The organism is Nonomuraea sp. NPDC005650 (assembly GCF_040605375.1).
In the GTDB taxonomy this organism is placed as follows: domain Bacteria; phylum Actinomycetota; class Actinomycetes; order Streptosporangiales; family Streptosporangiaceae; genus Nonomuraea.
In genome coordinates this window covers 1-55,297 of the sequence record NZ_JBEXCR010000020.1, presented here as the reverse complement: position 1 = coordinate 55,297, position 55,297 = coordinate 1, and the positions used below count along the sequence as shown (strand labels likewise).

General features: G+C 69.7%; 56 protein-coding genes, 1 tRNA gene and 1 riboswitch (1 of these 58 cut by a window edge). Of the genes, 29 read left to right on the top strand and 28 right to left on the bottom strand.

The annotated features are described in order from the left end of the window. A protein-coding gene (locus ABZS69_RS32200; protein ID WP_355379088.1) for an ABC transporter permease crosses the window boundary here: on the top strand, window positions 1-592 show its 3' portion. Its footprint begins 158 nt before the window's first position; only the last 592 of its 750 coding nucleotides appear in the window; its start codon lies off the left edge, out of view; it ends in the stop codon at window positions 590-592. Here ABZS69_RS32200 and ABZS69_RS32195 read toward each other — a convergent pair. The 3 genes from ABZS69_RS32195 to ABZS69_RS32185 form a co-directional block, all read right to left on the bottom strand. Next, window positions 572-1,348, bottom strand: coding sequence for a MurR/RpiR family transcriptional regulator (locus tag ABZS69_RS32195; RefSeq protein WP_355379087.1), 777 nt, complete (start codon window positions 1,346-1,348; stop codon window positions 572-574). The genes ABZS69_RS32200 and ABZS69_RS32195 overlap by 21 nt on opposite strands. 278 nt (window positions 1,349-1,626) lie before the next feature. Continuing rightward, window positions 1,627-3,291 carry a urocanate hydratase gene (gene hutU, locus ABZS69_RS32190; RefSeq protein ID WP_355379086.1) on the bottom strand — a complete coding sequence of 555 codons (1,665 nt, stop codon included), beginning with the start codon at window positions 3,289-3,291 and terminating at the stop codon, window positions 1,627-1,629. 78 nt (window positions 3,292-3,369) lie between these two features. Beyond that, entirely contained in the window at window positions 3,370-5,076 is a 1,707-nt protein-coding gene (locus tag ABZS69_RS32185) for an ABC transporter ATP-binding protein (RefSeq protein ID WP_355379085.1), read from the bottom strand. 228 nt (window positions 5,077-5,304) lie between these two features. Here ABZS69_RS32185 and ABZS69_RS32180 point away from each other — a divergent pair, with 228 nt between their 5' ends. The 5 genes from ABZS69_RS32180 to ABZS69_RS32160 all read left to right on the top strand — a co-directional run bounded on the left by ABZS69_RS32180 (window position 5,305) and on the right by ABZS69_RS32160 (window position 11,062). After that, complete coding sequence (locus ABZS69_RS32180) at window positions 5,305-6,681, top strand: DUF4331 domain-containing protein (RefSeq protein ID WP_355379084.1); 1,377 nt, start codon at window positions 5,305-5,307, stop codon at window positions 6,679-6,681. A gap of 151 nt (window positions 6,682-6,832) precedes the next feature. After that, on the top strand, window positions 6,833-8,032 hold the full coding sequence (locus ABZS69_RS32175; protein WP_355379082.1) for a tetratricopeptide repeat protein: 1,200 nt from the start codon (window positions 6,833-6,835) through the stop codon (window positions 8,030-8,032). Further along, window positions 8,029-9,522, top strand: coding sequence for a High-affinity nickel-transporter (locus ABZS69_RS32170; RefSeq protein ID WP_355379081.1), 1,494 nt, complete (start codon window positions 8,029-8,031; stop codon window positions 9,520-9,522). Before ABZS69_RS32175 ends, ABZS69_RS32170 begins: the two co-directional genes overlap by 4 nt. A gap of 60 nt (window positions 9,523-9,582) precedes the next feature. Beyond that, entirely contained in the window at window positions 9,583-10,158 is a 576-nt protein-coding gene (locus tag ABZS69_RS32165; RefSeq protein WP_355379080.1) for a PadR family transcriptional regulator, read from the top strand. 103 nt (window positions 10,159-10,261) lie between these two features. After that, on the top strand, window positions 10,262-11,062 hold the full coding sequence (locus ABZS69_RS32160) for an SGNH/GDSL hydrolase family protein (RefSeq protein ID WP_355379079.1): 801 nt from the start codon (window positions 10,262-10,264) through the stop codon (window positions 11,060-11,062). On the opposite strand, the gene ABZS69_RS32155 is transcribed toward ABZS69_RS32160, so the two are convergent. From ABZS69_RS32155 to ABZS69_RS32140, 4 genes are read right to left on the bottom strand one after another with little or no spacing between them, the layout of a single operon-like run. Further along, complete coding sequence (locus ABZS69_RS32155) at window positions 11,029-11,721, bottom strand: nucleotidyl transferase AbiEii/AbiGii toxin family protein (protein WP_355379078.1); 693 nt, start codon at window positions 11,719-11,721, stop codon at window positions 11,029-11,031. The genes ABZS69_RS32160 and ABZS69_RS32155 overlap by 34 nt on opposite strands. Then, window positions 11,721-12,044, bottom strand: coding sequence for a hypothetical protein (locus ABZS69_RS32150; protein WP_355379077.1), 324 nt, complete (start codon window positions 12,042-12,044; stop codon window positions 11,721-11,723). Before ABZS69_RS32150 ends, ABZS69_RS32155 begins: the two co-directional genes overlap by 1 nt. 3 nt (window positions 12,045-12,047) lie before the next feature. Beyond that, the gene (locus tag ABZS69_RS32145; protein WP_355379075.1) at window positions 12,048-12,803 is read right to left on the bottom strand and encodes a hypothetical protein; all 756 of its coding nucleotides are present in this window, start codon (window positions 12,801-12,803) and stop codon (window positions 12,048-12,050) included. A gap of 46 nt (window positions 12,804-12,849) precedes the next feature. Continuing rightward, window positions 12,850-13,554 (bottom strand): FCD domain-containing protein, encoded by a 705-nt coding sequence (locus ABZS69_RS32140; protein ID WP_355379074.1) that lies wholly within the window; start codon window positions 13,552-13,554, stop codon window positions 12,850-12,852. Window positions 13,555-13,679: 125 nt separating this feature from the next. Between ABZS69_RS32140 and ABZS69_RS32135 the strand changes: the two genes are divergently transcribed. Genes ABZS69_RS32135 through ABZS69_RS32120 form a run of 4 tightly spaced genes read left to right on the top strand, consistent with a single transcriptional unit; the run spans window position 13,680 to window position 17,892 of the window. Continuing rightward, window positions 13,680-15,050 (top strand): glutamine synthetase family protein, encoded by a 1,371-nt coding sequence (locus tag ABZS69_RS32135; RefSeq protein ID WP_355379073.1) that lies wholly within the window; start codon window positions 13,680-13,682, stop codon window positions 15,048-15,050. Window positions 15,051-15,059: 9 nt separating this feature from the next. Continuing rightward, entirely contained in the window at window positions 15,060-16,403 is a 1,344-nt protein-coding gene (locus ABZS69_RS32130) for an aldehyde dehydrogenase family protein (RefSeq protein WP_355379072.1), read from the top strand. A 6-nt stretch (window positions 16,404-16,409) separates the two neighbouring features. Further along, complete coding sequence (locus tag ABZS69_RS32125) at window positions 16,410-17,174, top strand: 3-oxoacyl-ACP reductase (RefSeq protein WP_355379071.1); 765 nt, start codon at window positions 16,410-16,412, stop codon at window positions 17,172-17,174. Window positions 17,175-17,202: 28 nt separating this feature from the next. Then, the gene (locus ABZS69_RS32120; protein WP_355379069.1) at window positions 17,203-17,892 is read left to right on the top strand and encodes a gamma-glutamyl-gamma-aminobutyrate hydrolase family protein; all 690 of its coding nucleotides are present in this window, start codon (window positions 17,203-17,205) and stop codon (window positions 17,890-17,892) included. Window positions 17,893-17,906: 14 nt separating this feature from the next. Here ABZS69_RS32120 and ABZS69_RS32115 read toward each other — a convergent pair whose 3' ends face one another. After that, the gene (locus tag ABZS69_RS32115; protein WP_355379068.1) at window positions 17,907-18,722 is read right to left on the bottom strand and encodes a hypothetical protein; all 816 of its coding nucleotides are present in this window, start codon (window positions 18,720-18,722) and stop codon (window positions 17,907-17,909) included. Window positions 18,723-18,828: 106 nt separating this feature from the next. Continuing rightward, window positions 18,829-18,926, top strand: a riboswitch (glycine riboswitch). Between the two features lie 132 nt (window positions 18,927-19,058). Between ABZS69_RS32115 and gcvT the strand changes: the two genes are divergently transcribed. From gcvT to ABZS69_RS32100, 3 genes are read left to right on the top strand one after another with little or no spacing between them, the layout of a single operon-like run. Beyond that, complete coding sequence (gene gcvT / locus ABZS69_RS32110) at window positions 19,059-20,144, top strand: glycine cleavage system aminomethyltransferase GcvT (protein WP_355379067.1); 1,086 nt, start codon at window positions 19,059-19,061, stop codon at window positions 20,142-20,144. Continuing rightward, window positions 20,141-20,530 carry a glycine cleavage system protein GcvH gene (gene gcvH / locus ABZS69_RS32105; protein ID WP_355379066.1) on the top strand — a complete coding sequence of 130 codons (390 nt, stop codon included), beginning with the start codon at window positions 20,141-20,143 and terminating at the stop codon, window positions 20,528-20,530. Before gcvT ends, gcvH begins: the two co-directional genes overlap by 4 nt. 55 nt (window positions 20,531-20,585) lie before the next feature. Continuing rightward, window positions 20,586-21,962 carry an L-serine ammonia-lyase gene (locus ABZS69_RS32100; protein WP_355379065.1) on the top strand — a complete coding sequence of 459 codons (1,377 nt, stop codon included), beginning with the start codon at window positions 20,586-20,588 and terminating at the stop codon, window positions 21,960-21,962. 12 nt (window positions 21,963-21,974) lie between these two features. Here the strand turns inward: ABZS69_RS32100 and ABZS69_RS32095 are convergent, their stop codons facing one another. Beyond that, the gene (locus tag ABZS69_RS32095; protein WP_355379064.1) at window positions 21,975-22,523 is read right to left on the bottom strand and encodes a hypothetical protein; all 549 of its coding nucleotides are present in this window, start codon (window positions 22,521-22,523) and stop codon (window positions 21,975-21,977) included. Next, window positions 22,523-23,122: a DUF6286 domain-containing protein gene (locus ABZS69_RS32090; RefSeq protein WP_355379063.1), complete on the bottom strand. Its 600-nt coding sequence runs from the start codon at window positions 23,120-23,122 to the stop codon at window positions 22,523-22,525. Before ABZS69_RS32090 ends, ABZS69_RS32095 begins: the two co-directional genes overlap by 1 nt. Window positions 23,123-23,258: 136 nt before the next feature. Here ABZS69_RS32090 and ABZS69_RS32085 point away from each other — a divergent pair, with 136 nt between their 5' ends. Further along, entirely contained in the window at window positions 23,259-24,452 is a 1,194-nt protein-coding gene (locus ABZS69_RS32085; RefSeq protein ID WP_355379062.1) for an amino acid deaminase/aldolase, read from the top strand. Window positions 24,453-24,529: 77 nt separating this feature from the next. On the opposite strand, the gene ABZS69_RS32080 is transcribed toward ABZS69_RS32085, so the two are convergent. Beyond that, on the bottom strand, window positions 24,530-24,859 hold the full coding sequence (locus ABZS69_RS32080; RefSeq protein WP_355379061.1) for a DUF3618 domain-containing protein: 330 nt from the start codon (window positions 24,857-24,859) through the stop codon (window positions 24,530-24,532). 152 nt (window positions 24,860-25,011) lie between these two features. On the opposite strand from ABZS69_RS32080, the gene bcp reads away from it, so the two are divergent. Together bcp and ABZS69_RS32070 are read left to right on the top strand one after the other, a co-directional pair. Further along, window positions 25,012-25,485 (top strand): thioredoxin-dependent thiol peroxidase, encoded by a 474-nt coding sequence (gene bcp / locus ABZS69_RS32075; RefSeq protein WP_355379060.1) that lies wholly within the window; start codon window positions 25,012-25,014, stop codon window positions 25,483-25,485. A 104-nt stretch (window positions 25,486-25,589) separates the two neighbouring features. Beyond that, a tRNA-Leu gene (locus tag ABZS69_RS32070) sits at window positions 25,590-25,672 on the top strand. Between the two features lie 92 nt (window positions 25,673-25,764). Here the strand turns inward: ABZS69_RS32070 and ABZS69_RS32065 are convergent. Then, complete coding sequence (locus ABZS69_RS32065; protein WP_355379059.1) at window positions 25,765-26,256, bottom strand: hypothetical protein; 492 nt, start codon at window positions 26,254-26,256, stop codon at window positions 25,765-25,767. 176 nt (window positions 26,257-26,432) lie between these two features. Between ABZS69_RS32065 and ABZS69_RS32060 the strand changes: the two genes are divergently transcribed. From ABZS69_RS32060 to ABZS69_RS32045, 4 genes are all read left to right on the top strand, one after another. Next, window positions 26,433-27,605, top strand: a complete 1,173-nt coding sequence (locus tag ABZS69_RS32060) for a histidine kinase (RefSeq protein WP_355379058.1) — start codon at window positions 26,433-26,435, stop codon at window positions 27,603-27,605. A 13-nt stretch (window positions 27,606-27,618) separates the two neighbouring features. Next, the gene (locus tag ABZS69_RS32055) at window positions 27,619-28,299 is read left to right on the top strand and encodes a response regulator transcription factor (RefSeq protein WP_355379057.1); all 681 of its coding nucleotides are present in this window, start codon (window positions 27,619-27,621) and stop codon (window positions 28,297-28,299) included. 91 nt (window positions 28,300-28,390) lie between these two features. Next, on the top strand, window positions 28,391-29,146 hold the full coding sequence (locus ABZS69_RS32050; RefSeq protein WP_355379056.1) for an ABC transporter ATP-binding protein: 756 nt from the start codon (window positions 28,391-28,393) through the stop codon (window positions 29,144-29,146). Window positions 29,147-29,150: 4 nt separating this feature from the next. Continuing rightward, window positions 29,151-31,640, top strand: a complete 2,490-nt coding sequence (locus ABZS69_RS32045) for an FtsX-like permease family protein (protein ID WP_355379055.1) — start codon at window positions 29,151-29,153, stop codon at window positions 31,638-31,640. A 131-nt stretch (window positions 31,641-31,771) separates the two neighbouring features. Here ABZS69_RS32045 and ABZS69_RS32040 read toward each other — a convergent pair whose 3' ends face one another. The 5 genes from ABZS69_RS32040 to rph form a co-directional block, all read right to left on the bottom strand. After that, window positions 31,772-32,041, bottom strand: coding sequence for a hypothetical protein (locus ABZS69_RS32040; protein WP_355379054.1), 270 nt, complete (start codon window positions 32,039-32,041; stop codon window positions 31,772-31,774). Further along, window positions 32,038-32,697 (bottom strand): toxin glutamine deamidase domain-containing protein, encoded by a 660-nt coding sequence (locus tag ABZS69_RS32035; protein ID WP_355379053.1) that lies wholly within the window; start codon window positions 32,695-32,697, stop codon window positions 32,038-32,040. Before ABZS69_RS32035 ends, ABZS69_RS32040 begins: the two co-directional genes overlap by 4 nt. Window positions 32,698-33,312: 615 nt before the next feature. Beyond that, window positions 33,313-34,992, bottom strand: a complete 1,680-nt coding sequence (locus ABZS69_RS32030) for a molybdopterin-dependent oxidoreductase (RefSeq protein WP_355379052.1) — start codon at window positions 34,990-34,992, stop codon at window positions 33,313-33,315. A 46-nt stretch (window positions 34,993-35,038) separates the two neighbouring features. Then, a complete protein-coding gene (rdgB, locus tag ABZS69_RS32025) occupies window positions 35,039-35,629 on the bottom strand; it encodes an RdgB/HAM1 family non-canonical purine NTP pyrophosphatase (RefSeq protein WP_355379051.1) in 591 nt (196 codons plus the stop codon). Beyond that, entirely contained in the window at window positions 35,626-36,345 is a 720-nt protein-coding gene (gene rph, locus ABZS69_RS32020; protein WP_355379050.1) for a ribonuclease PH, read from the bottom strand. Before rph ends, rdgB begins: the two co-directional genes overlap by 4 nt. Before the next feature lie 53 nt (window positions 36,346-36,398). Here rph and ABZS69_RS32015 point away from each other — a divergent pair, with 53 nt between their 5' ends. Beyond that, window positions 36,399-37,652 carry an MFS transporter gene (locus tag ABZS69_RS32015; protein WP_355379049.1) on the top strand — a complete coding sequence of 418 codons (1,254 nt, stop codon included), beginning with the start codon at window positions 36,399-36,401 and terminating at the stop codon, window positions 37,650-37,652. Here ABZS69_RS32015 and ABZS69_RS32010 read toward each other — a convergent pair. From ABZS69_RS32010 to ABZS69_RS32000, 3 genes are all read right to left on the bottom strand, one after another. Further along, window positions 37,637-38,389 (bottom strand): MBL fold metallo-hydrolase, encoded by a 753-nt coding sequence (locus ABZS69_RS32010; protein WP_355379048.1) that lies wholly within the window; start codon window positions 38,387-38,389, stop codon window positions 37,637-37,639. The genes ABZS69_RS32015 and ABZS69_RS32010 overlap by 16 nt on opposite strands. Continuing rightward, window positions 38,386-39,321, bottom strand: coding sequence for a glutamate racemase (gene murI / locus ABZS69_RS32005; RefSeq protein WP_355379047.1), 936 nt, complete (start codon window positions 39,319-39,321; stop codon window positions 38,386-38,388). Before murI ends, ABZS69_RS32010 begins: the two co-directional genes overlap by 4 nt. Before the next feature lie 104 nt (window positions 39,322-39,425). Then, window positions 39,426-40,217 carry a thioesterase family protein gene (locus ABZS69_RS32000; RefSeq protein ID WP_355379046.1) on the bottom strand — a complete coding sequence of 264 codons (792 nt, stop codon included), beginning with the start codon at window positions 40,215-40,217 and terminating at the stop codon, window positions 39,426-39,428. 110 nt (window positions 40,218-40,327) lie between these two features. On the opposite strand from ABZS69_RS32000, the gene ABZS69_RS31995 reads away from it, so the two are divergent. After that, window positions 40,328-40,654, top strand: a complete 327-nt coding sequence (locus tag ABZS69_RS31995) for a hypothetical protein (RefSeq protein WP_355379045.1) — start codon at window positions 40,328-40,330, stop codon at window positions 40,652-40,654. 85 nt (window positions 40,655-40,739) lie between these two features. Continuing rightward, a complete protein-coding gene (locus ABZS69_RS31990) occupies window positions 40,740-42,677 on the top strand; it encodes a DUF3352 domain-containing protein (protein ID WP_355379266.1) in 1,938 nt (645 codons plus the stop codon). A 57-nt stretch (window positions 42,678-42,734) separates the two neighbouring features. Here ABZS69_RS31990 and ABZS69_RS31985 read toward each other — a convergent pair whose 3' ends face one another. From ABZS69_RS31985 to clpS, 5 genes are all read right to left on the bottom strand, one after another. Further along, entirely contained in the window at window positions 42,735-43,682 is a 948-nt protein-coding gene (locus ABZS69_RS31985) for a cysteine synthase (protein WP_355379044.1), read from the bottom strand. Window position 43,683: 1 nt separating this feature from the next. Next, entirely contained in the window at window positions 43,684-43,956 is a 273-nt protein-coding gene (locus ABZS69_RS31980; RefSeq protein WP_185071430.1) for a MoaD/ThiS family protein, read from the bottom strand. A gap of 140 nt (window positions 43,957-44,096) precedes the next feature. Then, window positions 44,097-44,498, bottom strand: coding sequence for a M67 family metallopeptidase (locus tag ABZS69_RS31975; protein ID WP_355379042.1), 402 nt, complete (start codon window positions 44,496-44,498; stop codon window positions 44,097-44,099). 9 nt (window positions 44,499-44,507) lie between these two features. Further along, complete coding sequence (locus ABZS69_RS31970) at window positions 44,508-45,032, bottom strand: DUF2017 domain-containing protein (RefSeq protein ID WP_355379041.1); 525 nt, start codon at window positions 45,030-45,032, stop codon at window positions 44,508-44,510. 28 nt (window positions 45,033-45,060) lie between these two features. Next, on the bottom strand, window positions 45,061-45,354 hold the full coding sequence (gene clpS, locus ABZS69_RS31965; protein WP_355379040.1) for an ATP-dependent Clp protease adapter ClpS: 294 nt from the start codon (window positions 45,352-45,354) through the stop codon (window positions 45,061-45,063). A 40-nt stretch (window positions 45,355-45,394) separates the two neighbouring features. Here clpS and ABZS69_RS31960 point away from each other — a divergent pair, with 40 nt between their 5' ends. The 3 genes from ABZS69_RS31960 to ABZS69_RS31950 all read left to right on the top strand — a co-directional run bounded on the left by ABZS69_RS31960 (window position 45,395) and on the right by ABZS69_RS31950 (window position 47,949). Continuing rightward, window positions 45,395-46,684, top strand: coding sequence for a nicotinate phosphoribosyltransferase (locus tag ABZS69_RS31960; protein WP_355379039.1), 1,290 nt, complete (start codon window positions 45,395-45,397; stop codon window positions 46,682-46,684). Between the two features lie 61 nt (window positions 46,685-46,745). After that, window positions 46,746-47,315, top strand: a complete 570-nt coding sequence (locus tag ABZS69_RS31955) for a nicotinamidase (protein ID WP_355379038.1) — start codon at window positions 46,746-46,748, stop codon at window positions 47,313-47,315. 121 nt (window positions 47,316-47,436) lie between these two features. Beyond that, window positions 47,437-47,949, top strand: a complete 513-nt coding sequence (locus ABZS69_RS31950) for a hypothetical protein (RefSeq protein ID WP_355379037.1) — start codon at window positions 47,437-47,439, stop codon at window positions 47,947-47,949. A gap of 45 nt (window positions 47,950-47,994) precedes the next feature. Here ABZS69_RS31950 and ABZS69_RS31945 read toward each other — a convergent pair whose 3' ends face one another. Both ABZS69_RS31945 and ABZS69_RS31940 read right to left on the bottom strand, forming a co-directional pair. After that, window positions 47,995-48,372, bottom strand: a complete 378-nt coding sequence (locus ABZS69_RS31945) for an STAS domain-containing protein (RefSeq protein WP_355379036.1) — start codon at window positions 48,370-48,372, stop codon at window positions 47,995-47,997. Window positions 48,373-48,543: 171 nt separating this feature from the next. Further along, window positions 48,544-48,795 carry a hypothetical protein gene (locus tag ABZS69_RS31940; RefSeq protein ID WP_355379035.1) on the bottom strand — a complete coding sequence of 84 codons (252 nt, stop codon included), beginning with the start codon at window positions 48,793-48,795 and terminating at the stop codon, window positions 48,544-48,546. A 463-nt stretch (window positions 48,796-49,258) separates the two neighbouring features. Between ABZS69_RS31940 and ABZS69_RS31935 the strand changes: the two genes are divergently transcribed. After that, a complete protein-coding gene (locus ABZS69_RS31935; RefSeq protein WP_355379034.1) occupies window positions 49,259-52,795 on the top strand; it encodes a WD40 repeat domain-containing protein in 3,537 nt (1,178 codons plus the stop codon). A 110-nt stretch (window positions 52,796-52,905) separates the two neighbouring features. Here ABZS69_RS31935 and tnpA read toward each other — a convergent pair whose 3' ends face one another. Next, entirely contained in the window at window positions 52,906-53,334 is a 429-nt protein-coding gene (gene tnpA, locus ABZS69_RS31930; RefSeq protein ID WP_355379033.1) for an IS200/IS605 family transposase, read from the bottom strand. Between the two features lie 23 nt (window positions 53,335-53,357). Here tnpA and ABZS69_RS31925 point away from each other — a divergent pair, with 23 nt between their 5' ends. Both ABZS69_RS31925 and ABZS69_RS31920 read left to right on the top strand, forming a co-directional pair. After that, window positions 53,358-54,620: a transposase gene (locus ABZS69_RS31925; RefSeq protein ID WP_355379032.1), complete on the top strand. Its 1,263-nt coding sequence runs from the start codon at window positions 53,358-53,360 to the stop codon at window positions 54,618-54,620. 10 nt (window positions 54,621-54,630) lie between these two features. Beyond that, on the top strand, window positions 54,631-55,011 hold the full coding sequence (locus ABZS69_RS31920; RefSeq protein WP_355379265.1) for a GNAT family N-acetyltransferase: 381 nt from the start codon (window positions 54,631-54,633) through the stop codon (window positions 55,009-55,011). The last annotated feature ends 286 nt before the right edge of the window (window positions 55,012-55,297 follow it).

The window sequence follows — 55,297 nt, the reverse complement described above, 5'->3', positions numbered from 1 at the left end:
GCTGCGGATGTTCACGCCGGCGTCGATGATGATGATCGCGGTCTTCGGGTCGCTGTTCTCGGGGTTCGGGATGATCGCCGACCTGCGTAACGGCTCGCTCGAACGGTACGCCGTCAGCCCCGCCTGGCGGCCCGCCATCGTGCTCGGGCGGGTGGCCAAGGACATGGTCGTCCTGGTGTGCCAGGCGATCCTCGTGCTGGTCGTGGCCATCGCGATGGGTGTGCGCATCGGGGCCGTCGAGCTGCTGCTGGTGCTGCTGCTCATGGCCGCCACCGGGCTGTTCGCCTCGGGGCTGTCTCAAGGGCTGGCGCTGACCGTACGCGACGAGAACGGCATGTCGCAGACGCTCAACCTCTTCCTGCTGCCGGTCATGCTGCTGGCCGGGCTGTTCATCCCGATCTCGTTCGCGCCCGGCTGGATGCAGACGCTCGCCCCGATCAACCCGCTCTACCACGCGGTCGAGGCGGGGCGGGCGCTGTTCGCCGGCCGGTTGTCGGACTCGTCGATCCCGATCGCGTTCGCGGTGTTCATCGTGCTGGCGGTGCTCACCACGATCTGGTCGATGCGCTCGCTACGCAGGATCGCCGGGTAGGAACGTACCGGTCTCGTCGGTCATCCGCTCGTACTCCTCCAGCCGGGCCTGGGTGCGCAGCGGCGCCGCGTCGGCCATGGCCTCGACCAGGGCCATGGCCAGGGCCAGCGGCGCCGCGTGCGAGTCGAACACGAGCCGGTCGCCGACGGGGGCGTCCAGCACGACCTCCGCCGGGAAATCCGACTTATCCGTTATCGCCGCCACCCGCAGCCCCAGCTTCTCCGCGTACTCCAGCGCCTGCACGGCCTCCGCCGGATACCTCGGCAGGACCACGGCCACCACCCACTCCGCACCCGCCCGGCGCGCCGCGTGCAGCCCGTCGACCAGCTCCGAGCCGCCGTGCGTGAGCAACCGCACGTCGGGGTGAATGCGGCGGGCGTAGTAGGCGAACGTGGTGGCCAGCCCGCACGAGACCCGCAGCCCCACCACGGGCAGCGGCTCGGTGGCGGCCAGCTGCTCGCCGAGCTCCTTGAGCGGGAAGGCCGGCAGCCGCTCCCTGACGATCGCGAGGTTGCGGATCTCGCACTCGATGGCCCCGCGCAACAGGCTCTCCTGCGGCTGCTCGACCACCGCGCCACCCAGCACGAGCGGACGCAGCGCCTGCCGCAGCTCGGGGTACCCGGCGAACCCCAGCACCATGGCGAACCGGGTCACGGACGGCTGACTCACCCCGGCTCGCTCGGCCAGCTCCACGCTGGACAGGAAGATCGCCTCATCGAGGTGCTCGGTGAGATAGTGCGCGATCCTCCGCTGCACGGGCGACAGCCTCCGGCCATCCAGCAGCACACTCAGCCCACCGTGATATCCGTCCGCCACTCCACCTCCAACGCTTCCCGCCCCGCATTCTCATCCCACCACCACCCGCCGCATCGGCGAGCCGCTCCGGCCCCCACCTTCACGTGCACTTCCCGCCCCAGCAAAATACGGCCCTCCACGCACCGCATGGGCCCAGCGCCCAACGCTCGCCCTCCAAGCGCCGGGTCGGCGAGACGACGTACGGCGCAGTCCGGCGCAACGCGCACGGCGGTGCAGGGTCAGGATTCGCGCATCGGAATGCGGACCCCGCGGGCGGCGGCCACGTCGGCGGCCTCCTCGTAGCCGGCGTCCACGTGCCGCATCACCCCGGTCCCCGGGTCGTTGGTCAGCACGCGGTTCAGCTTCTCCCCCGCCAGCGCCGTCCCGTCGGCCACCGTCACCTGCCCCGAGTGGATGGACCGCCCGATCCCGACCCCTCCCCCGTGGTGGATGGACACCCAGGCGGCCCCCGAGGCCGTGTTGAGCATGGCGTTCAGCAGCGGCCAGTCCGCGATCGCGTCCGACCCGTCCGCCATGGCCTCCGTCTCGCGATAGGGCGAGGCCACGGAGCCGCTGTCGAGGTGGTCGCGCCCGATGACGATGGGCGCCCGCAGCTCGCCCGACGCCACCATGTCGTTGAACCGCTCCCCCGCGACGTTGCGCTCGCCGTACCCGAGCCAGCAGATCCGCGCGGGCAGCCCCTGGAAGTGGACCTTCTCCCCGGCCTTCCTGATCCAGCGGGCGAGCTGCTCGTTCTCGGGAAAGAGCTCCAGGATGGCCCGGTCGGTCGCGGCGATGTCGGCGGGGTCCCCGCTCAGCGCCGCCCACCGGAACGGGCCCTTGCCCTCGCAGAACAGCGGCCTGATGTACGCGGGCACGAACCCCGGGAAGTCGAAGGCCCGCCCGTAGCCGGCCAGCTGCGCCTCGCCCCGGATGGAGTTGCCGTAGTCGAACACCTCCGCCCCGGCGTCCTTGAACCCGACCATGGCCTCCACGTGCCGCGCCATCGAGGTCCGGGCCCGCTCGGTGAAGCCGGCCGGGTCCTTGTCCCGCTCCGAGGCCATGTCCTCGAACGCGACCCCCAGCGGCAGGTACATCAGCGGATCGTGCGCCGAGGTCTGGTCGGTGACGATGTCGATCTCGGCCCCGCGGGCGAGCAGCGCGGGCACGGCCTCCGCCGCGTTCGCGACGACCCCGATGGACAGGGGACGGCGCTCGTCGCGGGCCGCGTACGCCAGCCGCAGCGCCTCGTCCAGCGACGACGCCTCCACGTCGAGGTAGCGGTGCTCGATCCGCCGGGTGACCGAGCGCGGGTCGCAGTCGATGCAGATGGCCACCCCGCCGTTCATGGTGACGGCCAGGGGCTGGGCGCCGCCCATCCCGCCGAGCCCGGCCGTCAGCGTGATCGTCCCGGCCAGCGACCCGCCACTGTGCTTATTAAAACCACGCTTGGCGGCCACGGCCGCGAACGTCTCGTACGTCCCCTGCAGGATGCCCTGCGTGCCGATGTAGATCCACGACCCGGCGGTCATCTGCCCGTACATGGTGAGCCCGGCCGCCTCCAGCCGCCGGAACTCCTCCCAGTTGGCCCAGTCGGGCACGAGGTTGGAGTTGGCGATGAGCACCCGGGGCGCCCACTCGTGGGTGCGGAACACACCCACCGGGCGCCCCGACTGGACCAGGAGGGTCTCGTCGCCTTCGAGCGTCGTCAGCGTCCTGACCAGCGCGTCGAACGACGGCCAGTCACGCGCGGCCTTGCCCGATCCGCCGTAGACGACCAACTGCTCTGGGTGCTCGGCGACCTCCGGGTCCAGGTTGTTCTGGAGCATGCGGAGCGCCGCCTCCTGCGGCCACCCCTTGGCGGTGATCGTCGTGCCTCTCGGCGCGCGCACGCTGCGGCTCATCGTGACCCTCCTGAATGAAAACATTCACTTTTGTCACCCGCAGAGTACATCGGACTGCAGAGTCTGCACCTACGACGGTCAGCTGACGAGGAACTGGGTGGCTGCCAGTTCCCGGTAGAGCTCGTCCTCCCCGACCAGCGAGTCGTGCGTCCCGACCGCCCGTACGCCGCCTCCTTCCATGACCACGATCCGGTCCGCGTTCGTGACGGTGGACAGCCGGTGGGCGATCACCAGCACGGTCGTCTCCGCGGCCACCTCGGCGATGACCTCGCGCAGCCGCAGCTCGTTGACCGCGTCGAGCTGGGAGGTGGCCTCGTCGAGCAGCAGCAGCCGGGGCTTGCGCAGCAGCGCCCTGGCGATGGCGACGCGCTGGCGCTCGCCGCCCGACAGCAGCACGCCGCGGTGTCCGACCGGCGTCTCCAGCCCTTCGGGCAGCCGTTCCACCAGGTCGTCGAGGCGGGTGCGGGCGACGGCCCGGCGCAGTTCGTCCTCGGTGGCGTCCTGGGCGGCGAAGAGCAGGTTCTCCCTGAGGGTGCCGGCCAGCACGGGCGCGTCCTGCTCGACGTACCCGAGGGCGGCCCGCAGCTCGCCCAGCGGCCAGTCGCGGATGTCGCGCCCGCCGATGGTGATCAGCCCCCTCTGGTGGTCGTAGAAGCGTTCGATCAGCGCGAACACCGTCGACTTGCCCGCGCCCGACGGCCCCACCAACGCGGTCAGCCCGCCGGGCGGCACCTCGAAGCTGACCCCGTCGTGCACGATCGGCCGGTCGTCGCCGTACTGGAAGACCACGTCCTGGAACGTCACCCCGACCGGCTCGGCGGCCCCCGGGACGGCGGGGCTGACCGGCTCGGCGGGCAGGTTCTCGATCTCCTTGATCCGCTTCATCGCGGCGAGCCCCTGCTGGAGTTGGACGCCGCCCTGGACGAGCTGCCCGATCGGCGGCACCAGGTAGAACAGGTACAGCAGGAACGCGATCAGCGACGACACCTCGAGCGTGCCCGACGCGACCCTGGACCCGCCGACGGCCAGCACGGCGAGGAACGCGATCTGCACCGCCATCCACGTCGCCACTCCCGCGAGCGACGTCCACCCGGCGACCTGCAGCCCCCGGTCGCGGGCGCGCACCGCCGCGTCGCCCACCACCGCGATCTCCCGCTCCTCCGCGCCGCTGGCCTTGACGGTCCGGTACGCCTGCAGCGCCCGGTCCAGCACGGCCCCCATCTCGCCCACGGCCTCCTGGGCGTGGGTCTGCGCGCGCTGGATCTTCGGCATGATCAGCGCGACGAGCCCGCCGATCACCACCACCACGAGCAGCGTGACCAGCAGCAGCACGCCGTCCATGGTCGCCATCATGACGATGGCCCCGACCAGCATGAACGCGGCGCTGACGGACTCGACGATCCCGTTGGTCAGCACCGCGCGCAGCAGCGTCGTGTCACCGGTCACCCGCGAAAGCAGGTCGCCGGGCTTGAGCCGGTCCACGTCGGCGACCTTGAGCCGCAGCATTCGGTCGACGAGCTTGCGCCGGGCGCTGAGCACGATGCCCTCGCCCGTACGCTCCATCAGATAGCTTCCGGCGGCCGACACGACCGCGCCGACCAGCACCGCCACGGTGAGTCCTAACAAGGGCCCGGTCATCGAGCCTGCCTTGCCGAACGCATCGACGACGTACTTGGCCAGCAACGGCATCGCGAGGCCCGCCACCGAGCCGATCAAGCCCAGCAGCCCACCCAGAAGCAGGACCTTCCGGTGCGGGCGGACGTAGGCGAGCAACTCCTTGACCACCACATCTCCTTCCACGACATGTCTCGACTTGCTTCAACGAACGGGACCGCGCGATCCGCACCACTTCGACATGGTCAACCTAAATTGACGACCTAAGTATGTCAACTTTCGTTGACCCTCATTCTTGAGGAGGAGACGACATCCGGAGCCGCCCCGCGGACGAATAGGGCGTCGAGGAACCCGGCCGGAACCTCGAAGTAAACGATCAGCCCTTCGAAAGGACCGAAAATGGAGCTCCGGATCAACCGGCGCGCTCTTGTCGGACTTGGCCTCGCCGCAGCAGTCGCCGCGTCGTCGTTGGCCGTGCTCCGCACCGACTCCGGCATCGCTTCCTCGCACCGCGAGGCTCCCATGATCGCGGGCGACCCCCAGCACGACAACACGGACGTGTACGCGTTCGTGAGCCCTGACAAGGCCGACACGGTGACCTTGCTGGCCAACTGGATCCCGTTCGAGGAGCCCCACGGCGGCCCGAACTTCTACCCGTTCGCCACGAAGTCCCGCTACAACATAAAGATCGACAACAACGGCGACGCCCGGCCCGACATCACGTACGAGTGGACGTTCCGCAACGAGGACAAGCGCGGCAACACCACGTTCCTGTACAACAACGGCCCCGTCACCTCGCTCGACGACCCCAACCTGCTCTTCCGCCAGCGCTACACGCTCAGGAAGATCACCCACAGCGGCACCCGGACGCTGGTCAGCGACGGCATCGTCGCGCCGAGCAACGTCGGCCCGGCCTCGATGCCCGACTACGGCACGCTGCGCACCCAGTCCATCAAGAGCCTGCCGGGCGGCGGCAAGACGTTCGCCGGCCAGGCGGACGAGGCGTTCTTCCTGGACCTGCGCGTGTTCGACCTGCTCTACGGCGGCAACCTGTCCGAGGTCGGCCAGGACACCACCAGGGGCTACAACGTGAACAGCGTGGCCATCCAGGTGCCCTCCTCCGAGCTGGCGCTCAAGGGCGACGTCAAGCGCAACCCCGTGATCGGCATCTGCTCGACCACCGACAAGTTCAACGGCAGCAGGTACGTGCAGGTCTCGCGCCTGTGCAACCCGCTGGTCAACGAGGTCGTCTCGCCCGCCGGGCTCAAGGACGCCTTCAACGCCCTGCCCCCGGAGCAGGACGCGGACGTGGCCCCGCTGGTCAAGCGGGTCACCGACCCCGAGGTGGCCAGGCTGCTGGAGGCCATCTACGGCATCAAGGCCCCCGCGACCCCGCGCGGCGACCTGGTCGAGATCTTCCTGACCGGCATCGCCAAGCAGAACGGCCCGATCAAGGCCGACCTGAACTCGCAGGTGCTCAACAAGGACGCGGGCAAGCTGCGCCCCGCCGAGATGCTGCGGCTGAACATGTCGATCCCGCCCGCGAAGGACCCGAACCGCCTCGGCGTGCTGGCCGGCGACCTGCAGGGCTTCCCGAACGGCCGCCGCCTGATCGACGACGTCGTGGACATCGAGCTGCAGGCCGTGGCCGGCGCCGCGGTGACCGGCAAGCTCGTGCCCGGACTGACGGACAAGGTGGACAAGAACGACAAGCCGATGCTCCAGTCGTTCCCGTACATCCCGCTGCCCAGCAACGTCGCGGTGAACCAGCGATAACTCCCTGACCGGCCCGCTCCCTCTCCAAGCGGGCCGGTCCGCCCCCGGCGGCAGACCACCCGTCTCCCACCGTCTGCCGCCGATATGAGGCCGGCCGGCCGTGTCCCCGTCACGGCCGGCCGGCCAACTCCCAGCACCTGGAGCTTTGGAAATGCGTGCCTTCGCGATCTTCGCCGGGCTTGCCCTCCTGGGGGCCCTGTCCTTCACGATCTTCTCGTTCTCGGCGGCGCCCGCGCCGCGGACGGTGGCGGACAAACCGCTCACCGAGACGCTGCAGGAGCGGCTCAAGCGCCTGCCGGGCGACTACCGCGGCTGGGCCCAGCTCGCCTCCCAGTACGTCGACCAGGCCAGGGTCACCGGCGACCCGTCGTACTACACGAAGGCGGAGGGCGCGATCGCCACGGCCGCCAAGCTGAAGTCCGAGGACGACACGGTGCTCACCGGTCAGGCGGCGCTGGCCGCCGGCCGCCACGAGTTCGCCGACGCGGTGCGCCTGGCCGAACGCGCCATCGACGCCAACCCGTACGGCGCCCCGGCCTACGGCGTGCTGGCCGACGCGAAGACGCAGCTCGGCGACCTGCGCGGAGCGCGGCGGGCGGTGGACGAGATGCTGGACCTGCGCCCGGGGGTGGCGGCCTTCGCCCGCGCCTCGTACGCGGCCGAGCTGCGCGGCGACAGGGCCGGAGCCCGCAAGTACCTCGAAATGGCGCAGAACGACGCGTGGCAGCCGGCCGACCTCGCCTACGCCCGCTACTACCTGGGCGAGCTGGCCCTCCACTCCGGCGACCTGGCCACGGCGGCCGACTGGTACGCCAGTGCCCTGCGGGCCTACCCCGGCTACACCCCGGCGCTCGCGGGCCAGGCCAGGACCGCCGCGCTGAGCGGCCGGCTGACCGAGGCCCTCGACCTCTACCGGACCGTCGTCGAACGCCTCCCTCTCCCCCAATACCTGATCGAGCAGGGCGAGACGCAGCTCAAGGCGGGCGGGCCCGCCGACTGGACCCTGCTGAAGGCGCAGCGCAAGCTGTTCCAGGCCGCGGGCGTGCGCGACGACCTGACCTGGGCCGAGTTCGAGGCCGACCACGGGGACCCGGCGCTGGCGGTCGAGCACGCCAGGGCCGAATACGCCCGCAACCCGAACCTCGTCGCCGCCGACGCCCTCGCCTGGGCCCTGTTCAAGGCAGGCAAACCCGCCGAGGCGCTGCCGTACGCGAAGAAGGCCACGGCGACCGGCTGGCAGAACCCGCTCCTGAAGTATCACCGCGCCAAGATCGAGCAGGCGCTGGGCCGGTCCGTCAAGGTGGACGCCGGCTTCGACCCGACACTGTCCGCATTGGCGAGGTTCTCATGAAAGTCGTCCGGCTCGGCCTGCTGTCCGTCGCGATGGGCCTCGTGCTGTCGCTGTGCCTGAGCGTCGTCCTGGTCGCCGCGGCCTACGCGGCGCCCGTGGTGATGCACCCGCTGGGCAACTTCACCGTCAACCACTACAACGGGCTGCGGATCTCGCCCTCCGACGTGCGCAACCTCGCCGTCGTGGACGCGGCCGAACTGCCCACGCTGCAGGCCAAGCCGCAGGTGAACGCCTCGTACGCGGGCCGCCGCTGCGGCGAACTGGCCGCCGCCCAGCGGCTCGGGGTGGCGGGCAGGACGGTGCCGTGGCGGGTGGAGTCCTCCGCCTTCGCCTACGCGCCCGGCCAAGGGGGCCTCCAGACCAGCCGCCTGACCTGCCGGCTCGTCGCCGAAGTCCGCACCTCGGGGGCCGTGGAGTTCACCGACGGGTTCGAGCAGGACAGGATCGGCTGGCGGGAGATCACCGCGGTGGGCGACGGGGTGCGCCTGGTCCGCTCGTCGGTGCCGTCGGTGAGTGTCAGCAAGGAGCTGCACGTGTACCCCGCGGACCTGCTGGCCGATCCGCTCGACCAGCGCACGGCGACGATGACCGTCGCGCCCGGCGCGGGCCTGCCCGGTCAGGGCGGCTCCGGCGCTCCCGGCGGCACCCTGTCCGGCGGGATCGGCGTCGGCGGGCCGATCGGGGACGCGCTGGCCGCCCTCGACCGGACGTTCACCGGGCTGATCGGCTCGGACTCGCTGACGCTCCCGCTCGGGCTGCTGGCGGTCGGGCTGGCCGTGGTGCTGGGCGCCGGGCACGCGCTGATCCCCGGGCACGGCAAGACCATCATGGCCGCGTACCTGGCCGGGCGGCGCGGCCGCCCGCGCGACGCGCTCGTGGTGGGCGCGACCGTGACGGCCACGCACACGGTCGGGGTGCTGGTGGTGGGGCTGCTGCTGAGCGCGTTCACGGCGCTGGCGGGCGAGTCCGTGCTGGCGTGGCTGGGGGTGGCCAGCGGCGCGCTGATCGCCGTCATCGGCCTCCGCCTCCTCCTGAACGCCCGCCGCGGCACCTCCCTGCACAGCCACGGACACGGGCATGGACATGGACATGGACATGGGCACGGCCACGGCGACAGCCATGACGACGACCACGAGCACAGGGAGGGGCAAGGCGGCGAGCGGGTGGCGAAACGGACGGGGCTGGTGGGTCTCGGCATCGCGGGCGGGCTCGTGCCCAGCCCCTCGGCCCTCGTCGTCCTCCTCGGCGCCATCGCGCTCGGCCGCACCTGGTTCGGCGTGGCGCTGGTGACCGCGTACGGCATCGGCATGGCCGCCACCCTCACCGTCACCGGCCTCCTGCTGGTCAAGTTGGTGGACCGGCTGGAACAGCGCGCCTCGGCGGGCCGCCGCCTGGCCGCCAGGCTCTCGGGCCTGGCTCCGGTCGGCACGGCCGCGATGGTGGTGCTGCTCGGCGCGGGCCTGGCCCTCCGATCGGTGGCCACCCTCTAGCACCGGTACGCCCCATCCGCTTATAGTCATGTCCATGACTACTCATGGACATGACTATTCATGGCCCTGAAGCACGCCGTGCTGGCGGCGCTGCTCGGCGGCGAGTACAGCGGCTACCAGCTCACCAAGATCTTCGACGTCGGCGTCTCCAACTTCTGGTACGCCTCCCCCCAGCAGCTCTACGCCGAGCTGACCAGACTGGAGGCCGACGGGCTGATCGCGGGCCGGGAGGTCGTCCAGCGGGGCCGCCCCAACAAGCGGGTGTTCACGGTCACCGGGTCAGGCGCCGCCGAGCTGGCGTCCTTCGCGGCGGCCCCGTCCAAGCCCCTGCTCATCCGCGACGACCTGGCCGTCAAGGTGCACGCCGTGGACCGGGTCGACCCGGCGCCGGTGATCGAGCAGCTCCTCGAACGCGCCGAGGAGGCCGCGGTCAAGCTCGCCTTCTTCGAGCAGGCCCTCGTGCGCATGCGTGGCGACCTGGACGAGGAGACGTTCCTGCGCCGGGGCGAGCACGTCGGCCCCTACCTCTCCGGCCTGGCCGGCTGCCGCCTGGAACGCGAGATGCGCGACTGGTGCCGGAAGACCGCCCGCACGCTGACCGCACGCGCCGCCCACGCGAAACGGACGGAACCATGACCTGCCGTCCACCCGGAGACGGCGAAGCCACCCCCCGCACGCGCCACCCACGCGGAGACGACGAAGCCCGCACGCGCCGCCTCCCGGCCGGAAGGACCGCCTCATGACCTACGCGCGTTATGTCGCGATCGGCGACAGCCAGACCGAGGGGCTCGGGGACGGCGACGACGTCACCGGCCACCGCGGCTGGGCCGACCGCCTCGCCGAGCACCTGGCCGCCGCCAACCCGGACCTGCTCTACGCCAACCTCGCCGTCCGCGGCCGGCAGGCGGCCCAGATCCAGGCCGAGCAGTTACCCGCCGCCCTGGCGCTGCGCCCCGACCTGGTCACGGTCATGGCGGGCATGAACGACATCATCCGCCCCGGCTTCGACGCGGCCACAGTGGCGGGCATCGTGGAGGACATGATCGTCCGGCTGACCGCCGCGGGGGTGCACGTGATCACCATGACCTTCCCCGACATGGCCAGGATCGCGCCGATGGCCCGCCCGCTGCGGCCCAGACTGATCGACTTCAACGCCCGCGTCCGTGCCGCCGCCGCCCGCCCGGGAGTCACGCTGCTGGACACGTTCGCGCTCGACTTCACGGACGCCCGGATGTGGAGCACCGACCGGCTGCACGCGAGCCCGACCGGGCACGCCCGCTTCGCCGCCGCCGTCGCCCACGCCCTGGAGCTGCCGGGCAGCGACGACACGTGGATGGTGCCCCTGCCGCCGCTGCCCACTCCGGGCGCCTGGCGCGCGGCTTCGGCGGAGATGCGCTGGCTGGCCACCTTCGCCGGCCCGTGGATCGGCCGCCGCCTGCGCGGCCGCTCCTCCGGCGACGGCCGCACCGCCAAGCGCCCGCTGCTCACGCCGGTGATCGACGGCGATCAGTCGAGGTCGGGGAGATCCGGGTCGTCGTAGTCGGCGTCGCCGTCATCGACCCGCCGCAGCTTGATGTCCTCCAGCCAGGCCAGGGCGAAGCATCGGATCTCCTTGATCCGCGTCTCGCCGACGCCGTAGCGCTCGAACTCCTCGTCGTCCATGAAGTCGACGACCTCCAGCCGCGAGGCCAGCTCATAGAGCGAGAACTCGTCGTGGTGCACCTTCGCGAGGCTTTCGAGCGCGCGAAAGGCGTAGAGGTGGCTCACGGAGGCGATGTCGATGACGTCGCGCGCGTAGCTGCGCTCATGCAGCGCCCGCATCTTGAGCCCGATCGCGTCTTCCAGGGCCAGCACCTTCAGCAGGCCGAAGGTGACCGGCCGCTCCTGAAGCGCCTCGCGTAAAAGGTCGAATTCGCAGGTCTCACCGGTGACGCCGTCCTCGATCATCAGGCGGCCCATCCGAGGGGTGACTTCGATGATCCGCGCGCTGAGCCCCGCGCTCCGGAACGCTCCAGACACACCTTCGGCCACTTCGGCCAGCGGCGTCTCCTGCGCCGTGGCGAAGTCGAGATCCTTGCTGGGCCGGTCGGTGAAGCCGTGTGCCTTGATCGCATATCCGCCCGCGAGCACCAGACCGTAGCGGTCGCAGACAGGCATGACCGCATGGAGCAGCCGCTCCTGGAAAGGCGGAAAACGCATCAGGCCAGAGTCTCCCGCGGCAACGCGAGCTTCTGCTCCCAGGCCTGCCGGTAGCCGCGCCCCAGCCCCTTCCGCAGCAACGGCCAGTCGGTGACGAGGTGATCGGCGTTGAGGTATGCCTCGTAGTCGGCCCGCTGACCGGCGGTGATCACGATCTTGTACATCGACAGGCGCAGCTTGAAATTGGACAGGTCGAACTCCGTCAGCCCCGACCACGCCAGATGCGGCGGCAGGGCGACCACGCCGTCGACCGGCCCGCGAAGGTCGTCCAGGGAGTCTGGGACCTTCTCTTCGAGCCCCTCATAGATCGAAGGAAGCGCCATGGCTCAAGTATGCCGACGGCCGCGCCGCGTGGAAGGGAGATCGTGACGCCCTGAGAGGAACTCCTGGAAGGCGATCTTGGCCCTGATCGCCGGCCGCCGCCACCGTTCCTCCCGGTGGATGGCTCTGGCCATCTTGCGCGGCGACCGCTTGGCGAAGAACCAGCGGGCCCACGGGGAGCCGGGGCGGGCCAGCCGTACCGCGCCCACCACCAGCATCGGCGGCACGAACAGCCCCGCCATCCCCGTCCAGATCTTGCCCTTGAGCAGGGTGACGACGGCGAGTGCCAGGTTGGCCACGATGAGTGCGGCGGGGTTGACCGGGGTGCCGTAGTCCCAGGTCAGGGGGCGTAGGCCGATGAGGAGCAGGCCGGTGACGGCGATCGCGATGAAGACCGCGTCCACCGAGGTGCGCCCCTCCTCCTCCCAGTACACGTCGTGCAGGTGCAGGATCAGCGCGAACTCGTCCAGCACGAGCGCCGACCCGATGCCGAAGACGCAGGCCGCAGCGGCGTAGCCGACCTGCGAGGCGGAGGAGAGGATGAGCCCGCTGACCCCGCCGACCAGCATCAGCACCACGCCGAACACGACGTGGTGGATGTGCATCTCGCCCATGTTCAGATTGCGGAACCAGCCGACCTTCGCCCTGATCAGGCGGACGTTGATGCGCGTGGCGATGAAGGCCACGATGAGCGCGACAAAGTAGCAGAACAGCGGCAGCCGTCCTGTGGCGACGATGTTGTGCTCGAACCAGTTCCCCATGACTCTAGAAAGAGATGGTACGAGGGCTCATGCCCCTTCTACGCCCTCAGGCGAGGAAGGCCCGCAAAAGGGCGGCTGTGCCCTCCAGATGCTCGGCGACCGCCCGGCGGGCCCCGTCGGGGTCGCCGGACAGGATGGCGTCCACGATGGCCCGGTGCTGGACGGCGGCGTGGTCCAGGTTGACCTGGAGCATGGGGATCGCGTTCAGCAGGTCGCTCACCCGCGAGCGGGCGTCCGCGCACGCCGTGGCGAGCAGGGGAGAGCCGGTCAGCTCGGCGATGGACAGGTGGAAGGCCGTGTCGAGGCGGCGGTAGTCCTCCAGCGGGGCCTCGTTCAGCTCCGACAGCCGCCGCAGGAGCACCTCCCGCCTCTCCTCCGCGAGATCCGACACGGCCAGCACCTGGGCCGCCCCGCACTCCACCGCCAGGCGGAACGTGAGCGCGTCCGACAGGTCGTCGCTGCCCATCTCCGCGACGACCTGCCGCAGGTCGCCAGCGCCCGGTTTGGGAGGGACGTACGTGACGAAAGCCCCCCCGTAGCGGCCTCTCCGCACGTCGAGGTAGCCCGCGTCCGAGAGCGCGCGGATCGCCTCGCGCAGGGTGACCCGGCTGATGCCGAGCCGCACGGCCAGCTCCCGCTCCGGCGGAAGCTTGTCGCCGGGCGGGACCACCCCGAGCTTGATCGCCTGGAGCAGCCGTTCCACGGTCTCCTCGAAAGCGTTGCCGGCCCGCACCGGGCGCAACACCGTCATTAAACGCGCCGACTCGTCCAACGTGTCCTCAGGTCTTGACAACCGATCCCGCCATACACATCAATGGTCTAAGACTAGCCCAATCAACGGGAAAGCGCCTCTGACCAGATCGGAGCGGGGATAGCGTGAGCGAGCGATCGAGCACCGGGTTCCTTTCCGTCAGCGAGCTACGCGACGAGGTGGCGTTCGGGCGCATCGACACCGTGCTCCTCGCGATCGCCGACATGCAGGGCAGATTGCAGGGCAAGAGGCTGTCCGCCCGCTATTTCCTCGAAGAGGTGCTGCACCACGGCTCCGAGGGGTGCAACTACCTGCTCGCCGTCGACGTGGACATGAACACCGTCGGCGGCTACGCCATGTCGTCCTGGGAGCGGGGCTACGGCGACTTCGTGATGAAGCCGGACCTCGCGACGTTGCGCAGGGTGCCGTGGCACGAGGGGACCGTGATGCTGATGGCGGACCTCGCCTGGGAGGGCGGCGGCGACGTGACCGCCTCTCCCCGGCAGATCCTGCGCAGGCAGCTCGCCCGCCTCGCCGAGCGCGGGCTGGCCGCGTACGTGGGCACCGAGCTGGAGTTCATCGTCTACGAGGACGGCTACGAGGACGCCTGGAAGCGCGCCTACCGGGACATGACGCCCGCCAACCTCTACAACGTGGACTATTCGCTGCTCGGCACCGCCCGCATCGAGCCGCTGCTGAGGCAGATCAGGCGGAGCATGGAAGGCGCCGGCCTGTACGTCGAGTCCGCCAAGGGCGAATGCAACCTGGGCCAGCACGAGATCGCCTTCCGCTACGACGAGGCGCTCAGGACCTGCGACCACCACGTCATCTACAAGAACGGCGCCAAGGAGATCGCCGCCCAGGAGGGCAAGTCGATCACCTTCATGGCCAAGCCCAACCAGCGCGAGGGCAACTCCTGCCACATCCACATCTCGCTGCGCGGCGTCGACGGTGATCCGGTGATGGCGGGCGAGGGGCCGTACGGGCTCTCCCCGCTCGGCGCCCACTTCATCGCCGGGCAGCTCGCCTGCCTGCGCGAGCTCACCCTCCTGTACGCGCCCAACATCAACTCCTACAAGCGCTACGTCCCCGGCAGCTTCGCGCCCACGGCCGTCAAGTGGGGCGTGGACAACCGCACCTGCTCGCTGCGGCTGGTCGGCCACGGCCTGTCGCTGCGCGTGGAGAACCGGGTGCCGGGCGGCGACGTCAACCCGTACCTCGCGGTGTCCGCGCTGATCGCGGCCGGGCTGCACGGCATCGACCAGGAGCTGCCGCTGGAGGGCGCCTTCGAGGGCAACGCCTACGACTCCGGCGCCGAGACCGTGCCCCACACGCTGCGGGACGCGCTGGCGCTGTTCGAGGGGTCGAAGCTGGCCCGCGAGACGTTCGGCGAGGACGTGGTCGAGCACTACGCGAACAACGCGCGGGTGGAGCTGGCCGCGTTCGACGCGGCGGTGACGGATTGGGAGCTGTTCCGTGGTTTCGAGCGGATGTGAAAGAAGCGCATGAAGATCGTTAATCCGGCGACGGAGGACGTCCTCGCCGACGTCGAGCTGGCCGACGCCGCCGAGGTGGACCGGGCCGTGGAGCGTGCCAGGGCCGCGTACGAGACCTGGCGCCAGGTCTCGCCAGGGGATCGGGCGCGGCTGCTGCGCAGGTTCGCCGACCTGGTGGACGAGCACGGCGACGAGCTGGCGCGGCTGGAGCTGGCCAACGCCGGGCACCCGATCGGGAACGCCCGGTGGGAGGCCGGGAACGTACGCGACGTGCTGCACTTCTACGCCGGCGCCCCCGAGCGCGACCACGGCAGGCAGATCCCGGTGGCGGGCGGCGTGGACATCACGTTCCAGGAGCCGCTGGGCGTCGTCGGCGTCATCGTGCCGTGGAACTTCCCGATGGTGATCATGACCTGGGGCGTCGCCCCGGCGCTCGCGGCCGGCAACACGGTGATCGTCAAGCCGGCCGAATGGACCCCGCTGACCGCGCTGAGGCTGGCTGAGCTGGCCCTCGCCGCGGGCCTCCCCGAGGGGGTGCTCCAGGTGCTGCCTGGGGCAGGGGAGGTCGCGGGGGCCCGGCTCGTCGAGCATCCCGGTGTGGCGAAGATCGTGTTCACCGGCTCGACCGAGGTGGGCAAGGAGATCGCCGCCAAGGCGGCGCGGCAGGTCAAGCGGGTCACGCTGGAGCTGGGCGGCAAGTCCGCGAACATCGTCTTCGCCGACGCGGACCTCGACAAGGCCGCGAGGACGGCGCCGTACGCGGTCTTCGACAACTCGGGACAAGACTGCTGCGCCCGCTCCCGCCTCCTCGTCCAGGCCGAGGTGTACGACGAGTTCATGGAGCGCCTGGCGGCGGCCGTACGGGGCGTCAAGGTCGGCGACCCGCTCGACGAGGGCACCGAGATGGGCCCGCTGATCAGCGCCGAGCACCTCGACCGGGTGCGCGGCTTCGTCCAGGGCACCCCCTACCTGCAGGGGTCCTGCCCCGAGGGCAGGGGCTACTGGTTCCCGCCGACCGTGCTGACTCCTGAGCTCACCGACCCCGCCTTCACCGAGGAGATCTTCGGGCCGGTCGTGTCCGTGGTGCGCTTCGAGGACGAGGCGGAGGCCGTCCGCATCGCGAACGACACCCCGTACGGCCTGAGCGGCTCCATCTGGACCCGCGACGTCGGGCGGGCGCTCCGCGTGGCCAGGGCCGTCGAGTCGGGCGCCCTCTCGGTGAACTCGCACTCGTCGGTCCGCTACTGGACCCCCTTCGGCGGCTTCAAGCAGTCCGGTCTCGGCAGGGAGCTCGGCCCTGACGCCCTGGCGGCGTTCACCGAGACCAAGAACGTCTTCATCTCCTGGGAGTGACACAAAGTGCAGCGTTTGCAGGATCGGGTGGCCGTCATCACCGGCGCGGGCAGCGGCATCGGGCTGGCCACGGCCCGCAGGTTCGCCGAGGAGGGCGCGAAGGTCGTCTGCGTGGACGTCGACGAGGAGGCGGGCGTCAAGGCCGCGAACGAGGTCGGCGGCCTCTTCGTCAAGGCCGACGTCACCGACGAGGACGACGTCGCCAGGATGTTCCAGACCGCCTTCGACACCTACGGCAGCGTCGACATCGCGTTCAACAACGCCGGCATCTCGCCGCCCGAGGACGACTCGATCCTGGAGACCGGCATCGACGCCTGGCGCCGGGTCCAGGAGGTGAACCTGACCAGCGTCTACCTCTGCTGCAAGCACGCCATCCCGTACATGCGGCGCCAGGGCAAGGGCTCGATCATCAACACCGCGTCGTTCGTGGCCGTCATGGGGTCGGCGACCTCGCAGATCTCCTACACGGCGTCCAAGGGCGGCGTGCTGGCGATGTCGCGCGAGCTGGGCGTGCAGTTCGCCCGGGAGGGCATCAGGGTGAACGCGCTGTGCCCGGGGCCGGTGAACACGCCGCTGCTGCAGGAGCTGTTCGCCAAGGACCCCGAGCGGGCGCAGCGGCGGCTGGTGCACATCCCCGTGGGGCGCTTCGCCGAGGCCTCGGAGATCGCGGCGGCGGTGGCGTTCCTGGCCAGCGACGACGCGTCGTTCATCACGGGTAGCGAGTTCCTGGTGGACGGGGGCATCTCCGGCGCCTACGTCACGCCGCTGTAGCTCTGTTCTGGTTCTCGGGGGTCATATCGTGCAGCGTCCCGTCATCGGCATCACGTCGTACGTGGAGCCGGCGAAGTTCACGGTCTGGGACATGACCGTGGCGCTCCTGCCGTACATGTACGTGGAGCAGGTCGTCCGTGCCGGCGGGCAGCCGGTCGTGCTGCCGCCGGCCGGCGAGCCCGCGCAGGTCGTGGGCCGGCTGGACGGCCTGATCCTGGCCGGTGGCGGGGACGTCGACCCGGCCAGGTACGGGCAGGAGCCGGGGGACCAAACCGGCTATATCCGCAAATTTCGCGATGAGGCCGAGTTCGGGGTGATCGCGGCGGTCCTCGACGCCGGCCTGCCGTACCTCGGCATCTGCCGCGGCCTCCAGGTGCTCAACGTCGCCCTCGGAGGCAGCCTCCACCAGCACCTCCCCGACGTCGTGGGGCACACCGGCCACTCCCCCGCGCCCGGCCGGTTCGGCCCCATGCCCGTCACGCCGGTCCCCGGCAGCCGCCTGGCCAAGGCGCTGGGCACGGAGCCCGTGACCGTCCCCCACTACCACCACCAGGCCATCGACCGGCTCGCGCCCGGCCTCACGGTCACCGCCACCGCCGGCGACGGCACGATCGAGGCGGTCGAGCTCGACTCGGCCCCGTTCGCGGTGGCCGTGCAGTGGCACCCCGAGGCGGCCGAGGACGGCGCCCTCTTCGAGGCACTCGTCGCGGCCTGCTGATCAGCCGGAGCGCCTCACGCCACCGGTTGGAGCACGCTGTCCAGCGCCACGGCCCCGGCGCCGTGCCTGGCCTCGATGCCGCGGCGCTGCTCGTCGGTGGCCGCCCAGACCAGCACGTCCACCTGGTTGCGCAGCACGTTGGACGACGCCGAGACGAGACCGCCGCCCAGCTCGGCCTCGACCTCCCGCTGGATCTCCCGCAACTCGGTCTCGCTGCGCTCCGCGCCGCTGACGCACAGCGCGCCGCCCCACACCTCGCGGATCCAGGCCTCGCGGCCGGACAGGTCGCCGGTGAACTTCAGGTTGAGCACCAGCCGCAGCGGGTCGTTGGCCTCGGGCGACTCCGCGGGCTTGCCCTCCATGTAGCTCTGGTCGACCCAGGCGCCCGCGAACTCCTCGGCCGCGCCGGCCCGCGACATCGCCAGTTCCATCGCCTGCTGCGTGGCCTTGGCGGGATCGACGGGCCGCCAGCCGCCCTGCGGCGCCGGGCACGGGCTGGCGAAGTCCACCTGACGAGCGGGGGCCGCCGCGGACGCGCCGGGCGGCTCGGTGAGCGTCAGCCGGGCTCCGTCCCAGGTGCCCACGACGCGGTACTCGCCCCACTTCACGCCGCCATGCGACTCGTGATCCACCTTGTTCCAGTCCCAGCCGACGACGTCCGGACCGCCGCACTGCGGTGGCAGCGACTCCATGACCATCATGCACAGCTGCGGCCCGTGACCGCCGCCTTCGAGCACCGTCAGGCTGGCCTCGTACCGGGGTGGGGCCGCCGCCTCCGACGCGCCGCAGCCCGCCAGGGCCAGGGTGGTCAGCAGGCCGAGAGCCGCCATTCGCCGATTCATACCTCTTCGACGTCGGCGACCCCCGGAGTGGTTCATGAGTCCTCAGAACGCGACAACAACCCCATCGCGGCACTAGGCTGACGGACATCACCGGCGAAACCGTGCGGGAGAGCGCCCTGACAGCCGGTCAGGGTCCCTGAAGGAGCAAGCCCTCCCCGCAAACCTCTCAAGGCAAAGGACCGCACGGCCTTTGGTGACCTCTGGAAAGCAGGCCCACGAGGCCTCGCCGAAGGTGAAAGTCCGGCAAAACTCGGGCGAAGCTCTCAGGCATCGATGACAGAGGGGGAGGATGCTGGCATCCAATCCTGTCCAGAGGTGCGACAAATGTCCCGACCTACACCGCTACGAGACGTTCACGAGAGCCTCGGCGCCACGCTCACCGACTTCGCCGGGTGGCTCATGCCCCTCCGGTACGGGAGCGAGTCCGCGGAGCACAACGCCGTCCGCCGGGCGGCCGGGCTGTTCGACCTCTCCCACATGGGCGAAATCTTCCTGACCGGGCCACAGGCCGGGCAGGCGCTCGACTACGCGCTGGTCGGCCACCTGTCGGCGCTGGCGACCGGGCGGGCCAGATACACCATGATCGTCAACCAGCAGGGTGGCGTGCTCGACGACCTCATCGTCTACCGGCTGGACGACGACGAGTTCATGGTCGTGGCAAACGCGTCAAACTACGAAAAAGTCGCAAAAGAGCTGACAGAGCGGTCGAGGGCGTACGACGTGCTGGTCGAGGACCGGTCGGACCAGTACGCGCTGATCGCCGTACAGGGGCCCCGGGCCCAGGAGATCCTCACCACGCTCACCGACGCCGACCTCGACGGGCTCAAGTACTACGCGGGCCTGCCCGAGCTGGTCGACGGGCGGCAGGCGCTGATCGCCCGCACCGGCTACACCGGCGAGGACGGGTTCGAGCTGTTCGTCGCCAACCAGGACGCCGTCCCGCTCTGGCACGCGCTCATGGCGGCGGGCGAGCCGCACGGCCTCAAGCCAGCCGGCCTGTCCAGCCGCGACACCCTCAGGCTCGAGGCCGGCATGCCGCTCTACGGCAACGAACTGAGCGCCGAACTGACCCCGTTCGACGCGGGGCTGGGCAGAGTGGTGAAATTCGACAAGCCCGGCGACTTCGTCGGCAGGTCGGCGCTGGAGGCGGTCAAGGACGACGCGCCGCGGCGCCGGCTCGTCGGCCTGGTCACGCAGGGACGCCGGGTGCCGCGTCACGGCTACCCGGTCACCAAAGACGGCGCCGTCGTCGGCGAGGTCACCAGCGGTGCGCCCTCCCAGACCCTGGGCAAGCCCATCGCGATGGCCTACGTGGACACCGGCGTCGAGTCAGGCCTGGCCGTGGACATCCGGGGCAGCCATGAACCTATGGACTTGGTAGAGCTGCCCTTCTACAGGAGGAACAAGTGAGCAACATCCCTGACGACCTGAGCTACACCAAGGAGCACGAGTGGGTGGCCGGCCTCGACGACGGCCTCACCGTGACCATCGGCGTCACGGCCTTCGCCGCCGAGTCCCTTGGTGACGTCGTCTTCGTGCAGCTCCCCGACGTCGGGGCGAACGTCGAGCCGGGCGAATCCGTCGGCGAGGTGGAGTCGACCAAGTCGGTGAACGAGATCTACACCCCCGTCGGCGGCGAGATCGTCGAGGTGAACCAGGCCGTGGTCGACGACCCGAGCCTGGTCAACAGTGACCCGTATGGAGAGGGCTGGATGTTCCGGGTGCGCGTCGAGGGCGACGCCCGGGACGTGCTCTCCGCCGAGGAGTACACAGCGTTCACCTCAGGCGATTCCTGACCTGTTCGCCGGGGCCCTGCGTGGGGCCCCGGCCCCAGCCTGAAAGGCGCCATCAATGGCGATCAGCGTCTTCGACCTCTTCAAAATCGGCATCGGCCCGTCGAGCTCCCACACGGGAGGCCCGATGGCGGCCGCGCACAAGTTCGCCCGCGGGCTGCACGACGACGGCCTGCTCTCCCAGGTCGCGCGGGTCGAGGCCATCCTGTACGGCTCGCTCGGCCTGACCGGCAAGGGCCACGGCAGCGACAAAGCGGTCCTGCTCGGCCTGTCCGGCGAGAAGCCCGAGCTGGTCGACGTCGACTCCATCGACGGCCGCCTGGCCGAGATGCGCGAGTCGGGCACGGTCAAGCTGTACGGGACGCACGAGATCCCGTTCGTCGTGGGCGAGCACCTCGTCTTCGAGCGCAAGATCTCGCTGCCCGAGCACCCGAACGGCATGCGCTTCACCGCGTACGACGCCGGCGGCGAGAAGTTGCGGGAGAAGGTCTACTTCTCGGTCGGCGGCGGCTTCGTCGTGGACGAGAACGCCACCGGCGCCGATCGCATCAAGCCGGACGACACGATCCTGCCCTTCCCCTTCACCACGGGCGAGGAGTTGCTCAAGCACTGCTCGAACACGGGTCTGTCGATCTCCGCGCTGATGCTGGAGAACGAGAAGGCGTTCGGCCGCACCGAGGAGGAGATCCGCTCAGGCCTGCTGCGGCTGTGGACGGTCATGTCGGAGTGCGTGCGCCGGGGCATCGCCAAGGAGGGCGTCCTGCCCGGCGGCCTCAAGGTCAAGCGCCGCGCCAACCAGCTCCACCGCCGCCTGCAGTCGGAGTCGCCCGAGAAGGACCCGTTGCAGGCCATGGACTGGGTGGCGCTGTTCGCGCTGGCGGTCAACGAGGAGAACGCCGCCGGGGGCCGCATCGTCACCGCCCCCACCAACGGCGCCGCGGGCATCATCCCGGCCGTCCTGACCTACTACACCCGCTTCGTCCCGCACGCGGACGAGGAGGGCGTGGTCCGCTTCCTGTTGACGGCGGGCGCGATCGGCGTGCTGTTCAAGGAGAACGCCTCGATCTCGGGCGCCGAGGTGGGCTGCCAGGGCGAGGTCGGCTCCGCCTGCTCGATGGCCTCGGCCGGGCTCACGGAGGCCCTCGGGGGCACCCCCGAGCAGGTCGAGAACGCGGCCGAGATCGGCATCGAGCACAACCTGGGGCTGACCTGCGACCCGATCGGCGGCCTGGTCCAGATCCCGTGCATCGAGCGGAACGCGGTCGCCTCCAACAAGGCCATCACGGCCGCCCGGATCGCCCTGCGCGGCGACGGCCGCCACTTCGTGCCGCTGGATCGTGCCATCAAGACGATGCGGGACACCGGGCGGGACATGCTCGACAAGTACAAGGAGACCTCACGCGGCGGCCTGGCCGTCAACGTGATCGAGTGCTGACCTGGGGCCGGGTCAGCGGCGGACGTGCAGGCGGACGACGGTGCTCGCGTCGTCGTCGCTGATCTCGCGCCGGATCCTGCCGACGATGTCGTGGTCCAGTTTGCTCACCACCGCGCCCACGTCCGCGGTGGACGGGCACGTCAGGGTGACGTGCAGGCCGTTCTCGGCGACCCGCACCGCCGAGCGGCCCAGCCCTTCCACACCCTTCAGCCCGACGAAGAGCATCGCGGTGCCCGTGCCGTTGTGGGCGCCGCGGCGGCCCCAGCCGAGGCTGAGCAGGAGCCAGCGCAGCGAGACCAGCGTCAGGAGCAGGAAGCTCAGCGCCAGCACCCACAGGGGCCAGGGCTCGTCGGCGAGCACCCGGCGGGTCGGGGCCGGGAGGATCCTGGTGGCGGCGGGCAGGTCGAAGAAGCGGCCGTGACCGCGGAGCCAGGCGTACGCGCCCAGGCCCAGCAGCGTGCCGCCCACGATGGCCAGCCCGACACGGTTGCCCGCGTACTGCCGTATCGAGGCCCCCTTGGCCCGGGAGGGCGCCCGCTGCGCCTCGGTGCGTTCGGGCATCAGGCTCCCTTTCTGCGCAGCCGGACCACGACCTCGCCCGTGCCCAGCGTGCCCACGCCGGCCAGGCGGTCCCCCACCGCCACGCCGACCTGCCTGAGCATCGTGCCGGAGCTCTCCGTCCCCGTCCTGACCGTGACCTCGATGGTCCTCCTGCGCAGCCGTACCCGGGCCCGGTCCACCCCCGACACCTTCTGGGCGGCCGCGCGGAGCGTGCGGCGCAGGCCCGAGCGGGTGATGCCGATGACGATCCGCGGGTCGGACGTCTCCACCGGCACCAGCCTCGACTGGCCGGGCACGATCGCCAGCAGCAGCATCGCCGTGCCCGCGCCGACCGCGGCCACGGCGGCGGTGGACGTCTCGGGCCAGGTGGTCTTGCCCGCGAGCTCGACCAGATCGTTGACCGGGACCCAGCCGAGCGGGTGGCCGAGCAGCCCCGACACGATCTCGGCCGCCGTCGCCCCCAGCCCGGTGGCCAGCGTGAGCGCGACGAGGGCTCCAGGGAGGGTACGCGCCGGCCTGAGCGCCCTGCTCGCCCGGCGCAGCCCGGTGTGCCGCGCGGGGACGGCGGCACCGGGGACTATCTGCTGAAGCGTGGTCATCACAACGACACACGTACACGGATCCCGCATGGCCGGAACCGCGCCCCCGCCGCCGTTTGCCCGAACATTACGGGGGCGGGCAACAAGGTGAACAACACTCATATTCATTTGCCGGATATGCCGTTACGCTGCACATATGGACGACCGCCAGCGCTACGACCGCGCCACAGCGGTCCTGGAGCCGCCGTTCGCCATCCTGGACCTGGCGGCCATGCGGGCCAACGCGGCAGACCTCGTACGGCGGGCGGCGGGCAAGCCGATCCGGGTGGCCAGCAAGTCGGTCCGCTGCCGTTCCGTGCTCGAACGCATCCTGGCCATGGACGGCTTCCAGGGCATCATGGCCTTCACGCTCCCCGAGGCGCTGTGGCTGGCCTCCCACGGGTTCACCGACATCCTGGTGGCGTACCCGACGGCCGACCGGCACGCGCTGGCCGAGCTGGCCGGGGACGAGAACGCGGCCGGCCACATCACCGTGATGATCGACTCGACCGCCCACCTGGACTTCGCCGAGGCGGCCGTGGCCGAGGTCAGCCCCCGGGCCGAGATCCGGACATGTATTGACATCGACGCCGGATATATCGCCTTTGGCGGGAAATTTCGGGCGGGGGTGCTCCGCTCGCCGATCCGCGAGCCTGAAGAGGCCGCCGAGCTGGCCGCCGCCATCGCCAAGCGCCCCGGGTTCCGGGTGGCCGGGCTGATGGCGTACGAGGCTCAGATCGCCGGGGTCGGCGACGCCCCGCCCGCGAACGCCGCCTACACCCGCGCCGTCCGCATCATGCAGGCCCGCTCCGCCAGGGACCTCATCGTCAGGCGCGGCCGCATCGTGAACGCCGTCCGCCAGGTCACCGACCTGGAGTTCGTCAACGGCGGCGGCACCGGGTCCGTCGAGCGCACCGTACGCGAGAAGGCCGTCACCGAGGTGGCGGCCGGATCCGGCTTCTTCCACCCGAGGCTGTTCGACTTCTACCGCCGCTTCACCGGGCACCCGGCCGCGCTCTTCGCCCTGCCGGTGGTGCGCCGCCCGAGCGTGGAGACCGTGACCGTGCTCGGCGGCGGCTATCTGGCCTCGGGCACGCCGGGCCCGAGCCGCCTGCCCCAGCCGTACCTGCCGGCCGGGCTGCACTACGCCCGGGACGAAGGCGCGGGCGAGGTGCAGACCCCGCTGCTCGGCCAGGCGGCCCAGGACCTGCGGATCGGGGACCGGGTGTGGTTCAGGCACGCCAAGGCGGGCGAGATGTGCGAGCGCTTCGACGCGCTCCACCTCATCGACGGCGACACGCTCGTGGAGTCGGTGCCCACGTACCGGGGCGAGGGCCGGACCTTCCTCTGAGCGCCCGGCCCGGCCGGGCGTCCCAGCCGACCGAGTGCCCGACCGGCCCGCCGCGGGTCAGCCGCGCTTGCGGCAGGTCAGCGGCGCTTGCGGCGGCGCCAGAGCACGATGGCCGCGCCCACGACCAGCACCGCGCCGATCCCGATGAGGACCGGCGCCAGGTCGGGCCGCTCCTCCTCCCACAGCTGGTCGGGATGCTCGCCGGCTTCGACCGGCCGCGGCGCCACCCCCAGCGCGTCGCCCACGGACGACACGAAGTGCGTGGCCCTGCTCTTGACGTCGGCCACCGTGCGCTCGGCGACCCGCTTGGGGCTCACCCGGTCGGCAATGGCGTCGACCGTCTGCGCCAACTCCGCGCGCGTCTGCGCGATCCGCCGCTCCAACTCGTCCGGATCGGTGTCAGCCATGGCTCTCCTCTCGGCCTCACGCGTGGCCGCGCCCGCTCCGCGTGCCGTGCGAGCTCCATCGTTCTTGGTGGTGATCAGTCTGTCAGGTCGGCACGCCGTACGGCACGGCGGCCAGGCCGGTAGGTTGGCGGGAAGGAACTCAGGAGGGCCCATTGACCGAAACCAAGCTCGCGCCCGGCGACGCCGCGCCCGAGTTCACGCTACCCGCCGCCGACGGTGAGACCGTCTCCCTTGACGCCTACCGCGGCAAGCGGGTGATCCTCTATTTCTACCCTGCCGCGATGACACCCGGCTGCACCAAGCAGGCCTGCGACTTCCGCGACAACCTCGGCCAGTTGACGGCCGAGGGTTTCGTCGTACTTGGCGTGTCTAAGGACAAACCGGAAAAACTCGTCAAATTCGCCGAACGCGACGCCCTGAACTTCCCCTTGCTGTCCGACCCCGACCTGACCGTGCATCAGGCCTACGGCGCGTACGGCACGAAGAAGCTGTACGGCAAGGAGGTCGTGGGGGTCATCCGCTCGACGTTCGTCATCGACGCCGACGGAAAGGTGGAGCAGGCGCTCTACAACGTGAAGGCCACGGGCCACGTGGCCGGGCTCAAGAAGAAGCTGGGCCTGAGCTGACCACCCGGCGGGCCCTCCCGGAGGGCCCGCGCCCGTCGTCACATACGCTCCTCTTCCTCAATGAGAGCGCTAAACTGTGTCAGGCCCGCATTCGCGGGGGCTGCGCGGGCGTGGCGAAATGGCATACGCGGCAGGTTTAGGTCCTGTTGGTGGAGACACCGTGGGGGTTCGAGTCCCCCCGCCCGCACACCTGTGCCATTTCCCCCGGCGAAACAAGCGAATTGTGCACGGGTCATTTTCCGGGCTCGGCGAAAAGGGCCCACCGCGCTTTCGGAAAAGCTAGCCGCTGCTGGTGGGAAGCGGGACCGGCGCAGACGGCGCCGGGGCCACGTCGCCCGATCGGGGCTCCGGCAGCACATAACCGCACTGGACGCCGTCAGGCCCTTGCTCACAGGCGGGGCCGAGGCGCTCGGGCAACTGGAAGCGTTTGGGCGCCCAGCCCGGCTCCTCCCAGTACACCCCGCGGTGCATCTCGTCCCGATGCGAGAAATCGCCGACCACCGCCACGGCGGTGCCACCCAGCACGGCGCCGAGCACGAGGCCGATGAGACCGGCGCCGAGGACCTGGGCCTGCTTCTGCCGGAAGAACTCCCGGTAGGAGCCAGGACGAGGAGGCGGCGCCAGGGGCACGGTAAATCCGGGGCCCGGAGGGGCCTCGCCGTACTTCAGCCGGCTCCGCGCCCCGGACTCGTGAAGATCGTCATCAGGGGTCGGGTCGCGCGGTGCTTCCTCTTCACCGCGCGACCCGGCGTCGCGATCATGATCCGCCATCACGATCTCCCTTTACTCGCCCACTAGAGGGGCGCTCCCAACAACAAGAGTGCCCAAGTCACCGTAAGACCGGCGTAAGACCCAGGTCTGCCCCCTTCCACGTAAGACCTGGGTCGTAGGCACACTTCCACCTCCAGGCGGAACTATGGTCAGACGGAGGTACATATCGTGAGGGTGTGTTCGGCAAGGTACGGGCGTGGTCGAGACGCCACGAGAAGCCGGCGAGCCTCCTCCGGGTCGCGCCGCTGGCCACGCTGTGCGTGATCCTGGCGTTCCCGTACGCGGCCATGCCCTCGACCGTGGACGCCGGCCCCCACCTCGGCGTGGCCGGATACCTGGCGCTGTCGGCGGTGCTGCTGCTGCCGCTGCTCTGGCGCGACCGCCCGGTCGCCGCGTTCGCCACGATCGCGCTGATCAGCTTCGGGCAGTGGCTGGCCGGCGTCAGCCCGCTGGCCGCCAACCTCGCCGTGCTGATCGCGCTCTGGGCGGTGGCGTACGGTTGCACGTTCCGCTGGGCGCTGGCCGCGGGCCTGGTGGCGGAGCTGGGCGTGTTCATGGCGCTGGCCAGATGGAACACGCCCACGTTGGGGGTGTTCTTCAGCGGCTCGATCTTCGTGGTGACGATCTGGCTGGCCGGTCTGTACGCCAACACGCGCAGGCGCTACCTGGAAGGGCTGGAGGAGCGCGCGGAACGGGCCGAACGCGAGCGCGACCAGCAGGCCAGGATGGCCGCCGCGGCCGAGCGCGCCAGGATCGCCAGGGAGCTGCACGACGTCGTGGCGCACAACGTCAGCGTGATGGTGGTCCAGGCCGACGGCGCGGGCTACGCCCTCGACACCGACCCCGAGCAGGCCCGCGAGGCCGTCAGGGCCATCTCCAAGACCGGGCGCGCCGCGCTGGCCGAGATGCGCAGGCTGGTCGGCGTCCTGCGCGAGGACGAGCGGGCGAGCACCGACTACACCCCGCAGCCTGGGCTCGGCCAGCTGGAGGACCTGGTGCGCGGCTCGGCCGTGCCCACGCGGCTCCAGGTCGGCGGCGCGCCCGTCGAGCTGCCCGAGGGCCAGCAGCTCGCCGTCTACCGCATCATCCAGGAGGCTCTCACGAACGCGCTCAAGCACGGCGGACCGGGCGTCCAGGCGCTCGTGGAGATCGACTACAACGGCCCCGAGCTCGTCGTACGCGTGACCGACGACGGCAGGGGCGCGGCGGCGCCCAGGAGCACCGACGGCCACGGCCTGATCGGCATGCGCGAGCGGGTCGGCATGTACGGCGGCGCGGTGTCGGCGGAGCCCAGGCAGGGCGGCGGGTTCGAAGTGCTGGCGAGATTGCCCATGGTCAAGGCGGCGTAGCGGAGGTGGCCGGATGATTCGCGTGATGCTGGTCGACGATCAGGAGTTGCTGCGCGCCGGGTTCAGGATGGTGCTCGCGGCCCAGCCGGACATCGAGGTGGTGGCCGAGGCCGGCGACGGGGCCGCGGCGCTGGAGCTGCTCGAGACCACCGAGGTCGACGTCGTGCTCATGGACGTGCGCATGCCGGTCATGGACGGCGTCGAGGCCACCGGCCGCATCCAGGGCCCGAAGGTGCTGATCCTGACCACGTTCGACCTCGACGAGTACGCGTTCGCCGCGGTCAAGGCGGGCGCCGCCGGGTTCCTGCTGAAGGACGTGCCGCCGGACGACCTGGTCGAGGCGATCAAGATCGTGCACGCGGGCGACTCGGTGGTGTCGCCGAGCACCTTGCGGCGGATGCTGGACCGGTTCGCCGCGCAGCTCCCGACGGACGAGCCGGTGGCGACGGCCGAGCTGACGCCGCGCGAACGCGAGGTGCTGCTCATGGTGGCCCGCGGCCTGTCCAACATGGAGATCGCCGGCCGCCTGCAGGTGGCGGAGGCGACGGTGAAGACGCACCTGGGGCGGGTGCTGGCCAAGCTGGGGCTGCGGGACCGGGCCCAGGTCGTCGTGTACGCGTACGAGGCCGGGCTGATCGTGCCGTCGCATCGACCGGAAGCCATCGGCCGAAAGTCTGACCGGAGTCATCTGTAGTCCTACACGAAGTCCATCCACAGGTCCCATAGATCCTGAACTTTCCGCTCCTAGCGTGGTTCGCGTTGAAAAACCGCGACAAGGAGTGAACGTGACGCTCACCGATACCCGGCGCCAGGCCCCGCCCGCGGTGGTGGCCAGAGATCTGACCAAGGTGTACGGCGAGGGCGACGCCCGGGTGCACGCCCTCCACGCGGTGAACGTGTCCTTCGCCACCGGGGCCTTCACCGCCATCATGGGCCCGTCGGGCTCCGGCAAGTCCACGCTGATGCACTGCCTGGCCGGGCTCGACGCCGCCACCTCGGGCACCGTGCACATCGGCGACGTGGAGCTGACCGGGCTGGACGACCGGCAGCTCACGCTGCTGCGCCGCGACCGGATCGGGTTCGTCTTCCAGGCCTTCAACCTGCTGCCCACGCTCACCGCCGAGCAGAACATCCGCCTGCCGCTGGACATCGCCGCCCGCCAGGCGGACCAGGCGCTGTTCGACCGGGTGATCGCGACCGTCGGGCTGAAGGACCGGCTCTCCCACCGGCCGAACCAGCTCTCCGGCGGCCAGCAGCAGCGCGTCGCCGTGGCCAGGGCACTGATCAGCAAGCCCCAGGTGATCTTCGCCGACGAGCCCACGGGGAACCTGGACTCCCGCAGCGGCGCCGAGGTCCTGTCCTTCCTGCGCACCTCCGTACGCGAACTGGGCCAGACCATCGTCATGGTCACGCACGACCCGGTGGCCGCCTCGTACGCCGACCGCGTGGTGTTCCTGCGCGACGGCGAGCTGGTCAGCGAGCTCGCCGCGCCCACGCCGCAGTCCGTGCTGGACACGCTCGTGCAGTTGGAAAGGGCGTGACGACGTGCTGAAGACGGCACTGGCCGGGCTGCGCGCGCACAAGCTCAGGCTGCTGCTCACCTCGCTGGCGATCACGCTGGGGGTGGGGTTCATCGCGGGCACGTTCGTGCTGAACGACACCGTGCAGGCCGGGTTCGCGCAGCGCGTCACGGCCGACGCGGGCAAGGTGGACGTGGCCGTGCTGCCCAAGGGCCCCGATGCGGTGCTGCCGGAGCGGGTCCTGGAGCAGGTGCGCGCCCTGGACGGCGTAACCGAGGCCCAGGGCCTGATCCGCGCCGCCGCCCCCGTGCTCGGCAAGGACGGCAAGGCCGTCGGGAACGCCCCCACCACGGCCCTGTCCGTCGTCCGGGGACCGCTCGACCGCACCGACATCGTCTCGGGCACCGGCCCTGGCACCGACGACCAGGCCGCCGTGCTGGACAAGAACACCGCCAAGGCCCAGGGCTTCACGCTCGGCGACACGATCACCGTGCTCGACGGCAAGGGGCGCAAGCACCAGTTCAAGCTCGTCGGACTGCTCGACCCCGGCGTGGACCAGGAGCTCTCCTACACCGGCGCGGTCGGCTTCACCGCCGCCACCGCGCAGCGGATGACCGGCGCGAAGGGCTACCGCGAGATCGACGTCGCGGGCACGGCTCCCGGGCTGGAACAGGCCGTCGCGGCGGCCGTCGGCGGCGCGTACGTGGTCAAGACCGGCGGCGAGCTGGCCGACGACCTGGCCAGGGCGGCCGGCGTGGAGACCCGCATGTTCACCCTGGGCCTGCTGATGTTCGGCATCGTGGCGATGATGGTGGCCGCGCTGGTCATCTACAACACCTTCAACATCCTCGTCGCGCAGCGCACCAGGGAGATGGCGCTGCTGCGGTGCATCGGGGCCACACGCGGGCAGGTGTTCGGCTCGATCGTGCTGGAGTCCGCGGTGGTGGGGCTGATCGCCTCCGCGCTCGGCCTGGTCATCGGATACGGCCTGGCCTCGCTCACGCTGACGGTCCTGGCCTCGTTCGACGCCCCGCTGCCCACGGACGCGGCCGTCGCCCTCAGCCCCGCCACGATCGGGATCGGCCTGGCCGTCGGCCTGGCGGTCACGCTGGGCGCGGCGCTGCTGCCCGCCAGGTCGGCCACCCGGGTCGCGCCGATCGCGGCGCTGCGCAGCCAGGTCGAGGAGCAGACGTTCCACGCGGGCCGCGTACGCGGCATCTTCGCCGCGCTCTTCCTGGTGGCGGGCCTCGGCACGACGGCCGTCGGCGTCTTCGCGCTCACGCCCGGCCAGGAGGTCTCGCTCTTCGCCGTCATGGCCGGGGGCGCGCTGACGTTCCTGGCCATGCTGATCCTGGGCCCGGTGCTGATCAAGCCGCTGAGCACCCTGGTCGGCTGGCTCCCCGGCCGGCTGTTCGGGGTGCCGGGGCGGCTCGCGGTGGACAACTCGGGACGCAACCCCAAGCGGGCCGCGACCACCACGATCGCGCTGACCATCGGCGTGACGCTCATGACGCTGATCTCGGTGCTCACCGCGTCCACCAGGCTGACGCTGACGGCCAAGCTGGACGACCAGTTCCCCGTCGACTACATGCTGGCCGGCCAGCAGCGCGACCCGGTCATCCCCCGGTCCGTGGCCACGGAGCTGCGCGGCGCGCCGGAGCTGGCCTCCGTGGCGCAGGTACGCACCACCAGGGCCGAGGTCTCGGGCCGGCGGCTCGACGTCGGCACGTTCAGCGGCGCGATCGACCCGTCTGTGACCGCCGGCTCTCTGAAGGGCTTCGGCCCCGGGCAGGCGGCGGTGGCGGCCAACGTAGCCACGGACCGGGGCGTGCGGCTCGGCGACTCGGTCTCGCTGCAGACCGAGGAGGCCGGGGTCGTCTCGCTGAAGGTGGTGGCGCTGCTCGACGGGGCCCAGTCGACGCTGCCGTCGGTCCTCGTCGCGGAGGCGGCGTTCGACACGTACTTCGGCGCCCTGCCCGATTCCCGCGTCCTGATCAACATCAAGGACGGCGTGCCGCCCGAGCGGGCCCGCAAGGTGGTGGACGCCGCCGTCGCGGCCTACCCGACCGTGCAGGTGTCGAGCTCGACGGAGGTACGCGGCCAGTTCGACGAGACGCTGGACATGCTGCTCGTGATCATCACCGGGCTGCTGGGGCTGGCGATCCTGATCTCGCTCCTGGGCATCGCCAACACGCTCTCCCTGTCGGTCCACGAGCGCACCAGGGAGTCGGCGCTGCTGCGCGCCCTGGGCCTGACCCGGCCGCAGCTGCGCCGGATGTTGTCCGTCGAGGCGCTGGTGCTGGGGCTGATCGGGGCGCTGGTGGGGGTGGTGCTCGGCGGCGTCTTCGGCTGGGCCGCGATCATGGCGATGCTGGACGGGGCCGTCTTCGCGGTGCCCACCGGGCAGATCGCGCTGTTCGTACTGCTGTCCGGGGTGGCCGGCGTGCTGGCGGCCGTGCTTCCGGCGCGGCGCGCGGCCCGGGCCTCGATCGTCGGCTCACTGGCCGCCGGCTGACCCTGACAAAAGCGGCCGGGCGTCCCACGGGACGCCCGGCCTGTCTCGACGCGGCGCGCGGCCTCGCGTCCCGCCTGTCTCAATGTGGCGGGCGGCCGGGCTGTCTTAACGTGGCGGGCGGCCGGGCTGCCTCAGCGGGGCGTGCGGCCGGGCCAGAGGTCGGCGACGGCCTCGGGGTCGAGGAGCGGCCGGGCCACCACCTCGCCCGTGGCGCGGTCGATCACGATGCACCCGCCCCCGATCGTCTCCGGCAGCGTGGCCGGGTCGTCGGGTTCGAGGTCGCGCACCCACGCCACATACCCGTCACGGAACCCGTGCACCCCCACCGGCAGCGTCTCGTCGGGCGCCAGCACGCCGTTGAAGTACTCCTCGGCCAGCGCCCGAGCCTGGTCCAGGTTCACCTTGGCCTGCCCTGCCGGTCGAGTATCACGCAGAACACCCCGGTCACCGTCGTGTACGCCGGTTCGACGGACATGTGCCCCCTCTGAGCGTCGATCCAGATCACCTCACCGTCGGAGTTGACCACGTTCCAGGCGTGGGAGCCGCCTCCGGGCCAGCGCACCACGAGAACGGCTCCGGCCCCGTGCCCGGCGTCCCGCAGCCGCCGCGCGATCATCGGATAGGCGTGCCGGCCCTGCCCCGCGTACTGGAAGCGCTGTCCGATCCACCGTTCGATCCTGGACATGCTCCCCTGCTCGCCGGTCAGCAGGGGCCGGCCGATCCGGTCGTACTCCGGGAATCTGGGCGCGGCCGTGGCGGGCTCGCCGTGCCAGGTCGACAGCACGGCCAGCGCGCAGTCGGCGGCGTTGGAGGCCCGGAACGGGTCGTCGGCGGGCCCGCCGCCGTTGATCAGCCGCACCCAGGTGCCACGCGGGTCGGGGAAGCGGTCTCCGGGCCGCAGCGCCTCGGCGAGGTCCCGCTCCACCTGCGGGTCCGGCTGGGCGAGCCCACCCGGCATCCCGTACGGCCTGGAGTCGACGAGCCTGGGCGGCCGCCGCGTCCGCTCGAACCAGTCACCCTCCTCGACATCGAGAAGGTCACCCTGCATATCCGACATGTCGGGCATGCGAGAACCCTCGGACCGGGAATCACGGTTGAGCCTGGAATCCCGGCCGGACCGAGGATCATGCCCAGACCGTGAGTCAGGCTCAGATCGGGGATCGTAGCCAGACCGAGGGTCACGCTCGGATCGAGGATCGTGATCGGACCGAGGGTCACGCTCGGGCCGGGGATCGTGATCGGACCGAGGATCGCGGTCAGATCGGGGATCACGGTCGGACCGAGGATCATGGCCGGACCGAGAGTCACGCTCGGACCAGGGATTGTGATCGGGCCGAGGATCGCGGTCCGGCCGTGGGTCACGGTCGGGCCGCGTGCCGCCGGGCGCGTCGGGCTCTAAGGTGGCCGGGCCGCCCGGGGTGCGCGTGGGGGCGGTGCCGGTCTCGGCGGCGCGCTCGTAGTCGAGCCACCGCATCCCCTCGGCCACCACGGGGTTGTACTGTCCGTCTGGAAGGACCCACCGGACGGCCGGCTTGCGCTCGCGGAACACGTCCTGCCTCCTGTCATGCTCGACGACCGATCGTAGAGGGGTCGCCGTGGCAGGGAGGGGAAGTCGGCAAGATTCTCCGCCAGAACCACCGGCCGTACCTGCGGAAACAGGGACAAGCAGGGCTCAGGACACGCTCACCGTGATGGTGTGCCAGCCGGTCGCGCCGTCGGGCGCGGGCGGGGCCTCCTGCTCGGTCTGGGTACGCCCGGCGGCGTCGGTCGCCCGCACCTGGATCGTGTGCTCCCCCGCCGTGGCATCCCAGTCGATCGACCACTGACGCCAGGTGTCGGGCCCCGGCACCTCGGCCAGCCGCGCCTGCCGCCACGGCCCGCGATCGACCCTGACCTCCACGGCGTCCACCCCGGTGTGCTGCGCCCACGCCACCCCGGCGATCGTGGCACGCCCGGCCTTCAGCGAATCGCCCGACTTGGGCACGTCGATGCGCGACTGCGTCTTGATGGGGCCCTTGGCCGACCAGCCGCGCGGCGTCCAGTACGCCTCGTCCCGGTCGAACCTGGTCACCTTGATGTCCACGACCCACTTGGTGGCCGAGACGTACCCGTACAGACCGGGCACCACCTGGCGCACGGGGAAGCCGTGGGCCAGGGGCAGGGCCTCGCCGTTCATCGCGATCGCGAACAGCGCGTCGCGGCCGTCCATGACCACGTCGACCGGGGTGCCGCAGGTGAAACCGTCGGCCGAGGTCGACAGGAGCATGTCGGCGCCGGACTGGAGCCCGGCCCGGCGCAGCACCTCGGGCATGCGGACGCCGAGCCAGCGGGCGTTGCCGACGTACTCGCCGCCGACCTCGTTGGAGACGCAGGTGAGCGTGACGTCCGCCTCGGTGAGCGGCATGCCGAGCAGCTCCTGGTACGTGAGCTCGACCGGCCGGTCGACCATGCCGTGGATGCGTAGCTTCCAGCTTCTGGGATCCACCTGGGGGACGACCAGCGCCGTGTCGACCCTATAGAAGTCACGATTTCTCGTAATAAATGGAGACAAGCCCCTGATGTGGAGGTCTGCGGCTGCCGGGATGGGTTTGGCGGGCGTCGCGGGCTTGGGCAGCGCGACCCTCACGCGTTCGGCGTCCACGGCGCGCTGCCCGCCGAGCGCCTGCCCGAGCACGGCGCTCCCGATCGCGACCACCGCCCCGCCGGTGGCGCCGGTCAGCAGCCGCCGCCGATCGAACGTCCACAGGTCCGCTCCGGCCAGCATCACCGCAGGCCGCTCCGCACCGTCGTGCCCCGCGCCACCGCCCTCCCCGGAAACACCGGCGGACTCGGTGGCACCGGCGGACTCGGCTGGCTTGATCGCATCGGTGGCGGCGGCGGGCGGGAGTGGTGGAGGGGCGACGGGTTCGCCCGCTGCCCGCCGTACCAGCCAGCTCAGCGTCCAGGCGCCGGCCGCCGCCCCCACCAGGGTCGGCAGCACGTCCAGGGCCCCGGCGTCCGGCCGGGTCAGCACCGCCGCCAGGCCGATCGCCCCGAAGACGGCCAGCCCCGCGAAGCCGTAGCCGAGCCGGCGCACGGCCAGCGTCCCGATGAGGGGCGCGACCCCGCCGAGGACCACGATCAGCACGCCCGCGATGAGGACTGTCTTGTCGTTCTCGCCGAACGTCCTGATCGCGAATTCCTTGACCGGCGCGGGCGTGAGATCGATCGCCGCGTCGCCCACCGCCACCACGGGCGATGACTTGGCCCCGGCGAACGCGGCCGCGAGCTGCGCGACCCCGAGGGCCACGCCCCCGGCCACCAGCCCCATCAGGGCCCTCGCCCACGCGGGCACCATCGGATTACTCTGCACAGTCCGACGTTACGCCGCCCGGCCCCGGGCGGTTCTTACACGGTGGTTACGAGCTGAGGAGCCCCCGCACGAGGGGCGCCAGCGCGCGGAAGGCCCGCCCCCGGTGGCTGATCGCGTCCTTCTCCTCCGGCGACATCTCGGCCGTCGTGAGCTCCTCGCCGTCGGGCACGAAGATCGGGTCGTACCCGAACCCGTTGGACCCCCGGCGGGCGGAGATCAGGTGCCCCTGGAGCGCGCCCTCCACCACCCGGAACTCCCCCGAGGGCAGCGCCAGCGCGGCGGCGCAGGCGAAGTGCGCGGTCAGCTTGTCGGCGGGCACGTCGGAGACCTGCGCCAGCAGCAGGTCGAGGTTGGCCTGGTCGTCGCCGTGCCGCCCCGACCAGCGGGCGGAGAAGACGCCCGGCATGCCGCCCAGCACGTCGACGCAGAGCCCCGAGTCGTCGGCAACCGCGGGCAGCCCCGACTGCTGTGCCACGGCGTGCGCCTTGAGCAGCGCGTTTTCCTCGAACGTGACCCCGGTCTCGGCGACCTCGCCGATCGCGGGGAACTCCTCGAGCCCGACGATGTCGAACCCGGACAGGATCCGGCGCAGCTCCGCGATCTTGCCCGTGTTGCGGGTGGCCAGCAGGATCCTCATGAGCCCAGCGCCTCCTGCTGGATCAGCTTGAGCTCCTCGCAGCCGCCCACGGCCAGGTCGAGGAGCTGGTCGAGCGCCGCGCGGTCGAAGGGGGCGCCCTCGGCGGTGCCCTGCACCTCTACGAAGCTGCCCTCGCCGGTCATCACGACGTTCATGTCGGTCTCGGCGGCCACGTCTTCGGTGTAGCAGAGGTCGAGCATCGGCACCGAGCCGATGACCCCGACGGAGACGGCCGCGACCGAGCCGATCAACGGGTCGCCCGGGCACATCCGGCGCTCGCGCATCCAGGCGATCGCGTCGGCGAGCGCGACGTACGCGCCGGTGATCGCGGCGGTCCTGGTGCCGCCGTCGGCGTCCAGCACATCGCAGTCGAGCAGGATGGAGTTTTCCCCCAACGCCTTGTAATCGACGCAGGCGCGCAGAGAACGGCCGATCAGCCGGGAAATCTCGTGGGTCCGGCCGCCGATTTTGCCGCGGACCGATTCGCGATCGTTGCGGGTATTGGTCGCCCGGGGCAACATGGCGTATTCGGCCGTAACCCACCCCTGGCCGCTGCCCCTGCGCCACCGGGGCACGCTGTCCTGGACCGACGCCGCGCACAGCACCCGCGTGTTGCCGAATTCGACCAGCACCGATCCTTCGGCGTGGGCGAGCCAGCGCCTGGTGATGGTTATGGGACGGAGCTGGTCAGGGTTGCGGCCATCCTGTCGGGACATGCAGATCACCCTATCTCCGCGCCACGACACTCTTGACCAAATGTGTCTGACACATGGATCCTTACGCAATGACAACGGGGGTGTTGCGAAACCCTGACTTCCTCCGGTTCCTCGGTTCGCATGTGGCCAGTGAACTCGGGGCGAATATCTCCCGTGTTGCGCTTCCGCTGGTGGCCGTGCTCACACTGCACGCGGGTCCGGTCGAGGTCGGGGTTCTGTCGGCACTGCAGACGACGGCGTTCCTGCTGATCGGCCTGCCCGCGGGGGTGTGGGTCGACCGGATGCGCAGGCGGCGCGTGATGCAGTTATCCGACCTGGCCAGGTTCCTGCTGCTCGCCAGCATCCCGCTGGCGGCGGAGCTGGGAGTGCTGTCGATCGGCATGATGTTCGCCGTCGCGCTGCTGGCCGGGGTGGCCCAGGTCTTCAACGACGTGGCGGACCAGACGTACCTGCCGGAGCTGGTCGGCACCGCACAGCTCAGCGACGGCAACTCCAAGCTGGAGGTCGTGCGGTCGGGCGCGTTCCTGGCCGGGCCGGGCGTGGGGGGCGCGCTGGTGCAGTTACTGGGGGCGCCGCGCACGTTGTTCGCCACCGCGCTCGGCGCGCTCGCCTCGGTGCTGTTCCTGAGCACGGTCAAGGCCCCCGACAAGCTGCCCGCCCTCACCGAGCGCGCCCCGCTGCTGCGCGGCATCGGCGAGGGCCTCGCGTACGTGTGGCGCGACCGGCTGCTGCGCATGTTCGTGTCCGCGACGGCGGTCACCAACCTGTGCACCAGCGCCGTGCTCGGCCTGTCGGTGCTGTTCCTGTCCAAGGTGGTCGAGCTGCCCCCCAGCGCCGTCGGCCTGCTGCTCATGTCGGGCGGCATCGGCGGCCTGATCGGCGGCCTGACCGGCTCCTGGCTGTCCAGGCGGTTCGGCACCGCCAGGATGACCTGGCTGGCCGTCACCGTGGGCGCACCCTTCGGCCTGCTGCTGCCGATGACGCAGGCCGACTGGCGGGTGGTGTGCTTCGCGATCACTTCGATCGGGCTCACTTGGAGCGCGACATTGATGAACGTGGGCCAGATCACCTACCGGCAGACGGTGACCCCCGAGCACCTGCTCGGCCGGGTCAACGCGTCGGCGAGGTTCGTCACCTGGGGGATCATGCCGCTGGGCGCGCTGCTCGGCGGGCTCTTAGCCCAGCAGATCGGCGTGCGGGAAGCCCTGTGGGTGATCATGACGGCCCGGCTCCTGGCCTTCCTGCCGCTGCTGTTCTCCCCGCTGCCCCGCATGCGCGACTTCACCAAGGTTCAGGCCAGGTCGTAGACCGCCCCGCTGCGGGCCAGCTCGATCGGTCCGTCGAAACCGCCTCCCATCGCCTCCTCCAGCACCGTGCCCTGGTCGTTCCACGGGACGAGGTGGGTGAGCACGAGCCGGCCGACGCCGGCCTCGGCCGCGTGCCGGGCGGCCTGGCGGCCGGTCAGGTGCAGGTCGGGCGGCAGATCGGGGCCCTCCACGAACGACGCCTCACACAAAAGCAGATCGGCGCCCGTGGCCAGCTTCACCAGCTCGCTCGACTCCCCGGTGTCGCCGGAGTAGGCCACGCACCGGCCGCCGCCGGTCACGCGGAAGCCGTACGCCTCGACCGGGTGGTTGACCAGCCCGGCGGTCAGCGTGAACGGCCCGATCTCGAACGAGTCCGGTGCCAGCGGCACGAAGTCGAACGCGGTCTCCAGACCCGGTTCGTCCGGCATCCCGTACGCGGCCGACAGCCGGACCGGCGCGTCGGCGGGCGCGTAGACGGGCAGGGTGGGGTGCGGCGCGCCGGGCCCGTATGTGCGGACCACGTGGTAGGAGCAGAGGTCGAGACAGTGGTCGGCGTGCAGGTGCGACAGGCAGATCGCGTCCACGTCGTACAGGCTGATGTGGCGTTGGAGCGCGCCGAGCGACCCGTTGCCGAGGTCGAGCAGCATCTTGAACCCGTCCGCCTCCAGGAGGTAGCAGGACGCGGGGCTGTCGGGCCCGGGGAAGCTGCCCGAGCACCCGACGATGGTCACCTTCATGTGGGCTCCTTCCCGATGCGACGCTCCGCGTCGCGACTCGGCCGCTCCGGCCCGGTGTCTTCCCTCGTCGCTCTGGGCGCCAGGCTCCCGTCGCTCCTCGGTCCGGACGCGGCCGAGTGGCCGTTAGAGGTAGTACCCCCCACTGGTGCGACTTCGACCACGTCGATCTCCGGGCCCAGGAAACGCCGCCCGAGCCGGGCGAAGAGCAGGGAGTCGCCGGTGGCGCGGAAGCGGTGCCGGGGGGTGGCCTCGCCTCCCGCCGCCAGATCGCGGTCGTGCAGGATCCGGTAGACGTCCTTGGCCGTCTCCTCGGCGCTGGAGACGAGCGTGACACCGTCGCCGACGACATAGGAGATGGCGCCGGTGAGCAGCGGGTAGTGGGTGCAGCCGAGGATGAGGGTGTCGCACCCGGCGGCCCTGATGGGCTCCAGATACTCGCCCAGGACCTCGATGAGCTCGTCGCTCATCGTCTCCCCGCGCTCGACGTACTCCACCAGGCGTGGGGCGGCCACGCCGGTGAGCTGGACGTCGGGCGCCGCGGTGAAGGCGTCGTGATAGGCCATGGACTCGATGGTGGCCTTCGTGGCGATCACGCCGACCCTGCCCGTACGGGTGGCCCGCACCGCGCGCCGGGTGGCGGGCTGGATCACCTCGACGACCGGCACGTCGTAGCGCTCGCGGGCGTCGCGCAGCACCGCGGCGCTGGCGCTGTTGCAGGCGATCACGAGCATCTTGACGCCGTGCTCGACGAGGTGGTCCATCACCTCCAGGGCGTAGGCGCGGACCTCCGCGATGCGTTTCGGCCCGTACGGCTGGCGGGCCGTGTCGGCCACGTACGTGATGGACTCATACGGCAACTGGTCGATGATCGCGCGCGCGACCGTCAGGCCGCCGACTCCGCTGTCGAAGATCCCAATACTCGCGTCCGGCACGCTCTAGAGGGTAGGCGACCTGCACGATCAACTCTGCGTAAGAATCCTCACAGGTAGGACACATGGGCGTGCGACGGGTGTTGCGTTGGTCACATCCGGGCCGGTCAGCCGCGTCCGACCCGGGCGAGTTGGCGCGACTGGGCGACCAGGCGGCCCGTGGAGTCGCGTACCTCGACCTCCTCGTCGAACCAGCCGTCCGAGATCAGCCGGCCGCTGCCGAGCAGCGTGAGCCAGCCGGGCGCGGGCAGCGCCCGCAGGTGCCAGGTGAGGTCCACGGTCGGCGCCCAGCCCCGCGCGCCCGCCGAGAAGACCACCGGCGGCAGCGCGTCCACGGCCAGCGCCAGCACGTACGGGTCCGGGTCCTGGGGCTCGGCCATCCGGAAGTACGCCCGCGACTCCGGCCGGCCGGTGGGCTCGCCCTTCAGCCAGCCGATCGTGGGCGGGTCGAAGAGCAGCTCCATCTGGGCGTTGAGGTTCATGCCCGATTCGGGCCTGGGGGCGGGGAGCTTGGCGCAGTCCTCGATGCCGGGCATGTCGTATGCCGATTTTTCTGCATAAATCGGCTCCACCTCGTTCAAGGTGGCCGTCGTGATCAGCCCCTCGATGTGCGCCATGTCGTCCTGCACGAGCGTGGCCCTGGCGAACGCGGCCGTCCTGCCCGCCTTGAGCGGCTCGATCCTGACCTGCGCGGGCCCGGCCACCGGCGCCTTCAGGAACTGCGCCGTCGTGCTCACCGGATGCTCGAACGGCGAGGCGTCCACCGCCGCGCGCAGGATCACGGCCATCAGGTAGCCGCCGTTGAGGGGGCCGCCGATCGCGTATCCGGGGTCGAGGCACACGTCGTACGTGCCCTCGTCGACCCTGATCACCTGGGTCGCCTCGTCGAACTTGGTCATCCGCGCCTGCCTCAACTCCGGAATTATGTTCTAGCGCTCGCATAGTCTATGGCATCCCCCTATCAGCGTGCCTACCTGCGAAAACGTGATTCGGTTGAGAAAGTTCGATCATGGCAAGTGTCACCGAACTCATCGGTCAGTCCGTTTGGGACTCGGATGGGATATGGGTCGGCCACGTGGTGGACATCCGCGTGGTCAAGCACAAGGGCGAACTCCAGAAGAGCCACACCGTCTACGGGCTGATCGTCTCCAGCCGCCGCGCGCCGCTGCTGCTCGGCCTCACCCGGGAGAACCAGGACCGCCCGCCCTGGCTCACCCGGACGCTGTCCCGTCTGGTCTATATGGGCTGCACATTCGTGCCGTGGGCGTGCGTCATCGACTACGGAAGCGGCGAGGTCCACATCAATGCGCTCAGAAAGGAGCTCAGCAGGGTCTGAATCTCACTTCAGCACATTGCAAGCGCCCGTCTAGCAACATCAGCTAACTTCTCTGTGGTCCAAAGTCCACATTGTGAGTTGAGTGATGTCTGCGAATAATCCCCCCTATGGCCAGGATCCTGACCGGACCACGGCGTACAACTGGAACCAGGGGCAGCAGCCGGAGAACCCTCCGACGACGCCTCTGACATCGGGACAGCCGTACCCGCCGCAGCAGCCCTACCAGCAGGGGGGCTACGGCCAGCAGGCGTCCCACGGGCAGCAGCCGTACGACCCGCAGCAGGGGTACGGGCAGCAGCAGGGTTATGGGCAACAGCAGCAGCCCGCTTATGACGCCGGCTACGGCCAGCAGGGCTCGTACGGCCAGCAGCAGAGCTGGCAGCAGGGCCAGCAGCAGGCACAGGGCGGCTGGCAACAGCAGCAACCACAGCAGGGCTGGCAGCAGGAGCAGCAGGGCCAGGGCTGGCAGCAGCAGGGCCAGCAGCCCCAGGGCGGCTGGCAGCAGGAGCAGCAGGGTTGGCAGAACGACCAGTACGCCCAGGGCAGCTGGCAGCAGCAGGGGCCCGAGGGGTTCGGCCCGGCGCAACCGGCCAAGAAGGGCCGCAAGACCTGGATCATCGCCGCGGCCGCCGCGCTCGCGGTGATCCTGCTCGGCGGCGGCGCCGTGTGGGCCGTGGGAGCCATCGGCGGCGGCGGCACGCAGCCGAACGAGGTCCTGCCCGCCAACTCGATCGCCTACGCCCGGCTCGACCTGGACCCGGCCGCGAACCAGAAGCTGGCGCTGTTCCAGATCGCCAGGAAGTTCACGGTCACCAAGGACTCCTTCACCGGCGAGGACCCGCGCAAGGCGCTGTTCGACACGATCAACGGCGACTCCGACTCCAAGGTCGACTTCGCCAAGGACGTCGACCCCTGGCTGGGCAGCAGGGTCGGCTTCGCCGCCGTCCCCTCGGGCAAGGACGAGCCCGACTTCGCGGTGGCCGTCCAGATCAAGGACGAGGCGCAGGCCAAGGCCGGCATCGCCAAGCTGATGAAGGGCGAGAAGTACGGCCTCGCCTTCCGCGACGACTACGCGCTGCTGAGCTCGACCCAGCAACTGGCCGACAAGTTCGCGAAGTCCGAGGGCAGCCTCGCGGACAACGCCGAGTTCTCCGACGACATGAGCGCGGTCGGCGAGCAGGGCGTGCTGTCGTTCTGGGCCGACATGGGCGGGCTCATGGAGCTGGCCAAGAAGGAGATCCCGGCCGAGCAGGCCGCGGCCGTCGAGCAGATCAAGGACGCCAGGTTCGCCGGCGCGCTGCGCTTCGACAGCGCGTACGTCGAGCTCGCCGGCGTCGTGCGCGGCGCCAAGGGCATGACCCCCGAGGGTGACCTGCCCAAGGCCAACCTGGGCACGCTGCCCGCCACCACGGCGGCCGCCCTGTCGATCTCCGGCCTCGACCAGATGGTCACCAAGCAGTGGGACCAGATCCAGAAGCAGGCCGCGGCGACCGGCGGCACCGAGGTCAAGCAGATGCTGGAGCAGGCGCAGAGCCAGCTCGGGCTGCAGCTGCCCGGCGACCTGGCCACGATCTTCGGCAAGAACTTCACGCTCGCCGTGGACAGCCAGGGCCTGGACGGCGACCAGATCAAGGGCGGCGTGCGCATCGTCACCGACCCGGCCAAGGCGCAGGCCATCGTCGACAAGGTCCAGCAGGCGCTGACCTCCCAGGGCCAGGGCGCGCCGCAGATCGCCAAGGTCTCCGGCGACGGCGTCTTCACCGTGGCGACGAGCGACGAGTACGCCAAGCAGCTGGCCGGTGAGGGCACGCTCGGCGACTCGGAGACGTTCCAGACGGCGATCCCCAACGCGGGCGACGCCAACTACGCGGTCTTCGTGGACCTGGACAAGGTGGAGAACCTCTACCTCAAGTCCATGCAGGGCGACGAGAAGGCCAACCTGCAGGTGCTGCGGGCCGTCGGGATGAGCGGCACGCAGACCGACAGCGAGGCGACGTTCTCGCTGCGGCTCCTGTTCAACTGAGCGCTCACGTGAAAGAGGCGGCCGGTCGTGGACCGGCCGCCTCTTTCGATGTCGTCGTCAGGCCCAGAGCTGGCCGTCGAGGCGCTCTTCCGCCTCTTCCAGGGTGCCCTCGTAGGCGCCCGTGGACAGGTATTTCCAGCCGCCGTCGGCCACCACGAACACGATGTCGGCGCGCTCGCCCGCCTGGACCGCCTTCTTGGCCACGCCCAGCGCCGCGTGCAGCGCCGCGCCCGTCGAGACCCCGGCGAAGATGCCCTCGGAGGCCAGCAGCTCGCGCGTGCGCCGCAGCGCGTCGGCCGAGCCCACGGAGAAGCGGGTGGTCAGCACGGACTCGTCGTAGAGCTCGGGGATGAAGCCCTCGTCCACGTTGCGCAGCCCGTAGACCAGCTCGCCGTAACGGGGCTCGGCGGCGACGATCTGCACGTCCGGCACCCGCTCGCGCAGGAACCGCCCGACGCCCATCAGCGTGCCCGTCGTGCCGAGCCCGGCCACGAAGTGGGTGACGGTGGGCAGGTCCTCAAGGATCTCCGGGCCGGTGCTCTCGTAGTGCGAGCGCCAGTTGGCCGGGTTTCCGTACTGGTAGAGCATGACCCAGGAGGGATTCTGGGCCGCCAGCTCCTTGGCCACGCGGACGGCCTCGTTGGAGCCGCCCGCCGCGGGCGAGGAGATGATCTCCGCGCCCCACATGCGCAGGAGCTGACGGCGCTCCTCCGAGGTGTTCTCGGGCATCACGCAGATCAGCTTGTAGCCCTTGAGCTTGGCCGACATGGCGAGCGAGATGCCCGTGTTACCGCTGGTGGGCTCGAGGATCGTGCAGCCGGGCGTGAGCCGGCCGTCCTTCTCGGCCTCCTGGATCATCCACAGGGCGGGCCTGTCCTTGATCGACCCGGTCGGGTTGCGGTCTTCGAGCTTGGCCCAGATCCGCACGTCGGCGGAGGGCGACAGCCGCGGCAGCCCCACGAGCGGGGTGCGGCCGACCGAGTCGATCAGCGATTCGAACCGCATGTCACCCGCCGGCGACGGCAGGCAGCACGGTGACCGTGTCGCCGTCGGACAGCGGTGTGCCCAGGCCGCCCAGGAAGCGCACGTCCTCGTCGTTCAGGTAGACGTTGACGAAGCGGCGCAGGCTGCCCGCGTCGACCAGACGCTCCTTGATGCCCGGGTGGCGCGACTCAAGATTGCTGATCAGCTCTTCGAGGGTGGCGCCCTCGGCGTCGACGGCCTTGGCGCCGCCGGTGTAGTTACGCAGGATGGTCGGAATGCGAACCTCGATGGCCATCGCCCTCAGTCTCCTCAGATCAGGTCGTCGTCCCATCGGCAGCAACGCCGACGGCTGAATGCGGATTCCGGGCTACTGACAGTCGTAAACGACGACAGCCGGAGTGTGCGCGAACAGAAAGCTCTGCACCGGCCTGACCATCATGGGAGAAACCTTACCTCTTCCTCGGTTATCACTCCGTCGAGGATGCGGTACGAGCGGAACTCCACCTCGGCCTCGTCCCGCGTGGAGACCAGGACGTAGTGGGCGTTCGGCTCGGAGGCGTAGGACACGTCGGTGCGTGACGGGTACGCCTCGGTGGCCGTGTGGGAGTGGTAGATCACGACGGGCTCCTCGTCGCGGTCGTCCATCTCACGCCAGACGCGCAGCTGCTCCATCGAGTCGAAGCGGTAGAAGGTGGGCGAGCGTTCAGCGTTGTCCATGGGGACGAACCGCTCGGGGACATCGTCCTTGCCCGCGATCACCCCGCACGCCTCGTCGGGGTGGTCGGCGCGGGCATGGGCGACGATCTTGTCCACCAGTTCCTGCGAGATCGACAGCATGCCCGGAAGCTACCAGAGGGCTCGGACCAGGCTGTCCTGGAGGTAGGTCAGCCAGTCGTAGGTGAGATAGGCGGGGTAGCGGGGGTCGTCCTCGGACATCACGGCGATCTCGTCGTGGACCTCCTCGGTCACGTCGAGCTTGGTGCCGAGCGTCAGGCGCACGTCGTTGAGCGAGCGCAGCCAGGCCTGGGCCTGCTCGGGCGTGAGCTCGGCGCGGCCCGACCTGGCGGTGTCGAACACGGTCTGCGCGTCGGCCCGCTTGCCGTCACGCAGCGTGGCCTCGGTGTAGCGGCGGAACTCCATCGAGTCCTTCGCGTCCTCGTACGCCGACGGGAACAGCCTGGCCAGCACCGGGTCGGACGGCGCCTCTCCCCCACCGATGCCCAGCGCCCGCTCCAGCGGGTCGTCGCTGGTCCGCCCCGGCTCCACGATGCCCAGCATCATCGACACGAGCGAGCGCAGGAGCGAGACCTCCGCGGCCTCGAACTCCGCGACGACGCCGCCGGTCTTGCCCGGCGAGAACCCCGATGTCACCCTCGCCGCCTCACTGACCTCATGTGCCTCACTTGACCGAGTCCGGCTGGAGCGTCGCCCACAGGCCGTAGGAGTGGAGAATCTGCACATCGCGTTCCATCTCTTCCCGCGTGCCACTGGACACGACGGCCTTGCCCTTCTGGTGTACGTCCAGCATGAGTTTCTCGGCCTTCTCCTTCGTGTAGCCGAAGACCGTTTGGAAGACATAGGTCACGTAGGACATGAGGTTGACCGGGTCGTTCCAGACGATGGTCACCCATGGCAGATCGGGTCGGACGTCCGATGACGGACGCTCAACGGCGATTGGAGCGGTGCTACCCACATCCCCGAGTCTGCCCTATCTGGGCCGTAGTCTTCGAGTCGTGACAATGACCATGAGCACTGCGTTGCTCACAGATCACTATGAGCTGACGATGCTGCAGGCGGCGCTACGGAGCGGAGCGGCGCACAGGCGCGCCGTTTTCGAGGTGTTCGCCAGACATCTGCCAGGTGGCAGGCGCTACGGGGTTGTCGCCGGGACAGGGCGTGTCCTGGACGAGCTGGAACGCTTCCGTTTTGGTGAGGAAGAACTCACCTATTTGCGGGAGAAGCATGTCGTCGACGAGGACACTCTGGCGTTTCTCGCCGATTACCGGTTTTCCGGGAACGTCTACGGCTACCGCGAGGGCGACCTCTACTTCCCCGCCTCCCCGATCATGATCGTGGAGGGGACCTTCGCCGAGGCCGTGCTGCTGGAGACCCTCACGCTGTCGATTCTGAACCACGACTGCGCCATCGCCTCAGCCGCCTCCCGCATGACCAACGCCGCGGGCAAGCGGCCGCTCATCGAGATGGGCTCGCGCCGCACCCACGAGAGCTCCGCCGTGGCCGCCGCCCGGGCCGCGTACATCGCGGGTTTCGCCTCCACCTCAAACCTCATGGCCGGGTACGTCTACGGCGTGCCCACAGCCGGCACGGCGGCGCACGCGTTCACGTTGCTGCACGACTCGGAGAAGGCGGCGTTCGAGGCCCAGATCGCCTCGCTCGGCCGCAAGACGACGCTGCTGGTGGACACGTACGACGTGACCGAGGCGGTGCGCACGGCCGTGGAGCTGGCGGGGCCCGAGCTGGGCGCGGTCCGCATCGACTCCGGCGACCTGGCCGCCGCCGCGCAGGAGGTGCGCGAGCAGCTCGACTCGCTCGGGGCCTTCGAGACCCGCATCCTGGTCACCTCCGACCTGGACGAGTACGCCATCGCCGCGCTCGCCGCCGCCCCCGTCGACGGCTACGGCGTCGGCACGTCCCTGGTGACCGGGTCCGGCGTGCCCACGGCGGCCCTGGTGTACAAGCTGGTGGCCAGGGAGACGGCCACGGGGAAGCTGGAGGCCGTGGCCAAGCGCTCGGTGGGCAAGCCGTCGCGCGGGGGCCGCAAGCAGGCGTACCGGCTCCTGGACGACGCGGGCATCGTGGAGACCGAGCTGATCACCACCGGCGGCCTGGCCCCCGAGGACGGCATCCCCCTGCTGCACGAACTCGTGCGCGACGGGCAGGTCGTGGGCGGCGAGCCCCTGTCGGCCGCCCGCGATCGCCACGCCGCCGCCGTCGCCAGCCTCCCCCAGGAGGCCCTGCACCTCGGCAGGGGGTACGCGGCCATCCCCACGGAGTTCGCCTGACGCGCCCGCCGGGCCGGGGCGGGCGGGCCGGTGCGCGGGCCCGGTCATTAGAGTGCTGAATATGGGGATCGCACTGATCATCGTCGATGTGCAGAACGACTTCTGCGAGGGCGGCAGCCTGCCCGTGGCCGGCGGCTCGGAGGTGGCGGCGGCGATCACCCGCCACGTGGCCGAGCACGGCTATGACCACGTGGTGGCGACCCGCGACTACCACGTCTCGCCCGGCGACCACTTCGCCGAATCGCCCAACTACGTCTCCACCTGGCCGGCCCACTGCGTGGCCGGGACCCCGGGGGCGGACTTCCACCCGTCGTTCGACGTGTCGGCGGTGGAGGAGGTGTTCAGCAAGGGCGCCTACGCGGCCGCGTACAGCGGGTTCGAGGGCCTGTCGGGCGACGGCGTCCCGCTCGCCGAGTGGCTCAGGGAGCGCGGGGTCCACGAGGTGGACGTCGTGGGCATCGCCACGGATCACTGCGTGCGCGCGACGGCGCTCGACGCGGTCAAGCACGGGCTGGCGGTGCGGGTGCTGCTGGACCTGACGGCCGGCGTGGCCCCGACGACCACGGAGGTTGCGCTGGCGGAGCTGAAGGACGCGGGCGCCACCCTCCGGGGCGCCCCTGTCATGGGCTGACTGATCACGAGGTGTATGCGGTAGGCAACACTGAGTTCATGTGATATTCAAGAGGACGAACCCCCTCCGGAGCCGTAGTAATACGGAGAGTCACAAACTCCTTTTCGCGGGAGGTAGATACATGCTGGCCATCTCCTTGGGTGTGGCCTGGCTCGTCCTCGGCCCTCTCTGCCTGTGGCTGCTCATCCGGGGCAGCACCGGCGAGCGGATGGCCGCGCTCGTCACGCTGGCGCTGCTGGAAGGCGGCACGATCGCGATGGGCGCCGAGGAGCGGCCCGTACCCGCCCCTCCGGCGATCGTGGCCAACGTCGTCGCCGCCTGCCAGGAGCGCGTCCCGGTCCCCCACTCGGCCAAGCTGGGCCACGAGATCGTGCTGACCTGGGCGGCGGAGCCGCGAGAGTGCGGCGCGGCCGCGGTCGTGGTCCGGGCCGAGGGGCGCAGGCTGCGCCTGTGGCTGTACGAGGGCCCGGGCGTCGGCAGCCGCCTGGCCGTGCTCCCGGGGCACCATCAGCACGTGTTCACGCTGCCCGTGCACGTCAAGAGCGGCACGGCGGCGCTGAGGCTTCCCATGCGAGAAAATCCGGAATACGTCCTCACCGACGGCCGCACCGGGCGACGCATCCCTCAGGCGTAGCGCCAGGGGCGGCTCCCCCGGAGGGGCCGCGGGAGGGGCCGCGCCTCAGGGCTTGGCCACGGCGAGCCTCAGCGCGTCGTCGAGCCGCGCGAAGACCTCGAACGCGTGCCGCAGCCCGGTGATCGACAACACCCTGGCCACGACCCCCTGGACCCCTCCGAGCAGCAGCCGGGTCCCTCTCGACTCGCATCGCTGCATGACGCCGACGAGCTCGTTCATCCCCATGGAGTCGCAGAACGAGAGCTCGCCCAGGTCCAGGATCAGGAAGGGCTTGGGGGGAAGGGCCCAGACGGGTGCGAGGTGCTCGCGCAGCACCTGCAGGGCGTTGACGTCGAGCTCGCCTTCGAGCTTGACGATGATGGCGTTTCGAGAGAGGCCGGAAGTCACGCTCAGCGTCGGCTTTCTGGTGACCTCAGACGACATGGGCAAAGTCCTTCTGCGTTCCCGAGACAAGCCAAGAGTGGTTGTTGCCTCTTCCGTCGAGTTTCTAACAGATGGGCATGGTTCTGTGGCCAAACGCACAGAGTCACCCATCGTCACGGGCGACCGGCCCGCGCAGCGCCGGGGGGCGGAGCGCCGCGCGCGACGGCTCCCTCAGGCTGCCCCGAAGGCGATCACATAGGCGGCGAGCAGCACGGTCAGGACGATCACCAGAGCCCCCGTGCCACTGATCACCATGACGACGCTCGTCCGCTTCACCATCCAGCGGATGGCCGCCACCCGGTACGACCAAGATCTCCAGCAGGTAGAGCTCACGCTCTGGTTCCGGTTGAGTTGGGCATCGCCATCGAGGTGCAGCCGCTGGGCCGGCTTTGGCACAGATGTTTCTCTGATTCGATGTGCCACGCGCGCTCCTCAAGGACGCAGAGGCACCCGCCGCACCAGTAGGCGCTTCGTCTTTCCCCCGGCCGCGATCACCCGGTCAGGATTCGCGGCCATATAGCCGGAAACCGACCAATCCTCAAGTTACAGTTGTGCCTGCATGTCGTCCTGCGTAGCGTCAATTGCGCGGCGAGTGGCCAGGCAGAGCCTGGCGATCAGCTGGCGGTCAACGACCTCCAGCATTGCTCCTCTACAGATCGTGCAGCACACTGATCCAATGAAGCTCCCCCCCGACTGCACCATGCCGGAATTGGAGTCATAATGCCTCCCGCAGGAGCCTTCTCGCGGACACGGACACTGCTGGACGGGCGCGACAATCATCGCGAACTCATCCGCCTAGGCCATGCCATCAATCAGAGCTCAAATCCTCCTCCCGACCACCTCATTCATTCCATATCGCACATGCATGGCGAGATCGGTTGAGCCCATGGACAGGCGACAGTGGACTTCTCTGAGTTTCAATATTATTGTCATTCTCGTCGCCGCGTTGCTCGGCGTGGCTCAAAACCTCGCCGCCGACCAAGCCGACTCAGCCCTTAATCAGGTCATTCAAAAAGGCGCACTGCCGATCATGGGTGCACTGGTCCTCCTTCTGATCCTGGGACATATTGTTATATATCGAATGGAACATCCGCCTGCGCCTCGTCGACAGTGGGACGCGACTCAGATCCCGTACCCAGGACTGGAGGCTTTTACGGAGACTGAGGCATCTGTCTTCTTCGGTCGGGATGATCAGGCAAATGAACTTATCAAGCGCCTACATGCCGGACACGATGAGGCCTTCGTGGTCGTTGTGGGCGCCTCGGGCAGCGGAAAATCTTCTCTGGTGCATGCCGGACTGCTGCCACGCCTCCGATCCAGAAAGTGGATCATCCTGCCCACTGTTTCGCCGAAAACCGATCCAGTCGGCTCACTGGCCACGGCTTTGGCCGACGAAGGGCTGGACCTACGCCACACGGTCAGTAAGTTGCGCAACGACAGCAGCTCCCTTGCACAGTTAATCACTCAGGTGCGACAGCAAAAGGGGCGCCGCCTCGGACGCGTCCTTCTTATGATCGACCAGATGGAGGAGTTGTTCACTCTGTCCGGCGGTCATGACCGAGAGGCCTTTCTCACCCTCATCGCCGAGGCATTGGCAGCCGACCGCCGTCTTTGGGTGGTCGGCACGGCTCGAATAGAGTTCCTGCGTAATTTCCTCGAGACGTCCCATGCCTCCTTGTTCGGTCATCCTCTGGCGCTCGGCGCCATCACCCGCGCCGACCTGCGAATGGTCATCGAAGAACCTGCAGCCCTGGCCGAGATGAAGTTCGCTCCCGGCCTGGTCGCCAAGATCGTCGAGGACACGGGGACGAGTGACGCACTTCCGCTCCTCGCTTACCTGTTGCAGGAGCTCTACTTCGCCGTGGGGCCCGGCCGAATCGTGACCGTTGAGGACTACGTGAGGTTGGGCGGAGTCTCCGGAGCTCTGGCACGTCAGGCTGATCAAGTGCTGCTCGATCTGCGGGGCGAGGAGGATATGTCGACGATTCTCAACGTGCTCTTCCGTTTCGTGACAACGGACGGGGCCCAGGTCACTCGCCGGATCGTGCCCCTCGCCCCCTTGTCCACCGCCGAACGCAGGGTCGTCGACTCCTTTGTCGACGCCCGACTCTTGGTGACCGATCTGACGAACGGCAGCGCCGTCGCCCAGGTGGCCCATGAGGCCCTGTTCCGGCAATGGCCTCCGCTGCGCCAAGAGGTGGAGGCGAGATCTGAGCAACTCCGCCAACGTGCCGAGCTCGAGCGCTGGACAATGGACTGGCAGCATTCCGGGCGAAAATTCGATTACCTGCTTACCGGTGAGCGACTCCAACTCGCCCTGCAATGGGTCGACCACATCGGCGAGCACCTGCCAGAGGTGGTCCACGAGTTCATCAATCAATCGAAAAGCCGTGATCTGGCCTATCTCCGCTCGGTCTCCGAAAGCGTGGCCGAGTACGTCCTCGCGAATGTGGAGAAGCATCCGGATCTTGCCGTCATTCTCGCACTGGCCGCCCTGTCGGAATGTCCGCCGACCGGCCACGCCGTCCGTGCCCTGTTCGCCTCGCTCGCCTTCAACCATCTGGCCGACGTCATGGTCGGCCACAACGACAGCCTGTGGCGACTCGCTTGGTCACCGGATGGGCGACGCATCGCAACGACGTCGGTCGACAGCACAGCGAGGATCTGGGACACCACCACCGGTTCGTGCGGCGCGGTCCTTGGCGGACACACACGCACAGTAGAGTCCGTGGCCTGGGCGCCTGACTCCACGCACCTGGCAACCGCGTCCAGAGACGGCATCATCCGAATCTGGACTACTGAGGGAGCGCTGGCCTCCACACTGAGCCAACCGAACGATGTGATCCGGGCGGTTCAATGGTCGCCGGATGGCCGGCAGATCGCATGCGGAGCCGATCAGACGGTCCGCGTGTGGGATGTCGCCAGGGGTGAGATAGACCGTGAGTTCACAGGGCATCGGGACCACGTCTTCGCCGTGGCCTTCTCCCCAGACGGAAGCCGGCTCGCAAGCTGCTCCCATGATCGTACGATCCGAATCTGGGATTTCGCCACGGGAGAAGCGCTGGTGTTGGAGGGACATCAGGATCTTGTCGAGGGCATCTCCTGGTCTCCCGATGGCTCGCGGATCGCCTCGGCCTCCAGCGACCAAAGCGCACGGATATGGGACGTCGCCTCGGGTAGGCAGGTGTTGCTCATCCGCGGGCACAGCGACAGCGTGTGGGGCGTTCAATGGTCTCCCCACGGAGATCGACTGGCCACGTGCGGAGCCGATCGGACAGCGCGCATCTGGAACCCTGAGAACGCAGCCGAGATCGTCGCGCTACACGGGCACAGTGGAGACGTATTCGACATTTGCTGGTCACCCGATGGTGCCCAGGTCGCCACCGCCTCGGACGACGGCTCGCTCCGCACCTGGACCGTGAATCCACGAGGTGCCGAACAAGTGCTCCTCACAGGACATGCTGCTCCGGTTCGGCGCGCGCTGTTTTTGCCACCTCTGGCGGATGATCAACGAGAGCTCGCTGTTACCTGCAGTGACGATCAGACAGTCCGGGTGTGGGATATCGCGACCGGCGAATCCGTACACGTCCTCCACGAGCACCAGGACGCTGTCATGGGCATGGCCGTGGCGGACGGCATGGTGCTCACCTGTTCCAAAGATCGGACCGCCCGCATCTGGCACGGCTTGGAGAGCAATCCTGAGATTAGGCATGTGCTGCCCTGCACCGACGGCATTGCGGAGGCTGTGGCCTTGTCGGGCGATGTCGCCGCAGTCGCTGGGCGAGACAATGTCATCAGGCTCTGGAGCACGGTCGATGGAACTCAGACGCAGGTGCTGTCCGGACACAAGGACTGGGTAGTGGACATCGCATGGTCGAGGTCCGGCCGGTTCCTGGCGTCGGCGTCCGACGATCGCACTGCCCGCATCTGGGACGTTGCTACCCATCAGGACATACGAATCCTCAGTGGTCACGAGAGTTGGGTCGACTCGGTTGCGTGGTCGCCTGACGACCGTTTCGTGGTTACAGGATCGGCCGATCGGACACTAAGGGTGTGGAATGTCGCCACAGGCGAACAGGTCGCTGTGATGTCCGGCCACCAAGATCGTGTTCATGCCGTCTCGTGGTCCCCCGATGGCGCACACATCGCGACGGCTTCCCACGACAGCACGATCAGGCTCTGGGACGCACATACCCATACAGAAGTCGGTGTCATTGGGGTCCATCGCGACAAAGCGACATCAGTCGCATGGAGTCCCGACAGCAGTTGTGTCATCTCCGGCTCCTACGATGGCACTGCCCGGGTCTGGAAATCCAGGGTGGATCTCGACGAGCTCAAGGCCCGAGCAAGGACCAGGGCGTTCAGATCCCTTACTGAGCAAGAGCGACGCTCGCATCTGCTACCGGCTACCGGCGAAGCCTGATCGGATGTCCGTTGAGAAATTCGCTGCATGCCGCGCTCAGCCGCGTTGACGTCATCGACGAGGAGTTCTGTGTCTCGATTCGCCGCCAGACGGATCGGCGTTCACCTGGCTCAGGTGGGTCGTTTCTGCTGCTCGATGTGCTGCTTGAGAACGGTCAGCGGGGCGCCGCCAACCGACCCGGCGAAGTAGGAGCCGGACCAGAAATGATCACCCTGCAGGTGCTTGCGGAGGTGGACGCCGAACTCCTTGCGCAGCATCCGAGCCGAGACCCCCTTCAGCGAGTTGACCAGCTTGGACAAGGCGACCTTGGACGGATGGTGGACCAACAGGTGGACGTGGTCGTCCTCGCCGTTGAACTCGCGAAGTTCGACCTCGAAGTCGGCGCAGACCTCCCGCATGATCTGTTCGCATCGGATCAGCATCGGGTCGGTGAAGGCCCCACGCCGATACTTAGTGACAAAGACCAAATCGGCATGAAGGTGGTGGACGACCTGCCGCCCTGTGCGTACATCGGGATTCGGTTTCCATCTCGGTGACATAAACCAAACGATACGATCACGGTGTGGAGACGGTGACGCGGGCGCATGTGGCCCGCCTGGAGCTAAGCGCGGCCCAGGCAGCGGTGCTCGACCGGCAGGCGCACACCGCCCGCGCGCTGTGGAACCTGCTGCACGAGTACTTCACCTTCCGGCAGGGCCGGTTCGCGACGTTAAAGGAATGCGACGAGGCGATCCGGGCGGCTCGTCGTGAGATCGACTGGATGAGCCAACTGCCCGCCCAGGCGGCTCAGGCGGTGCTGAAGACCTACCGGCAGGCGTGGGCCAGCTTCTTTAACCCTGAGCACCCCGCCCAACGCCCGACGTTCAAGGCCCGGTTCCGATCCCGGCCGGCCGTCGACGTGCCCCAGGCCCGCGACCTGCAGATCAAGCAAATCAACCGGCGATGGGGCGCGGTCAACCTGCCCAAGATCGGGCGGGTGCGGTTTCGGTGGACCAAGGACCTGCCCGGCCTCACCAAGAGCGGCCCGGCCGGGCGGATCACCGGAGCCCGGCTGGTCAAGCACGCCTTCGGCTGGCAGATCGTGTTCCGGACCCAGACCATGGCCGCCCCGGTCACCAACAGCCGTCCTGGTCCGGCTGTGGGGATCGACCGGGGGATCACCGTCGCCTTGGCGTTGTCGGACCACAGCATGCGCGAGCACGGCCCCTGGCTCACCAGCGGTGAGCGTGAACACCTGCGCCGCCTGGAGAAGAAATCCGCCCGCAGGCGCGCTGCCCGTCCCCCCGGACAGCCGATCTCTCATCGGCTGGCCCGCACCTACGCCCAGATGGCCAGGCTCCGCGCGACAGCCAAGCGCCGAGCGGTCAACTGGCAGCACCAGACCACCACCGAACTCGCCGACACCTTCAGCGTGGTCGTGGTGGAAGATCTGAACATCACGAACATGGTCCGCTCGGCCAAGGGCACGATCGAACGACCCGGCCGGAACGTGGCGCAGAAGGCAGGGCTGAACCGCGCCATCACCGGCGAGGCGTGGGGCCGCACGATCACCCTGCTGGAGTACAAAACCCGTGATCGCGGCGGGCTGGTGGTGAAGGTCCCCGCCCCGGGCACGTCGCAGACCTGCCACCGGTGCGGGCACCGCGACGCGGCCTCCCGGGACGGCATCCGGTTCTCGTGCGCCAACCCCGCGTGCGGGTGGACCGGCCACGCCGACACCAACGCCGCGATCAACATTCGCAACGCCGCAGGAACTGTGGTGTCAGGACGTGGAGACCTCGGGGCTGCCCGGTCTGCGAAGCGTCAACCCCCGCGCGCCGCTTGACCGCGACGCGATGGGAGAATCTCCGGCCTTCAGTCTTCAGGCCGGGGAGGAGTTCAAAACGAGGACTGGTTCTATATCGATATCTCCTCTCCTCCTATCTCCGGGGGTGGCGCTGCTCACGCATCTGGAGGTCGTGCCCTGGATGCGCAACCAGGGCATCGGCACCGCGCTGCTCTGGGCCGCCGAGGAGCGGCTCCTGGCCGACGGCCACGACCAGGTCGCCCTCGGCGTGGGCCTGGACAACCCCGACGCGCTGAGGCTGTACGTACGCCGCGGCTACGCCGAATGGCCGCACGGCGAGGTGGCCACCACCGACGTCGTCTACCACCCCAACGGCGGGCTCGAACTCCGGCCCGAGCTGTGCCGCATCCTCGTCAGAAAGCTCGGCTGACATCCATTGGAGCATCCGCCCCACCGGCCGAATCACACCTCGCCCCCGCCAACGCCCTGTCGGCCGAACCGCACGTCAACCCCACGCCAACGTGCCGTCAGCCGCCCCCCGGGACACGCCGACGCCGTTGGCGGAACCGCCAACAAAGCCGACTGCTTCGCCCGGCGCCCGGCTAGCCCCGTTTTCCGCATATGAAGTTGTTTGAAGATCGCTGGGTTGCTGTGGTGATCGTCATCACGGTATGACCTGGCTGGTGAGACAGCGTGCGCAGTGGGGCCAGGCCAGT

Coding starts and splice junctions, on each gene's coding strand:
- ABZS69_RS31920 (WP_355379265.1), top strand. CDS start 54,631: ATGGGAGAATCTCCGGCCTTCAGTCTTCAGGCCGGGGAGGAGTTCAAA.
- ABZS69_RS32065 (WP_355379059.1), bottom strand. CDS start 26,256: ATGGCGGATCATGATCGCGACGCCGGGTCGCGCGGTGAAGAGGAAGCA.
- ABZS69_RS31950 (WP_355379037.1), top strand. CDS start 47,437: ATGCTGGCCATCTCCTTGGGTGTGGCCTGGCTCGTCCTCGGCCCTCTC.
- ABZS69_RS32015 (WP_355379049.1), top strand. CDS start 36,399: ATGGATCCTTACGCAATGACAACGGGGGTGTTGCGAAACCCTGACTTC.
- ABZS69_RS32130 (WP_355379072.1), top strand. CDS start 15,060: ATGAAGATCGTTAATCCGGCGACGGAGGACGTCCTCGCCGACGTCGAG.
- ABZS69_RS32100 (WP_355379065.1), top strand. CDS start 20,586: ATGGCGATCAGCGTCTTCGACCTCTTCAAAATCGGCATCGGCCCGTCG.
- ABZS69_RS31985 (WP_355379044.1), bottom strand. CDS start 43,682: ATGCGGTTCGAATCGCTGATCGACTCGGTCGGCCGCACCCCGCTCGTG.
- ABZS69_RS31995 (WP_355379045.1), top strand. CDS start 40,328: ATGGCAAGTGTCACCGAACTCATCGGTCAGTCCGTTTGGGACTCGGAT.
- ABZS69_RS32115 (WP_355379068.1), bottom strand. CDS start 18,722: ATGGCGGCTCTCGGCCTGCTGACCACCCTGGCCCTGGCGGGCTGCGGC.
- ABZS69_RS31975 (WP_355379042.1), bottom strand. CDS start 44,498: ATGCTGTCGATCTCGCAGGAACTGGTGGACAAGATCGTCGCCCATGCC.
- rph (WP_355379050.1), bottom strand. CDS start 36,345: ATGTCCCGACAGGATGGCCGCAACCCTGACCAGCTCCGTCCCATAACC.
- hutU (WP_355379086.1), bottom strand. CDS start 3,291: ATGAGCCGCAGCGTGCGCGCGCCGAGAGGCACGACGATCACCGCCAAG.
- ABZS69_RS32095 (WP_355379064.1), bottom strand. CDS start 22,523: ATGCCCGAACGCACCGAGGCGCAGCGGGCGCCCTCCCGGGCCAAGGGG.
- tnpA (WP_355379033.1), bottom strand. CDS start 53,334: ATGTCACCGAGATGGAAACCGAATCCCGATGTACGCACAGGGCGGCAG.
- ABZS69_RS32090 (WP_355379063.1), bottom strand. CDS start 23,122: ATGACCACGCTTCAGCAGATAGTCCCCGGTGCCGCCGTCCCCGCGCGG.
- gcvT (WP_355379067.1), top strand. CDS start 19,059: ATGTCCCGACCTACACCGCTACGAGACGTTCACGAGAGCCTCGGCGCC.
- ABZS69_RS31955 (WP_355379038.1), top strand. CDS start 46,746: ATGGGGATCGCACTGATCATCGTCGATGTGCAGAACGACTTCTGCGAG.
- ABZS69_RS31935 (WP_355379034.1), top strand. CDS start 49,259: ATGGACAGGCGACAGTGGACTTCTCTGAGTTTCAATATTATTGTCATT.
- rdgB (WP_355379051.1), bottom strand. CDS start 35,629: ATGAGGATCCTGCTGGCCACCCGCAACACGGGCAAGATCGCGGAGCTG.
- ABZS69_RS32180 (WP_355379084.1), top strand. CDS start 5,305: ATGGAGCTCCGGATCAACCGGCGCGCTCTTGTCGGACTTGGCCTCGCC.
- ABZS69_RS32000 (WP_355379046.1), bottom strand. CDS start 40,217: ATGACCAAGTTCGACGAGGCGACCCAGGTGATCAGGGTCGACGAGGGC.
- ABZS69_RS31945 (WP_355379036.1), bottom strand. CDS start 48,372: ATGTCGTCTGAGGTCACCAGAAAGCCGACGCTGAGCGTGACTTCCGGC.
- ABZS69_RS32035 (WP_355379053.1), bottom strand. CDS start 32,697: ATGTCGGATATGCAGGGTGACCTTCTCGATGTCGAGGAGGGTGACTGG.
- ABZS69_RS32165 (WP_355379080.1), top strand. CDS start 9,583: ATGGCCCTGAAGCACGCCGTGCTGGCGGCGCTGCTCGGCGGCGAGTAC.
- ABZS69_RS31990 (WP_355379266.1), top strand. CDS start 40,740: ATGTCTGCGAATAATCCCCCCTATGGCCAGGATCCTGACCGGACCACG.
- ABZS69_RS32160 (WP_355379079.1), top strand. CDS start 10,262: ATGACCTACGCGCGTTATGTCGCGATCGGCGACAGCCAGACCGAGGGG.
- ABZS69_RS32080 (WP_355379061.1), bottom strand. CDS start 24,859: ATGGCTGACACCGATCCGGACGAGTTGGAGCGGCGGATCGCGCAGACG.
- ABZS69_RS32085 (WP_355379062.1), top strand. CDS start 23,259: ATGGACGACCGCCAGCGCTACGACCGCGCCACAGCGGTCCTGGAGCCG.
- ABZS69_RS32175 (WP_355379082.1), top strand. CDS start 6,833: ATGCGTGCCTTCGCGATCTTCGCCGGGCTTGCCCTCCTGGGGGCCCTG.
- ABZS69_RS32010 (WP_355379048.1), bottom strand. CDS start 38,389: ATGAAGGTGACCATCGTCGGGTGCTCGGGCAGCTTCCCCGGGCCCGAC.
- ABZS69_RS32145 (WP_355379075.1), bottom strand. CDS start 12,803: ATGGGGAACTGGTTCGAGCACAACATCGTCGCCACAGGACGGCTGCCG.
- ABZS69_RS31980 (WP_185071430.1), bottom strand. CDS start 43,956: ATGGCCATCGAGGTTCGCATTCCGACCATCCTGCGTAACTACACCGGC.
- ABZS69_RS32155 (WP_355379078.1), bottom strand. CDS start 11,721: ATGCGTTTTCCGCCTTTCCAGGAGCGGCTGCTCCATGCGGTCATGCCT.
- ABZS69_RS32140 (WP_355379074.1), bottom strand. CDS start 13,554: ATGACGGTGTTGCGCCCGGTGCGGGCCGGCAACGCTTTCGAGGAGACC.
- ABZS69_RS32170 (WP_355379081.1), top strand. CDS start 8,029: ATGAAAGTCGTCCGGCTCGGCCTGCTGTCCGTCGCGATGGGCCTCGTG.
- ABZS69_RS32150 (WP_355379077.1), bottom strand. CDS start 12,044: ATGGCGCTTCCTTCGATCTATGAGGGGCTCGAAGAGAAGGTCCCAGAC.
- ABZS69_RS32055 (WP_355379057.1), top strand. CDS start 27,619: ATGATTCGCGTGATGCTGGTCGACGATCAGGAGTTGCTGCGCGCCGGG.